The following is a 57,671-nucleotide window of genomic DNA, read 5'->3' on the forward strand; positions in this document are numbered from 1 at the left end:
ATGATCAAGATGATCACCACTTCGGGAAGGCCGCGGAAAACATCCGTGTAGATCCGCGCCGGCCAGCGCAGCCAACGCGAGCGCGAGATTCCACAGACCGCCAGCGCCAACCCCAGGGCGAGCCCGATGACGCTGGCGCTGCCCGACAGAATCAACGTGTTCGGCAGTCCCGTGGTGAGCAAAGTGGGGACGGCCTGCCGGTACATCTCCCAGTCGAAAAAGGCATCGCGCAACTGTGCCAGTGTCGACTTCGGTGCGGCCGGGCCCACCGGCTTACTGTGGCGGCTGGCGGCGATCGCGGCGAAGTCTGGCAGTGTCGGTGCGGCAACGGTTTTCGACCCGGGCTTCCAGCCCGGCGGCAGCGTCCGCGGAACCCATTGGGAATAGAGGTCCGCCCAGGTGCCGTCGGCGATCACGGCGTCCAGCCCGGAGTTCAGCGCATCGACGAGGGGTTGGTTGTCCTTGGCCACCGGATAGGCGACAAACGCGCCCGGGCTGAACGTGTACGCGACGGCCTGCGCCGGGTCGCCTGGTTGCAGCGCGTTCGACGCCTGTCCCGCCGGCGCAACCCACGCATCGATCTGGCGGGATTTGAGGCTGGCGTACACGGTGGCGAAGTCGGGATACTTCACCGGCTGCAGGTGCAAGGTGTCGACGACGTAGGACTCCTCGATGGTCCCCTGGACCACGCCGATTCGTTGTCCGCCGTTGAGATCACCGAACTTCTGGATCGCCGAGCCAGGAGGCACGACGAGCGCGAAGTAGCCGAAGTCGTAGCCGTTGGTGAACGCGACGGTGCGCCGCCGAGCCTGGGTGGCTTTGACCGACGCCGAGCCGACGTCGAAGCGCCGCGCTGCCACCTGGGCGAGCAGCCCGGAGAAGTCCGTCCCGACGAAACGGACCTGCAGGCCGAGCTTGTTGGCGATGGCGCGCAGCAGCTGGTTGTCGAACCCGGTGAATTGCCCGGTCGAACTGATGCAGACATTCGGCGGGGCGTCCGACAGGGTGCCTGCGGTGAGCACGCCCGGCGTTCCCAGCCCCAGCGCAGCTGCGTTCACCGAGCTCAGCGGCACGACGCTGGGGGTGGTGTCCGGGTCGTCCTGGCCCGCCGCCGCCGTCCCGGCATGACCGGAAACATCGTCCGGCAGCGCCCTGGCACTCTCCAACCCGGCCGGTGCGCACTGATTGCGGTCGGCCGCCGCGGGCGCGGCCCATACCAGGCTGCCCACCATTAGGATTGTCGCGACGAACGGCGGCAGCTTTGACCTCCAGTCGGCATGCGCGCCCCGGCGGGAATTCATCACCGCCACCGTAACGACCAGCCGGCGGTCCTTCTACAGGACGATCGACGGCTTGGTGTAGACGCCATCGGTGGCACTGTCGGACGCCGGGAACACTCCCCGCCGACACAACTCGGCGAGCATGGTGTGCGCCATGAGTTGTGAGCGCCCTGTGCACGCGGCGCGCGCGCTCTGCGGGTCGCGGCGCTGGATTGCCGCGGTCTCTTCTTCGTAAAACGGCAGCATGTCGTCGCGGCTGTTTTGATAGGTCATCCAGAACACGCGGGGAATGAGATTTTGTGAGGCGCGAATCGTGGCGTACAAGCGCGGGCCGGCGTACTCGTCGTTGACCGTGCGCCGGTACTCGGTCGCGACTTCGGAAAAGGTCCGCGAGTCCTTTGCGTTGCGCAGCGAGCGCAGCAGCGCGTCGAGTTGCCCCAGGATCCGCGGGGTGGGGTTGGTGGCGGCTCGGGATGAGGCGATGGCATTGAGCAACCCGTCGAGTTCGTGATGCTCGAGGACGGTGGCTTGGTCGAACCGTTCGATGAACGCTCCCCGGTGATAGCGGGTCGACACGATGCCGTCGTGTTCGAGCTGAACCAGCGCCTCTTGGATGGGGACGCGGCTGATCCCCAAACCAAGCGCGATCTCGTTGCGGTCAACTCGGTCGCCGGTGCGCAGCTTGCCGGTCAGCAGAAGGGTCAGGATGTGAGAAACAACCTGGTCCTTCTCCTTGACCCCGTATTTCTTCGGCATCAGTTTCTACGTGTCTCTTTTCCGCCCCGATCCAGCCATCAGCGCTGGCAAGTTTCTCACGTCTTGGCGCGCGCGTTGAGATGTTTGGCAGATGAAGCAGAGGCAAATATGAGGCGGACGGCTTAACGGCTGTCGCGCCATTTGCACAGCGCTTCCGCGGAACTCAGATCGTAATCGGGACCGCCGCAACCGACGGTCAGCAGTGTGACGCCGAGACCGACGAGGGATTCGGCATTCGTCGTCAGGTCCCCGCGGCTTTGAGCCCCGGCCGAGCGTTCGATGAGGCCGGGGTCCCGCCCGACGTCGGCGCAGTGCCGGTCCAGTACGGCGGTCTTCGCCGGCAACTCCTCGGCAGAGGCGAAGCTGTGCCAGATGTCGGCGTACTGGGCAACCAGTCGCAGGGTCTTGCGCTCGCCCCCGCCACCGATCAGCACCGGGATATCACGGGTGGGTTGCGGGTTGAGCTTGGTCAGACGCTCGTTGATTCGGGGCAGCGCGGCGGCCAGGTCGTCGAGGCGGCTGCCGGCGGTGCCGAATTCGTAACCGTATTCGTCGTAATCCTTCTGCTTCCAACCAGAACCGATCCCCAGGATGAGCCGTCCGTCCGAGATGTGGTCGACGGTTCGGGCCATGTCGGCGAGCAGTTCCGGGTTGCGGTAGGAGTTGCACGTCACCAGGGCGCCGATCTGGATGCGCGACGTCTGCTCGGCCCAGGCCCCGAGCATCGTCCAGCATTCGAAATGTGCGCCGTCGGGATCTCCATAGAGCGGGAAGAAGTGGTCCCAGTTGAACGCGATGTCGACACCGATGTCTTCACAGCGGCGAACGGCGTCGCGAATGTCGCGGTAACGGGGAGCCTGTTGGGGTTGTAATTGCACGCCGATACGGATTGGGCGGTCGGAAGTCATGTCACCACCGTATGCCCGGCCGTGACGGCGCGGAGCCGCCGGGATCGCGCTGGGCCTGAACGGGCCGGCTCAGCGCGCATCGATCAGCGAGCGGAGTAGCTCGATCAGGGCGCGCGGCTGGTCGCTTTGCACGGAGTGGCCCGAGTTCTCGATGATGTGTGCCCCGCGGAAATCCGTTGCGCGCCTGCTGAGTTCAGCAACGTCGTGGTCGTTGACGAAACCCGAAGTACCACCACGCACGAGGGTTACCGGTGCGGATAGGGCGTCGACGTCATCCCACAGGGTGCTGAAATCAGGAAAGGCGCGAATGGCGTCGTAACGCCACGTCCAGTTGCCGTTGTCGAGGCGGCGGGAGTTGTGGAACACCCCGCGCCGCAGCGCTTTTACCTCGCGGTGCGGGGCCGCGGCGACGGTCAGGTCGAGCATGGTTTGGAAGCTGGGGAACTCGCGCTCACCTTGCATCAACTCGACAGTGCCACGCTGCTCTTTAGTCATCTCGGAGTGCCGCTGCAGCGCCGACGGGGTCACGTCGATCAGGACGAGTTGACGTACGAGCTCGGGTGCCACCGCGGCCAGCCGTATCGCCGTCAGCCCACCGAGTGACATGCCCACCACGAATTCGGCTGTCGGCGCAAACTCGCGCAAGGTCGGGACCAAAGTGTCGGCATTGTGCTGCGGCGAGTAGTCGCCGTCCTCGCGCCAGGCCGAATGACCGTGCCCGGGAAGGTCCACCGCCAGCGCCGGCTCGCCGAGACCGACGATCACGGTGTCCCAGGTGTGTGCGTTCTGCCCGCCACCGTGCAGAAAAATGATCCGCGGCGCCGAGCCGCCCCAGCGCAAGGCGCTCACCGCGCCAGCCGTGATCCGCTCTACCAGGGGAGGCGGACCCGTAACACCGGCCTGCTCGGCGTTCTCGGCCAGCAGATCGAACTCGGAGAGGCCGGTCAGTTCGTCCTCGGAAATGTCGGTCACAGCGTCGAGACTACGAACTGTGCCGCGGAATAGAAAAGCGGCCCCATAGCCGCGAGCGCAACGTGACTGCGGAAAACGCGCATGAAAATCGCAGTGGCGTTACGCGCGCGGCTTGCAAAAACGGGAAGAGCTACCCCTCGATGATGAACTCTTCGAGCTGGGCGCGAGCCACGTCGTCCGGCAACTGCTGCGGAGGGCTCTTCATCAGGTAGGCCGAAGCCGGAATCACCGGTCCGCCGATGCCGCGGTCCTTGGCGATCTTGGCCGCCCGCACCGCGTCGATGATGACGCCAGCAGAGTTGGGCGAGTCCCACACCTCGAGCTTGTACTCCAGGTTCAACGGCACGTCGCCGAAGGCGCGGCCTTCGAGACGCACGTAGGCCCACTTGCGGTCGTCGAGCCAGCCCACGTGGTCGGACGGGCCGATGTGCACGTCCTTGGTCTTGAACTCACGCTGCAGGTTACTGGTGACGGCCTGCGTCTTGGAGATCTTTTTGGACTCCAGCCGCTCCCGCTCGAGCATGTTCAGGAAGTCCATGTTGCCGCCGACGTTGAGCTGCATGGTGCGATCGAGTTGCACCCCGCGGTCCTCGAACAGTTTGGCCATGACGCGGTGGGTGATGGTCGCGCCGACCTGGCTCTTGATGTCGTCGCCGACGATCGGCACGCCGGCGTCGGCGAACTTTTTGGCCCACACCGGGTCGGAGGCAATGAACACCGGCAGCGCGTTCACGAACGCCACACCGGCGTCGATGGCGCATTGGGCGTAGAACTTGTCGGCCTCTTCCGAGCCCACGGGTAAGTAGGAGACCAGCACGTCGACCTCGGCGTCCCTGAGCGCCTGGACGACGTCCACGGGCTCGGCGTCGGACACCTCGATCGTGTCGGCGTAGTACTTGCCGATGCCGTCGAGCGTCGGGCCACGCTGCACGGTCACGTTCGTGGGTGGCACGTCGGCGATCTTGATCGTGTTGTTCTCCGACGCGAAGATCGCCTCGGACAGGTCGAAACCGACCTTCTTGGCGTCCACGTCGAACGCGGCGACAAACTTCACGTCGCGAACGTGGTACTGGCCGAACGTCACGTGCATCAGACCGGGAACGGTGCTGTTCTCGTCGGCGTCGAAATAGTATTGGACGCCCTGGACCAGCGAGGACGCGCAGTTGCCGACGCCCACAATGGCGACTCGAACCTCCGTCAGCGCCTCTGGCGCCCGTAGCGGACTGTACTCACTCATGGGCGTTCTCCTTAACCTCTAACTTCCGTCTCGGGTGTAGTTCGTAGGACTTGCTTGGGGTCGGGTCCTGTTACGTCTGTTCGGACAAGCCGGGCGCGGCCCGTTCGGCGGCGATGAGCTCGTTGAGCCACTTGACCTCACGCTCACTGGATTCCAGCCCTAGCTGATGCAGCTGGCGCGTATAGCGGTCGAACGAACTGCTGGCTCTCGCCACCGCGTCGCGCAGCCCCTCCCGGCGTTCCTCCACCTGGCGGCGGCGACCCTCCAGGATGCGCATCCGTGCCTCGGCCGGGGTGCGATTAAAAAACGCCAGGTGCACTCCGAAGCCGTCGTCGGTGTAGTTGTGCGGGCCGGTGTCGGCCACCAGCTCGCCGAACCGCTGGCGCCCCGTGTCGGTCAGCTGGTAGACCCGCCGGGCACGCCGGACCGGGGTGCCGGCCGGGGCCGCGTTCTCGGCGATCAAACCGTCGGCCTGCATGCGCCGCAGGGCGGGATAGAGCGAGCCATACGAAAACGCCCGGAACGCGCCGAGCAGGCCGGTCAGCCGTTTGCGCAATTCGTAACCATGCATCGGAGATTCGATGAGGAGACCCAGGATGGCGAGCTCCAGCATCGAGTCACCTCCTTTGCGCAGCTAGTTACGTTGGGTGGTTACGATGGTACGACGCCTCGCGTCATCGTATCGTTTCGATATATTAGCGACAACACCACCAGACGTTTGTGCGGTGTTAGTCACAAAGAGCGGAACTGGCCACACCCGCGCGCAGTTGTTCACGCCGGCGTCAGCCGGGCGGCCTAGTTCACCGGCCCGGGGTCGTGTCGTGACACCACCACCAAGCGGTGCCCAGCCATTTCGCAATCCAACGCTCGTAGAAGTCAGGCGCTGCACTGGTATGTCCGACCGGCGCACGGGCGCCAACAGCTTCGGTTGCGTGTCGGCGCTGCGGTTGGCGACGTACTCTGGTCACCGTGCGACTGCAGCGACAGGTGGTGGACTACGCGCTTCGGCGGCGCTCCCTGCTGGCCGAGGTGTACTCGGGCCGCACCGGGGTGTCCGAGGTGTGTGATGCCAATCCCTATCTACTGCGCGCCGCGAAGTTTCACGGGAAACAGAGCCAAGTGGTGTGTCCGATCTGCCGCAAAGAGCAACTCACGCTGGTGTCGTGGGTGTTCGGTGAGCACCTCGGCGCGGTGTCCGGCTCTGCACGTACCGCCGAGGAGTTGGTCTTGCTGGCAACCCGGTTCTCGGAGTTCGCGGTCCACGTCGTCGAGGTGTGTCGGACCTGCAGTTGGAATCACCTGGTGAAGTCGTACGTGCTGGGTGCGGTGCGCCCAGCACGACCTCCCAGGGGGACCGGCGCCCGCAGGGCCAGTGAATAGCGAAGGGCGCCACCACCAGTCGTCCAGCGACGAGCCGCCCGAGCAGGCGGCTGATGGTGGCGGCAGACATTCGAGCGGCGAAGACGGCCAGAATTCGGTCCAGCGTCCGCCATCGGGTCCGCGTCGCCAGGTTCCCCCCGACGACCGAATGACCGCGATCATCCCGGCCGTCACCGATGAGCGGGCGCCGGGGCAACCCGACCCGATCGAGGCGGTCAAGGCCGCAATGGATAGTTCTGCGCCGACGCCCGCCCAGCGCGATCCGATCGAGGCGGTCAAGGCGGCGTTGGGCAGCACGTCGGCTCAGCATTCGCGGCGCGACCGACCGGGCTCAGGACGTCGCCCGCCCGGCGGACCACCGCCTCCGCCGGGGCCGCCCGGACCGCCGGGCGGCAGACCTCCAAGACCCATCGCGAATCGCCAGTGGGTCCAACGGGTGAATTGGCATTGGGTGCGCCGCGGGCTCCTCCTGGCAGCGGTACTGGTGGTGCTGTTGCCGATCGTCACCTTCGGCATGGCCTACTTCATCGTCGACGTTCCCAGGCCTGGTGACATCCGCACCAACCAGGTATCCACGATCCTGGCCAGCGATGGCTCGGAGATCGCGAGAATTGTTCCGCCCGAAGGTAATCGCGTGGACGTCAGCCTCAACCAAGTTCCGGTGCACGTGCGCCAGGCGGTGATCGCCGCCGAAGATCGCAACTTCTATTCGAACCCGGGCTTCTCGTTCAGCGGGTTCGCACGCGCGGTGAACAACAACCTGTTCGGCAACGGTGATCTACAGGGTGGATCGACCATCACTCAGCAGTACGTGAAGAACGCGCTGGTCGGGTCCGCGCAACACGGGCTCAGCGGTCTGCTGCGCAAGGCGAAGGAACTTGTCATCGCCACCAAGATGTCGGGGGAGTGGTCGAAAGATGACGTGCTGCAGGCTTATCTGAACATCATCTACTTCGGCCGTGGCGCATACGGGATCTCGGCCGCGTCCAAGGCCTATTTCGACAAGCCGGTCGAGCAGCTCACCGTTTCCGAGGGGGCACTGTTGGCGGCGCTGATTCGGCGACCGTCCACACTGGACCCGGCAGTCGATCCGCAAAGCGCCCAGACTCGCTGGAACTGGGTCCTCGACGGCATGGTGGAGACCAAGGCATTGTCGCCGAACGATCGCGCGGCACAAGTGTTTCCGCAGACCGTCCCGATCGACCAGGCCCGCGCCCAGAACCAGCCCAGCGGCCCCAATGGGCTGATCGAGCGTCAGGTGACCAAAGAGCTCATGGAGCTGTTCAACGTCGACGAGCAGACCCTGAACACTCAGGGCCTGGTGGTCACCACGACGATCGACCCGAAGGCCCAGCAGGCCGCCGAAAAGGCGGTAGCGAAGTACCTCGAGGGCCAGGATCCTGACATGCGGTCGGCCGTCGTTTCGATCGACCCGCACAACGGCGCGATCCGCGCGTACTACGGCGGTTCTGACGCAAACGGTTTCGACTTCGCGCAGGCCGGACTGCAGACGGGGTCGTCGTTCAAGGTCTTCGCCTTGGTTGCCGCGCTTCAACAAGGCATCGGCCTGGGTTACCAGGTGGACAGTTCGCCGCTGACGGTGGACGGCATCAGTATCACGAACGTCGACGGGGAGAGTTGTGGGACTTGCAATATTGCCGAGGCGCTTAAGCTTTCGCTGAACACCGCCTACTACCGATTGATGCTCAAGCTGAAGAACGGGCCTCAGGCCGTCGCGGATGCCGCGCATCAAGCCGGCGTCGCGGCCAGCTTCCCCGGCGTTGCCCACACTCTTTCCGAAGATGGTAAGGGCGGACCACCCAACAACGGAATCGTGCTGGGCCAGTACCAAACTCGGCCCGTCGACATGGCCTCGGCGTACGCCACGCTGGCCGCCTCTGGTGTCTATCACAAGCCGCATTTGGTGCAGAAGGTCGTCAACGCCGAGGGCCAGGTGCTGTTCGACGCCGGCAACTCCGACCAGGGCGAACAACGCATCGACAAAGGGGTCGCCGACAACACCACCGCCGCCATGGTGCCGATCGCGGGATACTCGCGTGGGCACAGCCTGGCCGGCGGACGGTCGTCGGCAGCCAAGACCGGCACGGTGCAGTTGGGTGACACCACCTCAAACAAGGACGCCTGGATGGTCGGGTACACGCCGTCGCTCTCGACGGCCGTGTGGGTCGGCACCGTAGGGGACAATGTGCCGCTGGTAACCGCTTCTGGCGCAGAGGTTTACGGGTCGGGGTTGCCGTCGGACATCTGGAAGGCAACCATGGACGCCGCCCTGAGGGGCAGCTCGAACGAATCGTTCCCCAAACCGAGTGAGATCGGCGGCTATGCGGGTGTGCCCGCCGCGCCGCCCCCACCGCCTGCCGCGCCGTCGGTGACCGTCATCCAGCCGACGGTTGAGGTGGCACCTGGTATCACGATCCCGGTTGGCCCGCCCCAAACGGTCACCGTTGCGCCCCCGGCTCCGGCGCCATCGTCTGCCCAGCCGGTGCCGCCAGGGCAGTCGCCGCCGTGACCGGCGCGGCAAATCAGCGCGCCACGATCTCACCTCGGCCGCTGGCCGTGGACCTGCGTAGCGCCGACAACCGCGATTGCCCCAGTCGCACAGACACATTGGGTGCCGCCTTAGCTGATGTCATCGGGGGGCCGGTGGGCCGGCACGCGTTGATCGGCCGCACCCGACTCATGTCGCCGCTGCGGGTGATGTTCCTGATTGCGCTAGTGTTGCTGGCGCTGGGTTACTCGACCAAGGCGGCATGCCTGCAGAGCACCGGCACCGGCCCGGGTGATCAGCGGGTCGCGAACTGGGACAACCAGCGTGCGTACTACGAGTTGTGTTATTCCGACACCGTGCCGCTCTACGGCGCGGAGCTGTTGAGCCAGGGCAAGTTTCCGTACAAGTCCAGTTGGATCGAACGCGATTCCAGCGGCACACCCCAGGTCCGCTACGACGGCCAGCCCGCCGTTCGCTACATGGAGTATCCGGTGCTGACCGGCGTATATCAGTACATGTCGATGGCGCTGGCCAAGACCTACACCGCGCTGAGCAAGGTCGCACCGCTGCCGGTGGTGGCCGAGGTGATCATGTTCTTCAATATCGCGGCGTTCGGGTTGGCGTTGGCCTGGCTCGCGACCGTCTGGGCGACAACGGGTCTGGCCGGGCGGCGGATTTGGGACGCGGCCCTGGTGGCCGCCTCTCCCGTGCTGATCTTTCAGATATTCACCAACTTCGATACCTTGGCGACGGCGTTGGCAACGAGTGGCCTGATGGCGTGGGCACGGCGTAAACCGGTGCTGGCCGGCGTGCTTATCGGGCTGGGAGCCGCGGCCAAGCTGTATCCGTTGCTTTTCCTGGGCCCGTTGCTGATGCTGGGAATCCGGACCGGCCGCCTGTCTGCGGTTGCCCGGACCGCCGTTGCGACGGGCGCGACGTGGTTGTTGGTCAATCTGCCGGTGCTGCTGCTGTTTCCGCGGGGATGGTCGGAGTTCTTCCGCCTCAACGCCCGGCGCGGTGATGACATGGACTCCCTGTACAACGTCGTCAAGTCGTTGACTGGCTGGCGCGGCTTCGATCCGACACTCGGCTTCTGGGAGCCGCCCACCACGCTGAACACCGTGGTGACGGTGCTGTTTGTATTGTGTTGTGCGGCAATCGGTTACATTGCGCTGACCGCCCCGCAGCGGCCGCGGGTAGCGCAGCTGGCCTTCTTGGTGGTGGCGGCGTTCTTGTTGACCAATAAGGTGTGGAGCCCGCAGTTTTCGCTGTGGCTGGTGCCGTTGGCCGTGCTGGCGCTGCCGCACCGCCGGATACTTTTGGCGTGGATGACGATCGACGCGGTTGTCTGGGTGCCCAGGATGTATTACCTGTACGGCAACCCGAACCGGTCGCTGCCCGAGCAATGGTTCACCTCGACGGTGCTGCTGCGTGACGTCGCGGTGGTGGCGTTGTGTGCCCTCGTTGCGCGCCAGATCTACCGGCCCAACGAGGATCTGGTGCGTTGGAATGGTCGTGTCGACGATCCGGCGGGCGGTCCGTTCGACCGTGCCCCCGATGCTCCGCCCGACTGGCTTCCGCGCCGGCTACGGCCTAACGCGCTGCGCCAGCCCGTGGCGTCACCGTCCGAAGATGCCGCGCCGGAACGAGAGACCGTCACGACGGAGGCATGATGCTGCTCGCTATCCCGCTGTTCGATCGGTTCACGGCACTCGATGCGATCGGGCCTTACGAAGTGCTGCAACGCATTCCGTCGATTGACGTGATATTCGTCGGGCACCGCCGCGGTGAAGTGCGCACGGAGAACGGGATGTTGGGCGTCACCTGTGACTCCACGTTCGACGAAGTCGATGCGCCCGACGTCGTGGTGGTTCCCGGCGGGGTGGGGACCCGGCAGCTGATCCACGACGACATTGTCCGTGGCTGGCTGCAAGCGGTGCATCCGCGCACGACGTTCACGACGTCGGTGTGCACGGGCGCCCTACTGCTGGCCGCGGCCGGCCTGCTCGACGGTCTTACCGCGGCGACGCATTGGAGTGCGGCCGCGCTGCTCGAGGAGTTGGGAGCGCACTACGTGCCCGAGCGCGTCGTCGAGCACCTGCCGCAACGACTCATCACCGCAGCGGGTGTATCGAGCGGCATCGACATGGCTTTGCGACTGGTCGAGTTGCTGGTCGATCGGCAGGCCGCCCAGGCTGCCCAGCTGCTGATCGAATACGACCCGCAGCCCCCGTTCGACTCGGGCTCGCTGGCAAAGGCCGACGCGGCGACGAAGGCCAGGGCCGGCGAATACGCGCGAGCTCGGAAGTGATTTTTCAGCTCGGCCTTACGTCCGGTACCCTGGGGCGGTTGCCGACGCAGGCGACCCTCCTGCCACGGAACGACCGTGGCCGCTCAGACCAGAGGAGGTGGTGAGGTTTCCATGCGTCCATACGAAATCATGGTCATTCTTGACCCCACGCTCGACGAACGTACCGTAGCCCCGTCGTTGGAGACGTTCCTCAATGTTGTCCGCAAGGATGGCGGGTCCGTCGACAAAATCGACATCTGGGGTAAGCGTCGGCTGGCTTACGAGATCGCGAAGCACGCCGAAGGCATCTATGTCGTCGTCGACCTGAAGGCCGAACCGGCGACGGTGTCCGAACTCGACCGCCAGTTGAGCCTGAACGAGTCGGTTTTGCGCACGAAGGTGATGCGCACCGACAAGCACTGACTGTCCGCTGTCGGTGCCGGCGCTTAGTCTCTTAGCAGTCTCTTTGCAGGCACAGCGATCCCACGCTCCAACGCTCCAGGAGGAAAATTGTGGCTGGTGACACCACCATCACCGTTGTCGGAAACCTGACCGCTGACCCCGAGCTGCGGTTCACGCCGTCCGGTGCGGCGGTCGCCAACTTCACCGTGGCATCCACGCCCCGGATCTACGACCGTCAGAGCGGGGAGTGGAAAGACGGCGAGGCGCTGTTCCTGCGCTGCAACATCTGGCGGGAGGCGGCGGAGAATGTGGCCGAAAGCCTCACGCGGGGCGCCCGCGTGATCGTCACCGGCAGGCTCAAGCAACGTTCCTTCGAGACCCGCGAGGGCGAGAAGCGCACCGTTGTCGAAGTCGAGGTCGACGAGATCGGCCCCTCGCTGCGGTACGCCACTGCCAAGGTCAACAAGGCCAGCCGCAGCGGCGGCGGGGGCGGCGGCTTCGGCAGTGGCAGTGGCAGTGGCAGTGGCGGGGGCGGCGGCGGATCTCGTCCGGCGCCTGCACCAACAGGCGGCGGCTCGGGTGACGACCCTTGGGGCAGCGCCCCGGCGTCGGGCTCGTTCGGCGGCGGTGACGACGAACCGCCCTTTTAACTCACAACACTTCAGATACGGAAGAAAGACACATCATGCCCAAGTCCACCAAGCGGCGCCCGGCTCCGGAAAAGCCCGTCAAGGCGCGCAAATGCGTCTTCTGCGCCAAAAAGGACCAATCGATCGACTACAAGGACACCGCCCTGCTGCGCACCTACATCAGCGAGCGCGGCAAGATCCGAGCCCGCCGCGTCACCGGCAATTGCGTTCAGCACCAACGGGATATCGCGATAGCGGTCAAGAATGCCCGTGAGGTGGCGCTGTTGCCCTTCACCTCCTCGGCGCGCTAATCGCCCACACCCCAACGGAAAGTACGAAAACGATGAAGCTGATTCTGACGGCTGACGTCGACCACCTCGGGTCCGTCGGCGACACTGTGGAGGTCAAAGACGGCTACGGTCGCAACTTCCTGCTGCCGCGCGGCCTGGCGATCGTGGCCTCGCGTGGCGCCGCGAAGCAGGTCGAGGAGATCCGCCGGGCTCGCGAAACCAAGACGGTGCGTGACCTCGAACACGCCAACGAAATCAAGACCGCGATTCAGGCGCTCGGGCCGGTCTCGCTTCCGGTGAAGACCGCCGCCGATTCCGGCAAGTTGTTCGGTTCGGTGACTGCCGGTGACATCGTCGCCGCCATCAAGAAAGCGGGCGGGCCAAACCTCGACAAGCGAATCCTTCGGTTGCCCAAGACGCACATCAAGGCCGTCGGCACCCACCCCGTATCGGTGCACCTGCACCCCGAGATCGACGTCGAGGTTGCGCTCGAGGTCGTCGCGGAGAGCTGACTCGAAGCTCCGCACCACCCCGGCGTCGCCGGTCTCGTTCGGCCGCCACTCGGGGCGATGTTTACTTTGACGCCGCCACAGGTACAGGCGCGCTGGCGAACTATTTCTAGCGCCCCTCCGGACACACCGCGTTACCGCCCCTTAACGCAGCGAAAATGTGGCCGAAAGCCAACACGCCCGGGACAGTAACCTCACGCGACACGCCGAAGAGATTCTTTTCCACACCGAAAATGCCGCTGTGAACGGCGTTAATCTGCAGGGATGGCGGCACGCCGGGGACTAATCCACAGGTTTTCCACAACCCGCTCAACACAGGTGTCGTCGCGTATGCACACGCGCTCCACAGCTTCATGAACAGCACCCCCTTGGAGGACTCGCCAGCAACGTTTAGCGTCCCGGCAGGAGAGGAAACGGGGTGCGACGGGTGGGAGCCACAGTGAGTGCCTTGGCCGACGCTCTGGATGTCGGTCGTCGAATGTATGTTCGGGTCGTGGTGTCGGAGGAGGTGATAGCCCGTGGCGGTCGTTGACGACCTGTCGCATTCCGGAATGGACGCCCCGCCGCCCAGTGAAGACTTCGGCCGTCAGCCGCCTCAGGATCTCGCCGCCGAGCAATCGGTTCTTGGCGGCATGCTGCTGAGCAAGGACGCCATCGCCGACGTGCTGGAACGCCTGCGGCCCGGGGACTTCTATCGCCCGGCCCACCAAAACGTCTACGACGCCATCCTCGATCTGTACGGGCGGGGGGAGCCGGCGGATGCGGTCACGGTGGCCGCAGAACTGGACCGCCGCGGACTGCTGCGCCGGATCGGCGGCGCGCCCTACCTGCACACCCTGATCTCGACGGTGCCAACGGCAGCCAACGCCGGCTACTACGCGGGCATCGTCGCCGAGAAAGCGCTCCTGCGCCGGCTGGTGGAGGCTGGAACGCGGGTCGTGCAGTACGGCTATGCGGGCGCCGAGGGTGCCGACGTGGCCGAGGTGGTGGACCGCGCGCAGGCCGAAATTTACGATGTCGCCGACCGCCGGCTCTCCGAGGATTTCGTCGCGCTGGAGGATCTGCTGCAGCCGACGATGGACGAGATCGACGCCATCGCCTCTAACGGCGGCCTGGCTCGCGGTGTGCCCACCGGGTTCACCGAACTCGACGAGGTGACCAACGGGCTGCACCCGGGCCAAATGATCATCGTCGCCGCCCGCCCGGGGGTGGGCAAGGCGCTGGCGTTGGACACCCCGCTTCCGACGCCGACCGGTTGGACGACCATGGGTGACGTTGCGGTCGGCGATCAGTTGCTTGGCGCCGATGGGCTGCCGACACGGGTCGTGGCGGCCACGGACGTGATGCTGGGGCGGCCGTGCTATGCGGTGGAGTTCTCTGACGGGACAGTTGTTGTCGCCGACGCCGCGCACCAGTGGCCGACGACCCGAGGCGTCCGGACCTCGGCTCAGCTGCGGTGTGGTTGGGACACTATTGCCGGCGCTGGGTCGACGCGCTGTGCCGAGCACGGTACCAGGACGGCCCTGTTGACGCCGGTGCTGCAGATCGACGCGGTGCGCCGGGTAGACAGTGTTCCGGTGCGCTGCGTGCAGGTGGACAATTCCGCGCATCTCTACCTGGCTGGCCGCGGGATGGTGCCGACGCACAACTCCACCTTGGGGCTGGACTTCATGCGCTCATGCTCGATCAAGCACCGCTTAGCCAGCGTCATCTTCTCGCTGGAAATGAGCAAGTCCGAGATCGTGATGCGGCTGCTGTCGGCGGAGGCGAAAATCAAGCTCTCCGATATGCGTTCGGGCCGCATGAGCGACGATGACTGGACGCGGTTGGCGCGGCGGATGAGCGAAATCAGCGAAGCCCCGCTGTTTATCGACGACTCGCCCAACCTGACCATGATGGAGATTCGCGCCAAGGCGCGGCGGCTGCGGCAGAAGGCCAACCTGCGGCTGGTCGTGATCGACTACATGCAGCTGATGACGTCGGGCAAAAAGCACGAGTCACGCCAGGTGGAGGTATCCGAATTCTCGCGTCACCTCAAGCTTTTGGCCAAAGAACTTGAGGTTCCGGTCGTCGCGATCAGCCAGTTGAACCGCGGTCCTGAGCAGCGCACCGACAAGAAGCCGATGTTGGCCGACCTTCGCGAATCGGGATGTTTGACCGCCGCTACGCGAATCCTGCGCGCCGACACCGGTGCCGAGGTCACGTTCGGTGAGCTCATGCGAACCGGCGAGCGACCGCTGGTGTGGTCGCTGGACGACAGGCTGCGCATGGTCGCCCGGCCGATGACCAATGTCTTCCCGAGCGGTCGCAAGGAGGTGTTCAGACTGCGGCTGTCCTCAGGCCGCGAGGTTGAGGCCACCGGAAACCATCCCTTCATGAAGCTCGAAGGCTGGACTGCCTTGGAGGAGTTGAAGATTGGCGATCGGATCGCATCACCGAGGCGGGTTCCAGAGCCTGTTGACACGGAGCGGATGGACGATTCTGAGGTTATTCTGCTCGCCCACACGGTCGGCGACGGTTCGTGTGTCAAAAGGCAACCTGTCCCGTCTGCCTCCGTCGACGAGGCGAACCAGGTTGCAGCGACCTCGGCAGCGCATTTCGGTGTGACGGCGATTCGAGACGAGCAGTCTGCAGCACGAGTGACGACACTGCGGTTGCCGACACCAGCGTGGCTCGACGGCCTGGGCCTGTTCGGGAAGCAGAGTTACGAAAAGTTTGTGCCGGAAGCCATTTTCCGTGCGCCCAACGACCAGGTGGCATTATTACTCCGCCACCTTTGGGCGACCGGTGGTTCTGTCTGCTGGGATGCCGAGTTCGGACGAGGGCGTATCTACTACGCGTCGACCAGTCGACATCTCATCGACGACGTTGCCCAATTGCTGCTGCGAGTTGGCGTCTTTGCGCAGATCAAGCGCGCACCGAAGTTTGGTTATCGTGACTCGTGGCACTTAGTCATCTACGGTGCGGAGAATCAGGCCAGGTTCCTTAGGCATGTCGGAGTCTACGGCGTGAAATCGGCAGCGGCACAAGAAGTGCTGTCTCATCTCGAAAGCGTGGTGCGCAAGCAGTTTGCTTCAGCCATGGACACCCACTCGCCGAATCGGTCGAGGCTACATCGCGCCGCGGCGCCACTCCACGATCGTGAGGTTCATGCGTTGGCAACCAGCGATGTGTACTGGGACACGGTGGTCGAGATTACGAGCCTTGGAGAGCAGGACGTCTATGACGGGACCGTAAGCGGCACACACAATTTCGTCGCCAACGGCGTCGCGGCGCATAATTCTTTGGAACAAGATGCCGACGTCGTCATCCTGCTGCACCGGCCGGATGCGTTCGAGCGCGACGATCCGCGTGGGGGAGAGGCGGATTTCATTCTCGCCAAACATCGTAACGGCCCGACTAAGACCGTCACCGTCGCGCATCAATTGCACCTGTCGCGCTTCGCCAACATGGCGCGGTGACTGCGATGTCGAGATGCAACGAAGATTGACAAACAGGCACTGATTGTTTGACAACGTGGTTAGTCCCACTAATTTTCCGCACTGCGCATTGGCTGTTCTGATCGGACTCAACAGGCCATTTGAATAATTATTGAATCCGGCCGCCGATGTGAGTGCCTCCGTTACCCGCCGTCGATTCCCAGTCCGGGTGGATTACGCTTCCGGTGCAGTGACATCCATTCCACGCCGACGATCGATTCGACCGTTGTGCGCAGTCTCGCTAAGTCATCTGAAATTTGATGGGCACGTGCTTGAGACCACCGACAAACGTCGTGGCGATATCTGCGGCTCGGTGGCAAGCGATACCGACTCCGGGCGTGGGAGCGCAATGCGATAAAGGCTGGTTACTTCCGTGCGAGCCAACGTGGCGCCTAGGCAGAATTGGACGCCGTGCGCGAAGGCAATGTGCTTGGTCGGATTTTGCCAGACGCGAAACTGATTGGGATTTGTCGAACACGTCCTCGTCCCGGTTGGCCGACGCGTACGACATCAAAGGACTCCCAGCGGCGATCGCGACGTCTCGAATCGTCGTCGTTGCCGCCACGATCCGCATGAATGCCTTGACGGGAGTGACCCAGCGAATCGTCTCTTCTGTCGCGAACGCCAACAGCGTCGGATCGGATTTGAGCCTAGCGAACTGATCGGGATACCCGGCCAGTGCTCGCATCCCGGCTGCGATCGTGGCGCTCGAAGTGTCATGTCCGCGGTGGCGATGATACGTACTTAGGACCGATTTCCCGAACCGTAGACGGACCTGCGACACCAGAATGGACTGTAAAGTATGACAGGCGGCGTCGACCCGTGTATTGACAAAGGCCCAGTAAACGCATATCAATGGACCGATATACTGTAAAGACGCAGGGATTTTAGCGGTGGCCGACGCTTACTACGAGTTCGTTGACGCGGACGACAACGCCGAGACGTTCCGCGCCACCGATCTGGTGATCAGCACGTGGGCACGCGAGATCCAGAACGCGGCTCCGGTGTCAGCGTTACTCGTTCGTGCACTGGAGCGATGCGCCAGTCGTGACGATGCTCGGTTAGGCCGCGTGGTGATTGATCTGCTGGGCCCGATTCCGGCACAGGGTGATCTGCGGGTCAGGGCGAGGGTCGAGCGGCCGGGCATCAAGATCGAGTTGGTCGTTGCAGAACTATTGGCTGCCGACCACCGCGGCGCGCAACGAGTGGCGGCTCGGGCCACTGGCTGGCGGTTGCAGTGCAGTGACAGCACCTCGGTGGCCTTCGCAGCTGAACCGATGTTGGCATCACTGAGCGCGTCCACGGCGCGCGACCCGTCGAACTGGGAGCGTAACTACTTGCATAGCATCGACTGGCGATGGATCAACGACGCTGTACGTGACGTCCCGGGCGAAGCGTGGATCAGACCGATCGTCGATCTGGTGGCTGGCGAAGAGATGACTCCGCTGCAGGGTCTGTTCGCCGTCGCCGACGCAGCCAATGGCATGGGATCAAACCTTGACGTCCGCCGCTGGAGTTACATGAATACCGACCTCACCGTGCACCTGCATCGACTACCACACGGGCCCTGGATCGGCATCCGGTCCCATTGCGATTTCGGATCCGACGGCGTCGGTACATCCATCGGCACCTTGTTCGATCAGGTAGGACCGCTCGGCAGTCTTCAACAATGTCAGCTGCTGCGCGCCTTAGTGCCTGCCGGCGCGGACGCGTGATGTCCGACCGGCAGCCTGTGATGGCTTTTGATACAGCCGATCGCACCTTCGTGGCCCATCCCTGGGAGGTCTACGAACAGATTCGCGCCGCCGGCGGCGTGATGTTCAATCCGACCGTCAATCGCTGGATGGTGACCGGCTACCAGAGCGTACGTGAGTTGCTTACTCACCCCGAACAATTCGGATCTGAACGGGGTCTCGTCGAGCAAGCCGCACTCTTCGGCGGCCCGACCATGGAGTTCTACGACAGCCCCCACCATGACGGCATCCGGTCAATTTGGTCGCACGACTTTCGTCCGCGGGCCTTGGAGTCGTGGCGACCACTGATCACCGAGATGGTGCGCAAACAGGTTGACCCTGCCGCCGAACGCCTCCGCCAAGGCGGCCGGGTCGAACTCGTGTCGGAGGTGACCCGCGCGATTCCTACCCTCGTCATCGCCCGCATGATCGGGGTCGACGATGCGATGGTTGACCGGTTTTCGGCGTGGAGCGATGCCATTGGTGCCTCGGCGCAGGGCTATACCAGCCCCGGCGAGCACGGCCAGGCGCTGATCGCAAACGGTAAGGCTGCCACCGCCGAACTCAATGACTATCTGCGAACACAGCTGAGCGCCAAGCGTTGCCCCTCGCAGGGCGGCCACGATGGCCTGCTTGCCGCCATGTTGCAACACGAATATGCGTGCTCGCACATGACTGAGCAAGAGATCGTTGCCAACAACACCCAACTTGTCTTCGCCGGCAATGAAACGACCGCCAAACTCATGGCCCAGTGTTTGGTGACACTTGCGCAGCATCCCGATCAACGCCACGCTATCGCCGCTGATCCGAACCTCGTCGCTGCGGCCGTCGAAGAAGTCCACCGACACGAGACCATCTCTCACTCAATCTTCCGTGATGCCGTGGGGGAGCAGAACATTGGAGGCCACACCATCCCCGACGGCGACAGAGTCACATTGCTCCTCGGGGCGGCTAACCGCGATCCGCACCGATGGGAGCGGCCGGCGGACTTCGATATCCATCGGAAGCGCCTTCCCCACATCGGATTCGCGTTTGGCATGCACAGCTGCCTCGGTATGAACCTCGCCCGGCTGGAGGCTCAGATCTTTCTTAGCGAGTGGATCAGTGCGATCAGTGACTGGAGCATCGAGGGCTCGGTCGACTACGGAACCAATTACGCCGTGCGCGGCCCAATGCGCGTCGTCGTCAGGTCGGATTCTTGACCTATGGCTGAGGAGACACGCGATCTTTCGTCTGCCGTGGAGGCAGGCGATGCCGGCCAGGCCCCGCCGCCTGAGCGCATCCTGGCGGCAACCAAGGAGGTCCTGCGGCGCAGTGGGACCGGCAAGCTCAATATTTCCGAGGTTGCCATCACCGCCGGCGTTTCGCGGCCGACGTTGTACCGATGGTTCGCGACGAAGGAAGACTTGCTCGACGCGTTCGGCAAGTACGAGCGTCGACTCTTTGATGCGGGGATGACCACGGCGACCAAAGGGCTGTCCGGCCGTGAGCGTCTGGATGCAGGCTTGCGGTATATCGCAGAGTTTCAGCATGAGTATTGGCCGTCGCACCTCGTCGACAGCGAGCCCGAGGTGGCGATAGCCCAAACCGAAACGGCGTTACCGGGGTTGGTGGAAAGCCTGATGAAAATGATTCCCGGACCCGCTGCGACTCTGAAGGCCACCACGGCCGTCCGTGTCGCAGTGTCGCACTATTTGGTACCTAGTACCGATTCAGACGAGCTCCTATCGCAGCTGCGTGAGGCTGTCGGCTTGTACGACATGACCGACACCTATTTGTCCTCAGACCCGGTTACCGTCGAATTCTTTGATGGCAACACTCGCATCTTGTCTGACGACGATCGCTGGCTCATCCGTGAGGGCGGCGCTCTCGAAATCACCGACGCCGCCGGCGCGATCGCCGTCTATAGCCCGACCCACTGGCGTTGCGTGTCTCAAGCCAGCGGCAACGGCTGACCGCTATTCATCGGCGTCGAAGGGCAAAACGTCGGTATAGGTCATATCTTCGCGGTCGCGGCGTCCGAAGATGAACTTGTCGTCAGCACCAGATCGCTGGCGAATCTGGTCGAACCAGCTCTGCCCCGAGGGTTCCACTCGCGACCAATCCCACAGCACCACTCGGCGCGCGATCTTCCAGCAGGCCGCCCGCCGCTCGAATCGATCCCAGTAGCGACCACGCACGATCTCGTCGTGAAGTTGATCCCGATCATCGCGACGCTGGTGGAAAGAAGTGAAGTACGACTCGACGCGGGCCGTATCGCCGTCGAGGTCGATAAGGACGTTGCTGATCGAGTGCTGGGTCAACAGTAACGGCGACCGTGCCAGGTTGGCCACAATGTTGCGGACCGGCCCGTTGGCCAGGCCATGGTAGTCGGTTCCGTCGTCGTGAAATCCCGAGGCGTACAGGTCGACGTCGCCGCGATCAGTGCCGCGCGCGATGCGGTAGAGCACTTCGGTGATCTGTTGTTTGTCCGCCAGTTCTCGGACCAACCCGACAAGATCATCCTTCACGGCAATCTCCTCAGCATGCCTCCGCCTCTTGAGACCCGAGCTTCCGATATTGACACTCATATGTCAATCTGTAATGCGTGACGTTAGCTTTTGAACAGCTCGGTGCGGATCTGTCGAATTGGAACCGCTGGGGTTCCGAGGATCAAATCGGAACGTTGAACCACATTAAGCCGCATCACATCGTTGCGGCGGGCGCCCAGGTCCGAGCAGGCAAGGTCTTCCATCTAAGCATTCCTGTCGGGAGCCAAGGACCCCAGAACGGCGTGGCCGGCAGGTTCAATCCCATCCACTTAATGTCGATGCAGCCTGCAGATTGGGAGCCCCATGGGCTGCAGGTCTCCGACGATTGGATCATCATGCCGTTGCAGTCAGGCACGCAGTGGGACGGGCTGTCACACGTCGCCTATGGAGGCCTGCTCTACAACGGCTACCCAGTCGAACAGATTTCGACGCGCTTCGGCGCTCGCAAGCTCGCGATTGATGCGATAACTGAGCGCGTTGTCGGGCGAGGCGTTCTCTTGGACATTGCACGCCTGCATGGCAAGGACTGGCTCGAATCCGGTTACGCGATCAGCCCCGAGGAACTGGACGCCGCTGAGAAGGCCCAAAACGTGACCGTGGGCGAAGGCGACTTCTTGCTTGTACGGACCGGATGGCGGACGAAGTTCACCGCCGAACGGCGTCCCGATGACTGGCTAACCCATGAGCCCGGGCTGTCTCTCGAATGCGCGCGGTGGCTGCATGACAGATCGGTCGCGGGCGTCGGGTCCGACAACTGGGGAGTGGAAGTCGTCCCCGAAACATCGGTTGGCATCCGGATGCCATTCCACTGCATTGTTATTCGCGACATGGGCATGCCTCTGGCTGAAATCTTGGCGCTCGATGACCTTGCCGCCGACTGCGCCGCGGACGGCGTGTGGAGCTTCATGTTTGTGGCGCCCCCGCTGCATATCGCGAATGCCGTGGGATCGCCCACCACACCGATCGCGGTGAAATGAGCCGAGCATTTCAGTACCGGTTGCGAACCGCCACTGCACTGGTCAGCGTGCAGGATTACCGCGCCGCGGCGAAAAAGGCGCTACCCAGCATGGTATGGGCCTATCTCGACGGCGGCGCCGAAGATGAACGGACACTTCGTGACAATCGCGACGCCTTCAGCCAGTGGCGGTTGCGCCAGCGCGTCCTTTGCGGGATCGACGCCGTGGACGTGTCCACTGCGATCGGCGGTGAAACCCTTTCCCTGCCGGTCATTCTGGCGCCTACCGGCCTGACCGGACTAGCGCACTGGTCGGGGGAGCTGGCAGCGGCGCAAGCAGCCGAAGCAGCAGGAACACGAGCCACGCTCAGCACCGCCGCGTCCTACTCCCTCGAAGAAGTCGCGCGAGGAACGACCAGCAACCACTGGTTCCAACTCTACCCCTGGGGAGACAAAGGACTGTCCGCGACGTCGCTGTCAGCGTCATTACTCGACCGTGCTCGAGACGCCGGCTACCGCACACTCGTGGTCACCGTCGATGTGCCGATACAGGGCAATCGCACCGGCGAGCGACGCACCGGGATGGGCCACCCCCTGATCTTGTCGCCACGACGCATCGCCGATGCGGCCATCCGGCCGCGCTGGTGGTATGGCCTGATTCGCCACCGCCGCGTCAGCATGGGCAATCTCACCCAGGCGCGCGGTGCTGCGGCAGCCGTGCAGACGGTCGCGGCGCAAAGCCGTGCGGTACGAGCGGATTTGACATGGTCCGACATCGCAGCGTTGCGGGAACGATGGGAAGGACCCTTTCTGGTCAAGGGGCTTTTGGAGGCTGCAGATGCAGTCCGCGCAGTCGACGACATCGGAGCGACCGGTGTCATCGTGTCGAACCACGGCGGTCGCCAACTCAACGGGGCATCGGCCAGCCTGACGGCACTTCCCAGCATTGTTGGCGCAGTGGGCGATCGCGCCGATGTGTTAATAGACGGCGGCATCCGGTACGGCAGCGACATCGCCACCGCCCTGGCCCTCGGGGCACGTGCAGTCCTGATCGGCAGGCCCTACATCTACGGACTGGCGGTGGGCGGTGCAGCGGGTGTCAAGGCCATCCTAGACATTCTGGCCGCCGAACTGCGCCAGACCATGACGCTCATGGGGGTCGCCAAACTCGACGACCTGAAACCGGAATCGCTGATTGCGCAGCCGTGCTCGCCGATGGCGCACTAATCATCTATTCGATACCGGTCTCAGATTGCCGCCGCTAGACGAGCGGTCCGCACATCCAACTCAATCCGCCCGATAACGACGCGTGTGGCAGGAGGTACCGAAATGACAAAGGCAGCACCGATTCCCGCTGGCCCCACGGACTTGACCAGCTCCTGGCTCTCGGTGGTGTTGGGCGTGGACATCACCGAGGTGACTGTCAGCGCCGTCGGAACCGGTCAGACCGGCGCCACTTATCGGTTGACAGTTCGCTATGCGGGCGAGCGATCGGGGATGTCTGACTCATTCATCGCGAAGCTGCCGTCGCAGGACGAAACGGTGCGCCAGCGGGTTGCGCTGGGATACCGCGCCGAGCACGCCTTCTACGCCGAGGTGGCCGACACGCTATCAGTGCCGCTGCCGCAATGCTTTTACTGTGACATCGACCGCAACGGTGCAGATTTCGTCCTCCTGATGGCCGACTTGGCGCCTGCGGTGCAGGGTGATCAGATTGCCGGCTGCAGTGCAGCCGAGGCGCGCTTGGCGGTCACTGCGCTCGCCGGTGTGCACGGTCCGCGCTGGTGCGACCCTACGTGGCTGTCCTTCACGGGAACCGCCATGCCCCGGGCAGATGCCGAGTTGGCCAAGAGCATTGGCGATGTCGCGCGCACCGCCGCTCAGACAACCGTTGTCGGGCTCGGCGCGAGGATGACCGAAGCAGACCGCGCGACATTGACCGAGGCAGCGGACCTTATCGGCGCGTGGCTGCTGCTGGCGCCGGACCGCTTCAGTCTGCTTCACGGCGACTACCGGGTCGACAACCTGCTCTTCGATCCCGAACGCACCCGCGTCAGTGTGGTGGACTGGCAGACGCTGACGATTGGACTACCCGCACGCGACCTCTCCTATTTCATGGCGACCAGCCTGGCCCCCGACACCCGGGCCGAGGCCGAGGAGGAGCTGGTGGGTCTGTACTTTGATGCGTTGGTCGACCACGGTGTCACCGAATACTCTCGCGAAAACTGTTGGCAGGATTACCGAATCGGCATGTTGCAGGCACCGCTGATCACGACCTTCGGTTATGCGTTTGCAGCGACCACCGATCGCGGAGACGACATGATGCTGACCATGATCGAACGAGGATGCCGGGCTATTCGTGAACTAGGCACACTGGAGCTGGTCCGTCAATTGAGCTGACGAGGATCACCGATCCCGCCCTGCGGCGCGATCCTGTCGATGCGCGCCAAGTCGACCGGCGCCAAGCACCGCGCTGCCGCCGCAAGATTCTCGGCTACCCGGCCTGTGCTACCCGCACCTGGGATCGGAACGACGTCATCGCGCTGGGCCAGTAGCCAAGCCAAGTAGAGCTGTGCCGGCAAGACCGCTTGGCCTCGTGCGAGTTTGGACAATTCCTCGCCGATCGACACGCTCGCGCCGAGATTCTCTGGCGCTCTCGCGCGAAAAGATGGCGTAGTCCGATTGCAGCACCGAATCGGATGCACCGCGCACATCTGTCCGTCTGGTCTAACCTAGTCCGTTCGCTTGATCTTGAGCCCAACGGTAGTCGGCCTTTCCGGACGGGCTGCGTTCAATAGCCGGTCGGAACAGAATCGCCTTCGGGAGCTTGTAACGGGCGATCGACTTGGCTGCGTGAGCAATCAAATCTGCTGGCCCGGCAGATTCGCCGTCGGCGAGCGCAACGACCGCAACAACTTCTTGCCCCCACTTCGTGCTGGGTCGACCGGCTACCACGACGTCGGCCACCGCCGGGTGCGAGGTGATCGCCGTTTCCACCTCTTCGGCGAAAATCTTTTCCCCGCCCGAGTTGATCGTGACCGAGTCACGGCCCAGTAAAGTGATCGAGCCGTCTACGTTATGCCGTGCGCGGTCTCCGGGCACGGCATAACGGACGCCATCGATGATGGGGAACGTCGCGGCGGTTTTCGCAGCGTCGCCCTTGTAACCGAGTGGGACATAGCCTTTTTGCGCCAGCCAGCCGATGCCGTCATGACCGGGCGAGACGATCGACGTCAAGTCCTCAGCGGCCACACACGTGTCGGGGCCCGGCCTGAAGGTGCCGGTTGAGATGGCGCCCGATGTTGACATGTGGTGCATCTGGGCACCGGTTTCTGATGATCCGACCCCGTCGAGGATCACGACGCCAGGCACCGCTTGGATCAGTTGCCCCTTGATAGAGGGGGTCAGTATTGCGCCGCCGTTGGCAATCGCTACGAGTGACGAAAGGTCGTAGGAGCCGGTTTTCATCGCTGCGAGCAGGGGTCGCGCGACCGCGTCACCAACCACGGTCATTCTCGAGACGCCCTCGCGCTCTATGGTTTTGAGGACATCGGCGGCGTCGAGACGGTCGACGACGGAGGCGAACACCATTGTCTGTCCGGTCGTGATCGCGGCCATCGCCGCCCACTGCGCGGCGCCGTGCATCAGCGGAGGCAAGATGAGGGTTTTGGCGCCGCCCGTTTTGACCGCCCGCGCGACGATGTCGTCGAGAGAGCCCATGACCTCGCCGGTGATCATGTTCCGGCCGCCGAACGATGTCATGAAGATGTCGTGCTGGCGCCAGAGCACACCTTTCGGTCTGCCGGTGGTGCCTCCGGTGTAGAGGACGTACAGATCGTCCGGCGACGGCTGGCTCGGTGGCGGTTCGGCTGCAGTGCTCGCAATCACTGATTCAAAGTCGACCGCGCCGGGGATGAGGGCATGGCCGGACTCGTCGGCGATCTGAATCAGTACGTGCAGCTCGGGAAGATCTGGCAGGATTTCGGCGACTCGTGATGCGAAGGCGGCGTGATAGATCAACGCGGTCGCGCCAGCATCGGTGAGGAGATCGCGCAATTCGGTGTTGACGTACCGATAGTTGACGTTGAATGGGGCGACCCGGGCCCGGAATGCGGCCAGCATTGCCTCGACGTATTCGTTGCCGTTATGAGCGTATATGCCCACGAGGTCTTGACCCACTGCGTGCCCGGCCAGGCGCGATCGCTCCGTGTAGCAGCCGAGGCCACGTGAGGACAGGTAGGACGCGAGGCGCGTGGACCGGTCGTTGATCTCAGCGCAGCTAAAGTGGCGGTCTCCTTGCACTATGAGGTCTCGAGCGCCGATCTTCGCCGAGATCGCATCGGCAACTGCGGGCATCGTGAATTGCGACGACGGAGTCAAGCTGAGTCCTCAGTTTGAAGTTGCCGGTTGTTTATCGTGGCCGCCGCCGGTGCATGTCTGCAGGCTGCGTCTGCTTCGGTTCGGTGTGTTGCCGGCGAAGCGGGTCGCCGGCCTGCATCCTGATCTGTTCGATTCGTTCGTCGCTTGGCATGACCGGGCCGGTGTCGGGGCGTTCGTCGATGTTGAGGTCAGCGAGGCCGAGTTCGGTGAGGAGCGCAATGCCGCTGGCGTTGGTGATAAAGCGCTCGTCATTGGTGACCCCATCTTCGAGAAGCTTTGCGCCGATGAGACATATCACCGCCATCTTGAACGCGTTGAGTGCGCGGTACCAAGGACGATTCGCCAGGGTGATGCCGCTGGCGGCTTGGTAGATCGCGAGGAACTGCTCGATGGTCGGGGCCGATGGGTGACTTGTGAGGCCGACGGGCTGCATCCACAGCAGTTCCATCCAGCCGATGTCGGTCAATGGGTCGCCGACCGTGGTGAGTTCCCAGTCGAAGACCGCACTGACGTTCTCGTCGACGAAGGCGAAGTTGCCCGGTTTTGGATCGCCGTGGACCAGCGTGATCTGCGGGCACTGTGGTGGGGTGGTGTTGGTCAGCTCGTGCATGAGCAACTCGAGGGCGGGCAGGGGCCCGCGCCGCACACGCAGCAGTTCGCCTCCCCAACGCCGTAGTTCGCGCCGCAGGTGATCCTGGCCGTTGTCGAGGCGCTCGAGCCCGGTGCGATGCAGGTCGACCGTGTGGATCGCGGCGAGTTGTTCAGCCATGGATTGGCACATGCCGTGAAGGCGCTCGGTCGTTGCGTTGGGTCCTTCCGGGGCCGTCAACTCGTAGACCGTTCCGTCGAGGTGTTCCATGACGAAAAAGGGGCGTCCCAACACGTCACCGGATGCTTCCAGCCACAGCGGGTGCGGCGTCCGTACGGGTGTACGTTGCAGAGCCTCAAGGATTTCGAATTGCCGGGTGAGGTCATAGGGTTCGAGCAGCGCCGGCGGTCGCGGACGCATGCGGAGCACGACGCGCCGCCTGTTCGTGGCGTTTGGTTCGCCGCTCGCGATGGTCAGCGAGATGGTTTCGGCCGAATGCCCGACCTGCAGGTGGTCGAGACCGTCGATCCGCACGTTGTCCTCGTCGGGCAGTTGTGTTTTGAGCCACTCGCTGAGTCGCTGGCGGGCTTGCAGGTCCGAGTTCATGGGCAATGTCGCTCTATTCACGCCGCTACGTGTACGACACCGTGTAATCAGAATCTGCGTTCAGACCCAGTTCGGGCCATTCGCCGCCGAGAATGCTCTCCATGATCCCGTATCCCACGGCGTCGCCGTCACGGACCCGGATCGGCGTATCTCGCAGCTGGCCGAGCCGAGAGAGATTATCGGGGGTCCAGCAATCGTCGATGTATTCTCCATCGACGTGCAGCGCGCCTTTCCATGATCCGTGCTTGTGCCCTGACCATGCGCCGTAGCCGCCGGGCTTCAAGAAGAAGCCTGTCTGCCCAAGAGCTTCGATCTCAATGGTGCGTTGCTCGCCAGTCTCCATGGTCAGATGCAGTCGGCCGCCGGTGATGAACCGATTCCGAACGTCGTAAGTGATGTCTGGTTCGACGCTTCTGACCGCGATTTGATTGCCGGAGTCGTCGTTGAGGTAAGCCGAGCTGTAGGCCCACGGACCTTCCGCCACGAAAATTGCTGTCTCGTAATAACTACCGTCAGGTCGTTGAAAGAACGCGGGCGACCACTTCATCCCCCCTCTCGCGCCTGGCGGTGGCGGCACAGGCGGGATCAAATCAGTCAGCGGTTCACCGATAGCTTGGCGTACGCCCCAAGAGTGGTCCCGGAAGCCGAACCATTCGCTCTCATTGATGTCATGCGTAACGCCATCCACAGTGACTGTGCCCGATGCCCACCCGCCTTGGTGATAGCGGATGACGTTGACATCGATACGGCCGCTGCGGCGATCGCGCACCAGGTTGCGCTCTTCGAAGTACGGCGGGGTGACGCCAGATAACACGATGTCGAACGATACCGGCTGAACCTCGTTGGGCTCCAAACGGAACCTCGTCTTGCGCAGCGGTTCAATAATCTCGTAGTGGAGTGGGCCGACTGCCATCTGTTCAGGAGCCGAGGCTAGTTCGCGACTTGCGCGGACGGTCCACTGCTCCCTGCCGCGAGAGACGCCGCCGAAGCTGTCGATGATGCCGCGGTTCTGATACTTGCCCAGCCCGAAATCGATCTGCAAAGATCCGTCAGTGCGAGCGAAGGACGCCCAGATCTTCTCGGTCCAGGCGAGGTCGGTCTGAGACAGGGTTGCGAAGGTGTCGACGAGTTGGTGATTTAAGCCCTCATCGGCGGCGAGGAGCCGCCCGATATCCCTGATTCCCATTAGCTTCTCATCCTGTTCTGTGTGCTGGTGGATCGTTCAGGCGGCCTCGTCGATCGTGTGCCTGCCGCAGCCACGTGCGGAAACGGACGTGACGGCGCTTGCGATTCGCGTGGGCGGCTTCGTTGGGCCGCCCGTCAGATCTCGAATTTGAGTGCGGCTCCGGCGTCGACGAAGAGTTGCTGCCCAGTGACATATCGGGATTCGTCTGACGCGAGGTACACCACAGCGTGTGAGATGTCACTGGAATCGACGTAGGGCACAGGAATCGCCTGCATCACCGGAAAACTGAGTTCAGCGTCTCCGCGGGTGGGGCTGGGCAGGTCGGGGCGAAACGTCCGATACATCTTGTCGTTGTGCAGCATGTCGGTGTCGACATTCGTGGGGTGCACGGCGTTGACGCGAATGTGGCTGGGCCCCAAGGTCAATGCAAGTGCCTTGCTATAATCGACGATCATCTTCTTGGCGAGTCCATAGCCGGCTCCGCCTGGGCCCGGCAGCGCACCGCCGACGATGCGGGCCTGCGAATGCAGCCCGGCGATCGATCCGGTCATGATCACCGATCCGCCGGACTTCAGGTGGGCCAGGCCGACGTGCACAGTGTTGACTACGCCCACGAAATCCACGTCGAAAGCGTCAATGAATCCCTGTGCCGGTACGTCGTAACCAAGCGGACAGATCGCGGCGTTCGCCACGATCACATCCAGTCCGCCGAGCTCGTCGACCGCTCGATCGAGCTCCTTCTGCAGCTGCGTCCGGTCCCGAACATCAACTTTGGCCGACATCACTCGTCTACCGGACTTTTCTACCAGCTCAGTGGTTTCGGCTAAATCCGCTTCCGATGCCAGGGGATAGGAATTGGTGTCGATATTGCTGCAGATGTCCAGCGCGATGATGTCGGCGCCTTCGTCAGCGAGATGTACAGCATGGCTGCGCCCTTGCCCGCGCCCGGCGCCGGTGACAAGGGCAACTTTGCCCCTAAGTCGGTTCATTCATTGCTCCTCAACTGCGTGCTCGCCTTGACTTCAAGTTCTGGGGTCAGCTGACGACGCCTCGTAGGGCGTCGTGTCCGTACATCTGAGCGATGAGTGACGAGAAATCAGGTCCACGGCGCAGCATCATGCCGCCGTCGACGTTGATCAACTGGCCGGTAATCCATTTCGCTGCATCGCTAAGCAGGAAGACGGCAAGGCTGCCGATGTCCTCGACCTCGCCGAAACGTGGTAGCGGGGTGTTGATGCGGTAGTCCTCGCGCACCGGCTCCATTGCGAATACTGGACCCAGAAGTTCTGTGCGTGTGAGGCCGGGCCGAATGGAGTTGACCCGCACTGACGATGGTCCCAACTCGTCTGCGGCCATTTGCACTAAGTGATCGACGGCCGCCTTGCTCACTCCGTAGGCGCCGAACCATCGATGAGTGTTGCTTGACGCAATCGATGAGATCGCGACGAAGGAACCGCCGCCACCGCGGACCATCTCGCGCGCCGAATGCTTGAGTGCGTACATCGTGCCATTGATGTTGAGGTCAATGGTGCGCAGCCATGCCTCGGAATCCATGTGAGTCAGTGGAGCGAGTGTCTCGTTGCCTCCCGCGGAATGCACGACGCCGTAGAGGCGCCCGCTCCAAGCGGTTGCTTCCTCGACGACATCGCACACCTGCTGTTCGTCGGTGACATCGGCAGCGATGTACCTCACCATGTCTGGGTAAGCCTCGCCGGCGATGTCGGCCGCAGCGGCTGCCAACTTTGCGGCAGTGCGTCCGATGATGACCACGTGGCCGCCCGCATGGACGATCGCTTCTGCGACGCCCTTGCCGATGCCGCTGCCACCCCCGGTAACCAAATACGTTTGGCCGCTGAGAGAAAGGTTGAGCGACTCATTCGTACTCATCGGCGCGTCCCCAGCGGCTCCGTGGGAGTGAAGACCACAGGCATGGCTTGCAGACCGCTCACAAAGTTAGCAGGACGAATCGGCAACGGATCGTCTGCGGCCAGGCGAAGATCTGGCAGTCGCTGCAGTAACCGCCGAATCATGACACTGATCTCTAGTCGCGCCAGTTGATTACCGAGGCAGAAGTGTGTGCCGAAACCGAATGCTAAGTGGTTATTGGGTGACCGCCGAATGTCGAAGATCTGCGGTTGATCGAACTGCTGCTCGTCGAAGTTGGCCGACTCGAACAGGAGCATTATCTTCTCGCCCTGCCTCAGCTCTGTGCCGTGAAAGTTAATATCAGCGGTCAAGATTCGGCACATGTTCTTCACCGGAGAGGTCCAACGCAGCATTTCCTCAACAGCGCTGGGCAACAGTGCATCGGGTTCGGCACGCAGTGCAGCCCACTGATCTAGATGGCGGAACAGCTGCTCGGTACCGCCGGTCAGTGTGTGGCGGGTTGTCTCATCCCCACCGACGAGGAGCAACAGCGCCTCTTGGAAGATCTCTTCGTCGCTCAGGGATTCGCCATCAATTTCGGCATGGCACAGTGCACTAATCAGGTCATCGGCAGGCTGTTCGCGTCGGGCTGCAATCATGCGTTTGAACAGCTCGGACAGGGCCATGAATGCTTGAACCATAACCCGCGCATCGGCTTCCGAGATCGTCGAACTGAGTCCCGCAATCATGTCGTCGGAGTGCTTCAGGAATTCCTCACGCTGCTGCGGATGGACCCCGAGCATGTCACCGATGATGGCCATCGGGAGCGGCGCCGCAATTTCGCCGACGAAATCACACTCTCCTCGCTCACACACTGCGTCAATGAGGTCATCGCAAATTCGGTCGATCGAGCCCCTAAGGTCTTGAACCCGCTTGCGCGTAAAGCCTGTGTTGACCAACTTGCGTCGACGTAGGTGGGCGGGGTCGTCCATGTCAATCATTTGGGGGACAGGCGGCACATAGTCAGGCCGAATGCCGGCCGCACTTGAGAACAGTTCCGGCTGACGCTCAGCCTCGATGACGGCGCGATACGTCGAAGCACCGGCCTGCCCGTTGCGATCGCGGAACACCGGCTCATGGGTTCGCATCCACTGATACGCCGCGCGTGACGGGCCCGCGTAGAAGCCTCCTTCAGCCAGGTCGATATCAGGCCGAACGTCAAGCAAGTCCACCAACTATTGATCCTTCCGAAGCGTTGTCGTCTGGGCTTGCATCCACGATTGATGCTCAAAGCCTTGTGTCGCGTGGCAAGCCGTCGCGCTCGCTCCAACAGTGACAGATAAGACACGATGTGTAAAGTAAAACAGACCATTTGTCTGGCCGCGTAGATATATGGGCACCTAGCGAATTGCAAAGACAAACGTGATGTAACGGCCGCTTGTGGCGGGACACAGCGCCGAAGAGTCACGGCAGTCATGGATTCCTAGCGACAGGCGGCCGGCGATCTGATGACTGCGACAGGGGACTGCCCCGGTTTGGTTGACTCCTTGATGTGTCCCGGCTTCGACGGAGTCCGTGATGTGCCCCGGGTTGTACGGAGTCGGTTTGCTTGACTTTTGGTCACGACGTCCGTCAAAGGAGCCGTGTCCGTGCCGAAGCGTTATCCCGAGGAGTTCCGCCGCAAGGTTCTTGATCTGGTGGCCGCCGGTCGCCCTGTCGCTCAGGTCGCGTCTGATCTGGGTATCAGTGATCAGACCATCTATGCCTGGCGCAGGCAGGATCTGATCGATACTGGCCATCTGCCGGGGTTGAGCCGCGGCGAGCAGACTGAACTCAGCGCCGCCAACAAACGCATCCGAGAGCTGGAAAAACGACGTGGCGATCCTGAAAAGGGCCCGTGAGCTGTTGCGGGACCAGCACGACCCAAAAGTCTAAAAGAACGACGCCTGGACCCACAGATCACCCTCGGATTATTCACCGATGCATCGGGTTTCCCGCTGATGGTCGCGGCGTTCGAAGGCAACAGAGCAGAGACCACGACCATGGTGCCGGCGATCAACGCGTTCAAGGCCGCACACCAACTCACCGACGTCACTGTGGTCGCCGATGCGGCCATGATTCCCGAAGCCAACCAGGTAGCGCTGCACGCAGCCGGGCTCACCTACATTCTGGGTTCCCGCATTCCGTTCCTGCCCGATGTGGTGCGCGAATGGCGCGACAACGACCCCGGTGAGACGATTCCCGATGGGCTGGTGCTCACCCAGCCGTGGCATCAACGTCATCGGAGATGGTCCTCGGCATACCTGATCGGGTGATCCACTACCAGTACCGCCATGACCGGGCCCGGCGCACGCAGCGCGGCATCGGCCAAGGCCCAACGCGCGGCCGCCGGGCACGCCCCGAAGGTCCCTTGTTTGAAGCGTTGTAGGGCGGGTGGCGTTACGACATCATTGCGCTAGCTCGTCCGAATGCTGAACTGCACCAAATCGATTCACTTAATGATTCAAACCGCGAGGTGTTCGCCACTGACATTTTCGCGAATCGAATCCGCGGCATGCATGAATGCAGCGCTCGGTCATAGCTATTAGCGAACTTTGAACACCCTTCGGGAATCTGCAGCCGGCCGAAGCTGATGATTAGAACCGCGGGTTCCGAACGTCGGCGTGACGGATCTCGATCAGTGAGCGTCGCTAGCCTTCCGCAGCGGATTTGGAACTGGCGACTTCGGGACACCGCTGAGCTTGCGGAGCGTAGCGATGCAGGCATGCAGTTCTTCGAGAGCCACGCTGGCCGCCTTAGCTCGGAAGAACTCATGCAGCCGACGCAACGACTCCTGTTGTACGCCAGCGCCTCGTGGCGTCACCTCGATGTGAGTGACCCGCTTGTCGGCATTCGATGGTGCCCGTCGCAGCAAATCCGCTCCGGCGAGCTTGTCGATATCCGCGGTGATCGTACTCGGCAGCACGTTGAGGTATTCACTCAGCGAGCTAGGGCGGTCGAACCCGGCGTGGACCAGAAAAATGATGCCGAGGGCGCGTTCAGAGATCGCATACTTGTCGGCCACCGGCATGGTGAGTTTCGAAATCATGCGTTGGACGTCCATCGCTGCTCCGAGGAAGTCGACGATATCGGCGTCGTCGGCAGGCCTGATGGCGTCGGTCACGACGCCACACGTTACCCCGCCCCGCCTTCTGCCAGCGTCTCCCGACAAATAGTTCATTATCTGAAGGTTATGAGTTACTGTTTTCATGCGAGGCGAGATTCGCCGCACGCGCCAGCAAGGTCGCGTCAACAGCGCGGAGTGCCATGAAGCCATTAAGCGGTGTCCACGAAGCTACGGACGACAGCCGCACCGGCCACTTACGCGCGACTACGTCCTGGAAGACCCTGATCTGCTGGGCGATGGTCGCCGGGCTGGCGGTGATTGTTTTGGTGACCGCGCAGAAGCACGGACCAACGTCGCCCGAGAACGCGAATCCAGACGGCATAGGCAAGCCGCCTCCGGTGGAGCCGCTATTGTACCCCTTCAACTGGGTCTTCTGGGGTCAGATTATCGGCGCTCTGCTCGCCGCCGGTATCGTTGTCGCATCGGTTCGGGCGTGGAGACGCCGGCCCGGGCATCCGGTCGTACTTATGGCCCTTGCCTCCAGCACACTGTTGTGGTGGGACCCGATCAACAACTGGGCTATCGGGTTGGTCTACAACCCGGATCTGTGGCACTTTCCCCGGGGTTGGCCGTGGCTCAATATCTCTCCGATCATCGAACCGCTGACTTCGTTCGTCTACGCGCCCTACGTCTTGGTTCCCTATTTCTTGGCCATGCCGATGCTGCGGGCCGTTCAACGACGCAGCGACCCGAAGGCCGTCGTCTGGGGCCATCCCCTGATATCGATAGCCGTGTTGACGTTCGTGATTGGCGTGATCTGGGATGCTGCTCAAGAGATTCTCCTGACCCGTGCGCAGTTTCTCACCTACAGCCATGCCATCGAATTCGGCACGGTCGATGCGGGCAAGGACAGTCAGTTCCCGCTCTTGATGGCTAGCGTGCTCATCACGGTCATCATGATCCCTGCGTCGGTTCTGCTCTATCGCGACGACACCGGTAGATCGCAGGCAGAAAAGATTGCCCAGCGATTGCGTCTGCATGCTCGTCACCCCAACCTGGCTACCTTTTTGGTGATGGCGATCGTCTTGAATATCGCGATGATCAGCTTCAGTTCCGCGTTCTGGCTGGCCCGCGCGACGGGTGCCGCGTCCACCGTGGCCTGCCCGTGGCCGTACCCGCAGGCTAAGACCTGGGATCCGCACGGCTACTACCAAGCCCAGGGAGCCCCAGCACCGTTCACCGCCGGTAAGGCCAGCTCGTGGCAGATCGCGCAACCCGAAGGCCGACCGACAGGCGTCGCCGTGAAGTCCGAACGCTGCAATCCTCGGTGACCTCGGCGGCGGCCCGACCAGACGACGACGCACCGCCACCCCTGTGCGGCATGCTCGCATCTACTATCACCGGTCGGCCCCGTGGGGACAGCCACGCCCACCTTGCCGAGGCCGTCTGTCGCAGGCCGACATCACCCGCGAATGATCAATTCAGCGGCCCGCTCGCCGATCATCATCGAGGCGGCATTCGTATTGCCGCCGACGATGCTCGGCATGATCGATGCATCGGCCACCCGCAGTCCCTCCACACCCCGCACCCGCAGCGCGGGATCGACGACCGCGCGTTCGTCGGTACCCATGCGGCACGTCCCGACCGGGTGATATACGCCCGAAGCGTTTCGACGGACAAATTCAGCGAGATCGGCGCCGTTCCGGTCTGCACCCGGTAACACCTCGTGACCGACCTCCCGTGTGATCGCTGCGTGCGCCAACGTCTCCCGGACGAGCTGCATGCCGGCGACCAGGGTCGCCAGATCCTGGGGTTCGGCCAGATAGTTGGGATCGATCAGGGGAGCGGTGAACGGATCTGTCCCGGCCAGCCGCAGGGTTCCCCGGCTCTCGGGATAAATCATCGTCGGCATGAGCGTCAACGACAACGACGAGTCAGCTGGCAGGTGCAGGCCTGGCTGGTCTTGGTTCTCGGGATAACCCATGGGAAGGATAAACATCTGCAAGTCCGGGACGTCGGTGCCCGTCCGCACTCCGCTATCGACGAAACCTACGGCCTCGAACAGAGTGTGCGCCAGAAACGTTGACCGTGGACGCACGCATTCACGGACCGCTGCCCCGGCGAAACTCAGCGGTGATGCACTCCGCCCACCGAGTGCTTGATAGGACATCGGCACAAACAAATGATCGTGCAGGTTGTCACCGACCGGCAGGTCGGCTAAAACCTTGATCCCATGCTCACGCAAGTGGGCCGCAGGGCCGATGCCGGAGAGCATCAGAAGTCGCGGTGAACCGAGCGCCCCTGCGCTGATGATCACCTCGCGGCTCGCGCGCGCAGGACCTATCGGTCGCCGGTCACGGCCCACGACCAACTCCGCACCCGCGGCACGGCCGTCCTCCACTATCACCCGGGTCGCAGTGGCACCGGTGAGCACCTGCAGATTCGGTGGCGCGTCCCACAGATACCCACGGTCGGTGCCCACTCTGCGGCCAGCGCCGGCGCTCTGCTGTATCGGCGCTACCCCGGCCTGCTGGGCACCGTTATAGTCGTCGTTCATCCCGACTCCGGCGGTCGCCGCCAGCGCGGCCATGTAGCTGTTGGTGACATTCGCCAGGCCCGCGGCCCGTTCTACTGCGATCGGGCCATCTCCACCGCGCAGATCGCTGGGACCGTCCTCGAAACTCTCCAGCCGCCGGAAGGACGGCAGCACCTCGGAGAACCCCCAGCCCTTCGCACCATCGGCCGCCCAATCGTCGTAGTTCTGCCGATTTCCGCGCACAAACGCCATGCCGTTGATCACGCTGCCGCCGCCGAGTACCCGGCCGTGAGACTGAGGAAGCTTGCGGCCCTCCATATGTCGTTGCGGGACGCTGTACGCGTGCCAGGTGACCAGCCGCTGCAGGGCCGTGACCGCGTGGATGGCCCCACACATGCCGGGGACTGTGACCAGTGGGCCGCGACGCTGGCGTCCCGACTCAATCAGGGTCACCGCGGCGCCGGTGTCGGCCAGCCGCCGGGCCACGATCGCCCCTGCGCTCCCAGACCCTACGACGACGTAGTCAGCAGGCTTCGGCCCGGCGGAATCCTTGGCCACCCGTGCTCTGCCCATCCCAAGACCTCCGTTGCCACGCCAGATTAATTTCATAATCTGAAGTATCTGTCGACGTTAACATAGTCGTCCACCGACAGGCACCATCGCGTGATCTCGCACAGACCATCCCACAATGCGCAGTTCCTTGGGCCTATCCGAACAACGGTGGATCTGAGCTTGATCTGGCGCGCCGAGCGTGAGCTTGGTGGACGGCCGTCAACGCCATCGGTAAGCGCCGAACACCGGCGCCGTGACGATGCCCGGGGGCTCTTGCAGCACATAGGGAATCGCGCGCACCCCGGTCATGGCCACCGCGAGTTGGCCGCCGGACGATCCGGCGAGGTCATCGACCGGGCTGTTGTCGATGGTCAGGTCCAGCCGGATCGGCGGGGCCCCCTCTACACGGATGCGTACCAGGAACTGTTCGTCGGGAAGGTCGGGCCAGTCGACGACGTCGCGGGTGACCGTCCAGTATTCCTCGGCGACCAGCACCGGTGCACCGCGGTGGTAGGCCGTCCAGGAAAGTTTCTGGGCGACAACGGTACCGGCGGCCAAGGCGCCGAACGCGACCGGCACATCGTGGTCGGCGGTGGCGGTCTCGATGGTCGGGCGAATCTCGTCGATCCCCAGGTGCAGCACGTCGGCGGCCGACGCCAGCGCCTGTTCGTACTGGATCGAGACTGCCCGGAACATCGGTGCGTCAACGCTCATGTCGGCCGGGTCGTTGCCCATGCCCATCAGGTCGACGAGCATGCCCTTTTCCGTGACCGCCGAGCAGTCGACGAATTCCGAAACCGTGATCCGATGCACGCGCTGCGACAGTCCGGTCAGGGTGGTGGCGAGACGCTCGAACATGAATCCGGGATGTTCACCGGCCGCGTGAAATCGCGCTCCCGATTGCTTGCAGGCATTGGTGATTCGTTGCTCAACGTCGCGGCCGTAGGTCGCCAGGTGGCTGTAACTGGTGGTGGTGATCACGGTCTTGCCGCTCGCCAACAGCGCGACGATGTCGCCGGTGTTGGTGTCCTCGCGGACGGCCTTCGACGCGGCATGCAATACGACGTCGGCGTCGAGCGCCAGGATCGCGGACTTGTCGCCTGTGACCGTGACGCCGGTCGGCGGTCGGCCCACCAGCGTGCCGGCATCGATCCCCACTTTCGCGGGGCTGTAAGCGAAAACGCCGACCAGCTCGAGGCCCGGGTTGTCGATGACCTCGCGCAGTTGCGCCGACCCGACGGGGCCGGTCGCCCATTGAATCACCCGGACCGTCATGCCGGCCCGTCCGGAAACTTCAACAGTGCGCCGGCGTCCACTCGGATCTGCTGGCCGGTGACGTAACGCGACTCGTCGCTGGCCAGGAAGACGGCGAGATTAGCAATGTCCTCCGGCTCGACGTAGGGGATCGGCATCGCCTGGAAGTGGGTGAAGGCCGGCTCTACATCGGCACGGGTGGGCTTTTGCCTCTTCATATCGGGGCGGAACACCGCATAGAGCCCGTCGTTGTGCAGCAGATGTGTATTGCAGTTCGTGGGGTGGATGGCGTTCACCCGAATCATCTTGGGCGCCAAATGCAGTGCCATCTGTTCGACATACCCGACCAGAGTGTTTTTGGCCCACGCATACCCGGCCCCGCCCGGACCCATCAGGGGATTCGTCGTGGTCGCCGGCATCATGCCGGCCGTCGATCCGGTCACGATGATCGACCCGCCGTCGCCGAGGCGGGACAGTGCAACCGCGACGGTGTTCATCACGCCGAGCAGGTCGACGTCGGTGGCGTCGACGAAATCCGAGGGCAGCGGATCGCCCATAGCCATCGGCAGGATGCCGGCATTGGCGACCACGATGTCCAGACGGGAAAGCTCGGAGATCCCTTCGTCCAACGCCTTCCGCAACTGATCACGCTCGCGCACATCCGCCTTGACGGCGACGCAGCGCCGACCGAGGTTCTCGACGAGTTTGGACGTCATCTCGAGATCCTCGATAGTGGCGAGCGGATAATTGTTGGACTCGATCTGGTCGCAGATGTCGATACCGATGATGTCGGCGCCCTCGGTGGCCATCTGAACCGCGTGCGCGCGTCCCTGGCCCCGCGCCGCGCCCGTGATGAATGCGACCTTGCCACTCAGCCGATTGCTCATGTTCTCCGTCGGATCGTTTTCACACAATCTAAACCTCTAGAGGTATCATTTGTAAGCCGTACGTCGGTGTCGTCGCCGGCGGCCGGGTGGCAGAGGGGGTGGCGTGGCTAAGCCCAAACAAATCGCCGACGAGCTGCGCGCGCTGATCATCACCGGAGGTCTCGACGAGGGCGACCTGTTGGGCACCGAGGCCGAACTGATCGAACGATTCGACGTTTCGCGTCCGTCGTTGCGCGAAGCCCTGCGGATGCTCGAGGCCGAAGGCCTGATCTCGGTCGTTCGCGGCGCGTTGGGCGGGGTCATGGTCCACCGTCCCGACCAGCGGATGACCGCGCGCGCGGCCGCCCTGGTGTTGCAATCGCGGAGCGTCGCGCTGGCCGACGTCTTCGAAGCCAGCGCGGTGATTGAGCCGGCGGCGGCGCGGATGATTGCCACCTCGCGTCACCGCCAGCGGGCGGTAGCGCAGTTGCGCGACGTGATCGTCGAGCAAAAGCGCACGGTGCATGACCCGCTGGCGTGCACCAACGCCATGGTCAAATTCCACAGCGACATTGTCCACCTGGCCGGCAACCAGACGCTGATCATTATCAGCGAAATGCTCAACGAGGTCATCACGCGGGCAGTCGCGGACGTACGAATACGTATGGGGCAAGAACCGCAGGCCGCGTGGCGTCGCAACATTCGCGCCAACGAGATGCTTACCGATCTGATCGAAGCCGGCGATGGGGAAGGAGCGCAGGCCCATTGGAATGCGCACATGGGACGGCTGCGCCGGACCCTGCTCGGTAAGCGCGCCGGCGCCCTGATCGAGCTCAATCACCACCGTTAGGCGCTGCCAGCGTCCGCGCATCATAAACCTCTAGAGGTATGTGTGGACGTTTCCTTTGGTGGTGGGGTAGGTTGAGCCGAAGGCGCGAGGCGCCGCAGCCTTTCCAGAGGAAAGCGATTGAGCACCAACACTAAAAGAGCCAACGCGCCCATCTCGAGGTTCGACTTTGTCAACGGTGCCGGCGGCTCGTCGCTTTCCGCCGCCGACCCGCACCCAACGAACCATGCGTTGGCCCAGCAGGTCGTGGTGGGCCTGGGCGGGAGCGTCATGGTCGCCTCGCGGGAACTGACCACCGAAACGCTCGGCAAGCCGGAGGTGTTCTCCTCAGCCGACCTGGTCGAGCAGGGCAACACCCGGCCCCTGATCCCGCTCGGCGTCGACCCACCCGATCACGGACGCTACCGACGATTGCTTGATCCGCTATTCGCGCCGCGCCGGATGGAGGCCCAGGAAGCCGACATAGCCGAGCGGGCCAATCACTTCATCGACGCCTTCATCGACCGTGGATCATGCGATTTTACAACGGAATTCGCCGAGCTGTTTCCGTCCGCGGTGTTCCTGGGGCTGATGGGCCTGCCCTGGGAGGAACTTGAGACGTTGGTTCGGATGCGTGACGGACTGTTGCATCCGGGAACGTCGGAGTCGACCGCCGAACAGCGCACCGGAATTCAGCGCGAGACCGCGCAACACGTCTACGCCTATTTTGATCGGCTTCTCGACGACCGGCAGGCCAACCCGCGCGATGACGTCCTGTCGGCCATTGTCGGACCCGACGAGGATCGCGTGCCTGAGGGTGCGATGTCTCGTGACGAGGCACTCGGCACCTGTTTCGTGCTGTTGACGGCCGGGCTGGACACCGTCACCGACTCGCTGACCTGCTTTTGGGCCTACCTCGCCCAAAACCCGGACCGCCGCCGCGAAATCGTCGCCGACCCGGCGGTGATTCCGCACGCGGTCGAGGAGTTGCTGCGGTGGGAGACTCCGGTGCCGATGGTCGTCCGGTGGGCCCGAGAGCAGACCCGTCTGGGCGGCGAGGTCGTGGCCGCAGGGCATCATGTGCTGGTCAACCTCAGCGCGGCCAATCTGGATCCCGCCGAATTCGCCGAACCGCTCACGGTCCGGTTCGATCGCGCCGGCAACCGCCACCTGGCGTTCGGCGGCGGCGCACACCGCTGCCTGGGATCGCACCTGGCACGCCGCGAGCTGCGGATCGCGCTACACGAATGGCACCGGCGTATACCGGAATACACCTTGGCTCCCGGCTACCAGGTGCGCTACCGGCCGCCACTTCGGTGCGTCCCCGATCTGCAGCTGTCGTGGTCATGATGGCCCGGGTCGCGCAGTGGGCCACCGGCACCACCGGGCGGCTCGCTTTGCGAGCCATAATCGACACGCCCGCCCTGGAACTTGTCGGCGTGCGAGTCTACGACCCAGACAAGGTCACCATTGTCGTCCAACATGTGACCTGGCTCGACGACGAGGTCGCCCCCGAGTGGTCCACCCGCGAAGGCTATGAGATCGAATTCGACGGCGCCCTAACGCTGCGATGCAACCTCGTGCTGGGTACCGCCGGCGGGGATCGCACCGGGATGGGCTGCTTGGCAGCGGCCATGCATGCGGTGCACGCCATCGAATTCGTCATGGCGGCGGCGCCCGGTGTCGTGGATCTGGCCAAGACCGCTTCGATTACCGGGGGACACGTATGGCCGCACAGGTGACTCCGGCGCGGGTCGGGCTGCTCATCGACTACGTCAATGACGAAGGCGCCTTTGATGACACGATTCTGCCGTCGCTGCAGCTGGTCGCCGACGAGTATCTGCAGCGCGGCATCCTCGAGCGGCCGGTCGAATTTGTCGTGCGAGCGGTGCGGGGCCTGCCCAATGGGTCCTTTCGTGCGGTTCGTGATGCGTTCCACGAGCTGTTGGCCGAAGACGTCCTCGTGATCTTCGGTCCGTGGGTTTCCGAGAACGGCGTCGCGCTGCGACCGTATGTCGAGAAGGCCGCCGAGGTGCCGACCATCACGATGGGTGCCTCGGAAAGCATGTTGGGGGAGTGGGTGTTTGGGCTACCCGCCGGTTCGATGGAGGAAGAGCCCATTATCATGGCCACGGTGGCGACCCTGGACGGTTGCCGCACCACCGGTATTGCCTTCGAGGATTCCCTGATCGGTCGCGAGTACCTGAGGACCGCGCGGTTCGCCTGCGAGCAGGTCGGGTTGACGATCAACGCCGAAGTGGCGATACCTCAGGTGGAGGCCGACAAGCGCAGCGCGATGGCCACCCTGGCGGCCGACAAACCCGACGCCCTGATGCACGTCGGATTCGGTCTGGGTCTGATCGGAATGAACGAGGCGCTCGAGGCGATCGGCTGGATGCCCCGCCGCTACACCACCACGGCCTTCGAATTCGCCGCCACCTCGGACTGGTGGTGCCACCAGCTCGCCGGCTGGATCGGCCTGGACCAGTACGACGAACGCAACGTCGTCGCACAGGAGTTCTTGGATCGATTCGAAGCACGGTACGGCCGGCGACCCGCGTACTTCTTCCCGGTCTATTGCTACGACGTCGGCCGGCTGATGATGACCGCGCTGGCCACCGCACGCCCGCTGAGCGGCCCCGCGGTCAAAGAGGCGCTGGAGCGCATCAAAATGCTTCCGGCCGCCAGCGGAGCACCGGGGACGCGATTGCGCTTCGGCAAGTTCATCCGGCACGGATGGGTGGGCAGCGAGTTCCTGGTGGCCCGCCGCGTGCTGGTCGACGGCAGCAGATCGGTTCTGCACGCCACGATCGAAGGTCTCGTCGAGGCGACGCTGTGACAGGAGTTCGATTGTGGCGCAACAGCATCCCGGCGAAATGTTTGATCTGACGGGCCGCGTCGCGGTCGTCACCGGCTCCACCCGCGGGATCGGCCGGGCCATCCTGGCCGGGTTGGCCCGGGCAGGCGCTGCGGTGGTGGTGTCTGGCCGAAAGCAGGACCGCTGCGACGAAGTCGCGGCGCTGATCAGGGCGTCCGGAGGCAAGGCAATTGGAATCGCGTGTCACGTCGGCGATTGGAAGGCCACACCCGGTTTCGTCGGCGCTGTACTTGAGCACTACGGACGCATCGACGTGCTGTTCAACAATGCCGGGATCAATCCCGCCGTAGAGGACGTCAACTGCGTGTCGGTGGAGTTGTGGCGGAAGGTATTTAACGTCAACGTGGAGGGCGCGCTGCGGATTAGCCAATGCGTTGCGCCAGTAATGCGCGAGGGCGGCGGCGGCAGTATCGTCAATGTCGGATCGATGGAGGGTTACTCCCCGTCCCATCCGCGCTCGGTGGTTTACGGCGCGTCCAAAGCGGCGCTGCGCAACCTCACTGTCTCGATGGCAAACACGTGGTCGGCGTGGGGTGTGCGGGTCAACCTGCTGTGTCCCGGCCCATTCGCGACGGAGATGCTCCTCGAGGCCGAACGGGCTTACCCGGGCTCGCTGGATATGCTGGCCAACATGAACCCGCAGCATCGCGTCGCGGAACTTGGCGAAATCGTCGGCCCCGCACTCTATTTGGCCAGCGACGCCTCGTCCTTTGTGACCGGAGATGACATCGCCGTCAGCGGGGGCATGCGCAAGTAGCCGGAGCCGTTGGTGCGCACCGCCGCGGGCAGCGTCTATCAAGACGTTCGTGGTGCGCTCGCAGTTTCGAGGTGGATCATCAGACGCGTGAGCACGGTGTGCCTTGCATCCTGCAGAGTATTTTCATTTTGTAGAATGTCTGCAATACTGTTGACTTTGAGGGTGGGGTGTGCAGGGTCCGTGCAGATCCTTGCCGCATCGATGAATCGGGGACGCGCTGGCATGGAGCAACTGGGTGACCAATTGGCATTTGTCGTATTAGAAGACGGCGCCCACATCACTGCAGATGTACTCGAGCAGCATGTCCGCGAGCCATTCGTCGGTGTCAAAGGGTCGTGCGACATTTCGCTACTCGATCACCTACTTCCGGGTAACGGCGGCAAGGTGTTGCGAGCAAGTTGCAGTCCTGCACTACGGTGTCCGAGACCAGCCATGGGGGCTCGGCATGAACCTGTTCGCTGCGGCACGGCGGCGACCCAGATCGAATGACAACGGGTCTTCCTCTGGCTACGGGAGCGAAGAGGTGGTAGCGGCGCCACACGGGCAAGGTTCGCCGACGCTTGTAGACGGGCTTAACGAGGCGTTGGCCGCGGCCGAAGTGGCCGAAGCCGAGGCCGCAGCGGCTGAGGCGCATGCAGCTGCGGCCTCGGCTCGAGCTCGGGCGACAAGACTGCGCCGGCAGGCCGAGCTCATCGCCCAGCGGGCCGGCGAAGGCACGGCGCGCCAGCCCCCCGACACTGGTAACGGGGTCAGCGAGGCTAGCGAGGAGAAGACCGATGTCCACGACGTGGCACGCGGCGCGGACGGACTCCCTAACATCGAGGTCGCTGACGCGGAGAAGGTGACCGGCACGGGCGAGGGCAGCGGTGGGACCGAGGAAGCGGCAGTCGCCGGCGCGTCGTCAACGTCCACGTCCAGTTCGCCGCGGCGCTGGCGGCCACGGTTGAGGTGGAGGCCGATCGTGGCCACCACGATGATTGTGCTGAGCATTGCACTGCTGGGAGCTAGTGGCTACATGATCGCGCTGGACCGCCGGATATCGCAGCAGCGGCAGCGAAGCGCGGAATTCGCCGCGGCGGCCCGCCAGGGTGTTGTCTCGTTGATGTCGCTTGACTTCACTCACGCCAAAGATGACGTGCAGCGAATCATCGACAACTCCACCGGTGACTTTAAGAAGAACTTCCAAGCGACCGCTGATGATTTCGCCAAAGGCGCGCAGGACGCCAAGGCGGTAAGCAACGCCACCGTGAATGCCACCGCGGTTGAATCGATGAGCGATAACTCAGCGGTCGTGCTGGTCGCTGTCAAAACCACCGTCACCAACATCAGCGGTGCCAACAATGAGCCGCGCTCGTGGCGGCTCAGCGTGACCGTAGCCCGCGATGGCGGGCAGCTCAAGATAGCGAAAGTCGACTTTGTGCCATGACGGCCGAACAGGACTCGCATATCGGCGACGTCGAGACGCCCGATGCTGAGGCCGACGAGCCTGCAGCTGGGATGGATACGCGCGACGCGGTCGACGATCGATCCGGATACGACAAGTCCGGCGAGAGAACAACCACACGCCGACCACGACTCGGTGTCAGCACCGGTTGGTTGCGCCGATGCCTGGTGTTGTGGCGATCAATTTTGTTGGGGCTGTTGATCCTAGGGGCCACTGCCGTAGCCGCGTGCGTATTCTTCTTGCAGTACCGTCCGTATCATCAGACCACCGACGCTGCCGCGCGTGACGCGATCAAGGCCGCGTCCGAAGGCTCGGTCGCCCTACTGTCGTATGCCCCGGACACCCTCGAACACGACCTCGTCAACGCGAAGTCACATCTCACGGGTGAATTTTTGGGCTACTACGACAAATTCACCCGCCAGATTGTGACCCCCGCCGCCAAGGAGCATCACGTTCAGACCACTGCTGTCGTGGCCCGCGCTGCCCTTTTAGAACTACATCCCAATTCGGCGGTGGTTCTGACCTTTATCGACCAGACCACCATGAGCAAGGACAAACCCGAACCGATCGTGGCCGCGAGCGCTGTTCGCGTCGGTCTCACGAAGACTGATGGCAGATGGCTGATTTCCGCGTTCGACCCGGTCTGAGGCGGTGCGATGCCAGGGCACCCGGGCCCGGCCCCATGGCTTCTCGCCCCGCGATTAACCATGATCGCCCCCGGTACCAACGAGGTTGAGGGTCACGACGGCTGGGCGGCGTGCTGTGTACGTTTCGTGATTGATGTGGGGCTGCACAGCGTCGCTGGTTTACCGTGACCCTGGGAGCCGATCGCCGCGCCGCCTACAAGGGTAGCTGCGCACGTCGGCAGTCCTGTGTCCGGCAAAAGCCCACCGGAGGTGGGTGGGCATGATGCGGACTAACTGGCGGGGCGGTCTCGGGGGGTTCCGCCCCATCAGGCTCCGCGGGCGAGCCGGAAGGGTTGCAACGCCAAGTCTAGAAGCTCTGGCGTGATCATCCCGCCGGCGTATTCGACCCAGCACCAGCTTCGCGCTACCTGTTTGCCCGAAGAGTTGTTCGTCAACTGCCCGAAAACGTGCACGGGACTACCGTTGGTGTCGAAGGTCATGTCGTAGGAATCGGTGCCGATGCGAGCCTTCAACGCGATGATCTTGCCGCTGGCATTAAAGCTCGGCAAGGCAACGATGTCGTCGTGAACCGTGGTCACTCCCCCTTTGACGTGGTAGCCGGGCCCGAACTGTAGGTCGTCTCGGCCCTGCCAGAAGCTGCCGCCTCCGACTTCTCCATCGGTGTATTCGTGCATCCATGACACCCACATCCCCTGGAGCTGGCGGACGATCGGTAACTCGGTATAGGCCATTCCCGGTGGGCCGTAGGCGAAGTCCTGATGCGCATATCCCGACACTTTGACACCGCCGATGGTTCCGCGCGCGTGCATAAGTTCGTGGCGGTAATACACCTCATGGTCGATCCCGGCCTGGACCGGCACATGGGTCACAACCACATCGCTGATCGGTGTGCCGTGGATCTCCCAGCGGCCGCTGGCGTCATACCAGTGGCAACCCTGCATATCGCGCTCGATACGGCCGCTGAAGTAGTTCGACTGGATGAGGTCAGCTGTGGCGGTGTAGGTGTAGGGCTCATACCAGTCGATGGAGGCGTACTCGCTGAACAAGTGGGCCGCGTCAGCGTTCAACGTCTTCTGCAAGGAGCGGAATCCGCAAATGGGCGACACCACATGGGTCATGCCGACGACGAAGTCGTCCGCTCCGCGGACTCCCCAGTAATCCTGTGAGGACCCGTCGCTGACGACTGCGCCGTACCAAATCCCGGCCAGACCCACTCCGGGGCCCGGCACCCAGTCCCGCCTATAGTGATCCAGCGACGCCGGCTCGTGTGAGACGTCGAATTCAACGCGATCCAGCAATCGCGGCTCCTAACGGTCATCCGGGGCGGCAACGGCCGCCCGTACTTTTGCAGATTGTCTGCGATTCTGATATGAGTCTGGCATCGCGGCAGTGTGGGCACAAGGCATTGCTGTCATGTCGTTGCCGCCAGACGGCCGCCGCGGTCGGAGGTAAGGCATTGCGGTAGAAGGTGTTACGCAATGTGGCTGGGAGCGCCCACGGCGCATAGCTCGACGGGCCACATGGTCAGCCTGAAAAGGCGCCGGTGAACAGGGGTAGGTCCAGATGGGTCAGCACGCCGACGGAACCTGCGACGACCGCAGGGATGGCGTTGACGGCGTGTGCCCGGTCATGAGCACATCGGGTTGTTGGGCGTCAAAAGTGGTGCGGGCATCGATGCGGGTTTCGATGCCGGGGTCGCCCTCGATCTTGATGCTCCAGGAGCCATCGCCGTAGGGCCAGTCTGCGGGCGCGGCATCTTTGCTGAGCGTCCACCACATCTGGCTTTCGATCCGTATTTTGCAGCATGCGTTCGTTCACTGACGCGGCTTCATCGGGGCTTCCTCATCGATGACGATGCGCAATGTCTGAGGTCCCAACAACATCGCGACCGGCATCGGATGAAACACCGGATCAGCCATGTGGAAACTGACGACCCGACTCAGGAAGGCGCGCAACGCGATACGGATCTCCATGCGCGCCAACCCTGCTCCAGGGCAGATGTGGCGACCCGACCCGAACGACAAGTGATCGCGGGAACCGCGGTCCACACCGAATACGTCGGGGTCCTGGTACACGGATTCGTCACGATTGGCAGCACCGATACACATGAACACCGTCTGGCCCGGCTCGATGGGCCGAGCGCCGAGCTCGGTAGGGCGCCGACAGGTCCGCACCATGAACTGCGCAGGCGCATCGATGCGCAGCGCTTCTTCCACCGCGGCATCGACCGACGAGGGGTCAGAGCGCAACGCGGCATACGTCTGTGGGTGATGACCAAGCCGGTAAAAAAGATTGCCGATGGCATTGCGCGTCGTATCGGTGCCGGCGCCGATGATGAACATGATCTGGGCGCGGATGCTGCGCAGGCCCAGGCGCTTCCCGTCGACCTCGGTCGACAAAAACCGGCTCAGTGCATCGTTAGGCCACGCATCCATCGGCTCCGCGAGGCGCTCGGCGATACGGGTGTCCACGTGATAACGCATCTGAGGGTTGCTGTCGGCGATGGCAATGCTGCGCCCCGACGCTGCCGCCTCCTGAAACCGCTCGCCGCTTTCTCGTATCCAGTCGACGAACAGCCCGGCGTCGGATTCAGGGAAGCCTAGGAGCCGTGTGATCGCAGCGGGGGGGATGGGCCGTGCGAGATGTTCGACCAGGTCAACGCCTTGATTGCCCGCGTCTCGGGCCTCGGTCAGCATGGTGTCGATGAGGTTGTCGCACAGCCGACCGAGGTAGGGCTCGATGCGTTGACTCTTGTGGAACGCGACTACGGAGTTGATGATCTTGCGGACTTTCCCATGTCGCGGTTCGCTGATAGCCGCGATGTGTTTGTCCTCTTCGGGGAGTTGCTCCTGGCCCGCGCTGCCGCCGAAGTCGTTGACGGAATTGAGTCCGCTCGCTACGGAGTCGTAGGAGACCGCCGCCAAGATCCCATCCAACCCGGGGAACGGCACGACTTCTCCCTGCGTGCGCATCACCCGGTAAGCGGCGGCGCGCTGGTCGGGATCGTCGTCGAGTGGGTTGGGCGCCACCAGCTCGTCGCGCTCGCTCACCGATGTGCCCTCGCCTGGGCGTCTTCTCGCGTTTGTCGCCGGTCCTGGCACTGTCTGCGCCCCTCGTTCGGTGACACGTCCACTGTCAAACCCCTCATAAGAATGCAGATTGTCTGCAATTCTGGTGCAGTTTGGCACCTCGGCGACGCGTCCGCAAGGAAGTCGACCCCAACCGCGCGCAATAATGTGTAAACAGTCTGCGATTCGGCGCCGGCGCCAACGGAAGGAGTAAGTGTGGTGAAGGAGTTGAGCCGATGACCCAGGCAGTGCGGCGCCTGGAGCGTCGCAGCAGCGGCGAGTTGGTGGCCGATCATCTTCGGCGCCAGATCATCGCCGGCGAGATCGGCCCCGGCGAGCGGCTCACCCAAGAAGATATCGGCGCACAACTCGGGGTGAGTCGGGTGCCGGTCCGCGAAGCTTTGGTAATTCTGGAACAAGAGGGCTGGGTGCGTATGGAGATGCACCGCGGTGGGCGAGTGCTGCCCATCGAGACCTCGATCGGCGACAACGCCGAGGTGTGGAATTTGATATTCGGTCTGGTGGCGCGCAGGGCCGCTGGCCGCCTTACTCCTGAACTCGATACCCAATTAGCAGACATCGCAAGACAACTCGACGCCACCAAAGACGCGGCGGCGGTGTGGGATTTGTGTGAGGCCTACTTGGACGTGCTGTTCGAGGCCGCCAGCGCCCCGGCGGTGGCCCGCACGCTGCGTCGTGTCCGCACCATGGCCGTCGACTCAATCTTTGACGTCGTGCCGGAGACCCTGGAGGTCAGCAGGCTGGGCACGCTCGCTGTGATTAAGGCAGTGCGCGCCCACGACGGCGAGCGGGCCGTCGCGGCTCACGACGACATGCAGGCCGAATGCCTGCGTCTTTTGGTGTCAGCATTTGAGCGCCGCGACCCAGAGCAGCCCGCGTAACGGCGTTCTCGCCGGCTTATGCACGCAGGATGGACTGGGCGCGGCCGTCGGTCCACCAGTCGCTGTTGCCAAGGCTGTAGTGCACGATTCTTCGATCACCGTCTCGTTGGCACGTCCCGTCTGCACCGATCAACGCACTGGGCATCAGCGTTGGGCGTTCACCTGGTGCATCGATGCGCCATTTCCGTGACTGATCGAGAAACCGGTAATTCACCGTTTCAGGAAACCTATTGGCGCACGCGGTTGGTCGTGCGTGGACATCGGTGGCAGTGAAACGCGCCCGCCTCGGCGTGCACCATGGCGAATCGCCACCCGTCAGGCCATAGGCGAAGCTGGCCTGCACCATGGTGCCGTCATCGTATTCGTTCGCGACGTGCTGCCAGAATTCGCGGCCTTGTCCGTACGAGCTGGCGATCCACCCCGCGAGGAGTATTTGGCCAACGAGGGCGGCGCAACGAACGCCCGCCTTGGGATATTCCCCGTCACCCTCCACAAAACGTAGAATGTCTGCAATACTCTAGCTGCTCCGGGTTGAGGGAGGCAAGTAGGTGCGCAGCTACGACCGACTGTTCATCGGCGGGGGATGGGTGGCCCCAGCTGGTGCGGGCGCGATCCAGGTGATGTCGCACCACATCGAACAGGTTGTGGCCCGCGCTCCAGAGGCGACTGCAGCCGACGTCAATCGTGCCGTCGCCGCGGCGCGGGAGGCGTTCGATCACGGCGAATGGCCGCAGCTGACGCCGGGCGGCCGCGCCGACTATCTCGCCGCGCTCGCTGCGGCTTATCAACCGCGAGTGCCCGAGATGGCGACAGTGATCACCGCGGAGATGGGCTCACCGATCGGCTTCAGCCAAGCGGGTCAGGCGTTTGCCGCGGTCATGCTGATCAACGCCTATGTCGAACATGCCGGGCGTCACCCCTGTACCTGGCGTCAGGCGCTTCGCGCAACGTCACCGGCCTCGCGCTGCCCATCGACGGCGGATACCTGAGCAAGTAGGGGAGGACGGCACACCATGCAGGGCAGCCCAATTCGCGCCACCGCAACGGCGGGGGCAACACCAAACCGCCCTCGCTGTGGGCAATGCTGGCCGACACGGGCGCGGGGGCCCCACCAGGCACGGCGACACCACACCTTGCGATCAGGCCGCGGGCCGCAAGTGATCGGGGGTGGTCACAGTGGCGCGCTTCCCACCAGCTAGCGGCGTACCTGCGGACGGCCACAGCCCTGTCGCGCCACCCAAAGCGCCGTCCCGTGGCAAACGCTCTGAAAGGCAACGCTATTGGCAGGCCTTAGCAGGTGCAGCCACCATCGCGGTGATCGCGGCGGTCGTCGCGATCACCGCGGTGCAGTTTCGTGGCGGCTTCAGCTCCAGCGTGCCGGTGACGGTGGTGTCTCCGCGGGCCGGGTTAGTGATGAATCCGGACGCCAAAGTCAAGTTGCACGGCGTCCAGGTCGGCAGGGTGGCCTCTCTGCAGACGCTGCCCGACGGTCGGGCGATCCTTCACTTGGCGATGGATCCCGCTTCGCTGCAATACATTCCCGCCAACGTGCGGGTAAACATCGCATCCACCACAGTGTTCGGCGCGAAATTCGTTCAGCTGTTAGCACCGGCGCGGCCGTCACCAGAAACCATGCACGCCGGCCAAGTGTTCGACGCGGGACAGGTCACCGTGGAGATCAACACAGTGTTTCAAAAGCTCGTGGCGGTGCTGTCGAAGTTGGACCCCGCCAAACTCAATGAGACACTTGGCGCGATCGCGGCAGCAGTCGATGGCCGCGGGCACGAGATCGGCCAAATGCTCTCCGATCTTGACGCATTCCTGGCGAAGTTGGACCCCAGCCTACCGACTCTGGACCACGAGCTCGCGGTCGCACCCAGAGTGCTCGGCGCCTATGCCGATGCCGCCCCGGATCTGCTGACCGCAGTCGCGAACGCCAACCGGATCAGCCAGACCGTTGTCGACGAGCAGCACAACTTAGACGCGTTGCTGATCGCCGCGACGGGGCTGGCGGAGATCGGTCACGACGTGCTGGCCACCAACCGGCAGTCACTGAGCGATGTCGTGCACCTGCTGGTGCCCACCACCGATCTGACCAACAAATACAACCAGGCCCTCTACTGCATGATGGGGGGATTGGTGCTGGCCGCTTACCAGCCCAACCCGGTGCTGCCCGGCGCCATGGTCGACGCGAGCTTCACGCTGGGCCACGAACGTTTCCGCTATCCCCAAGACTTGCCCAAAGTCGCCGCGAGCGGCGGCCCGCAATGCGTGGCGGGCCTGCCCAACGTCCCCTACGAGGCCCGCCCGCCCTACGTCGTCGCCGACGTCGGCTACAACCCGTCGCGCTACGGAAACGAGGGGATCCTCTTGAACTCTGATCGCCTCAAGACGTGGTTGTTCGGGCCATTACCCGGGCCGCCGCGCAACAGCGCACAGGTCGGGCAGCCAGGATGAGGCCAGTGGGCGCCCCGTTGGTCAAGTTCGGGATCTTCGCAACGGTCATGATCGCGTTGACCGCCTTCTTGTTCATGATCTTCAACCAGTACCGCGGAGGCGCGACCACCGCCTACTCCGCGGTGTTCAGCGACGCGTCACGACTGAAGACTGGTGATTCGGTGCGCGCGGCCGGAATCCGAGTCGGGACCGTCAACAGCGTGGCCCTGCGCGGTGACCGCACCGTGGTGGTGGATTTCGACGCCGATCGCAACGTGGTACTGACCACCGGAACCAAAGCCGCGGTGCGCTACCTAAACCTGGTGGGGGATCGCTACCTCGAGCTGGCCGACGGACCCGGCTCGACGCGCATCCTGGGCCCTGGCACACAGATACCTCTCGACCACACCGCACCGGCGCTCGACATCGACCTGCTGATCGGCGGGCTCAAACCGGTGACCCAGGGCCTTAACCCCCAAGACGTCAATGCCTTGACGCAATCGCTGCTGTACGTGTTGCAAGGCCAAGGCCAGCCCCTGCAGTCGCTGCTGGCCAACACATCATCGTTCACCAATGCCTTGGCCGATAACGATCAGGTCGTGCAGCAACTGATCGACAACCTGAACACGGTCGCGGCAACGCTGTCCAGCAGCGGCGGCCAGTTCTCTGCCACCGTGGACCGCTTGCAGCGGTTCGTCTCCGGGCTTTCTGCCGATCGTGACCCGATCGGAGCGGCTATCCAATCTCTGGACAACGGAACCGCCTCGCTGGCAGATCTTCTCGCGCACGCCCGCACACCGCTAGCCGGCACCATCAACGAACTCAACCGGCTGGTCCCCCAGCTGGATCTGCACAAAGACCACATCGACGCCGGACTGCAACGCGAACCCGACAACCTGCGCAAGCTGGTGCGCCTGGGTGCCTACGGCAGCTTCTACAACTACTACCTGTGCGGGGTGCAGATCCGCGTGACTGACCTTCAGGGCGCCACCGCGGTGTTTCCCTGGATTCGGCAACAGACCGGAAGGTGCGCCGACAACTGATGGGTAAGTATCGCGGGCCCAGACTCATTAAGCCCGGTTTCATCGGGGTCGTCTTGATGGTGCTCGTCATCGCTGTGGGGTTGCGGCCCGAGCAATTGGTGTCGTGGGCCACCGCGATCCGCTATCAGGCGTTGTTCAGCCAAGCCGGGGGACTGGACGCCGGCAACGATGTCACTGTGTCGGGCATCAAAGTCGGCAGCGTCTCCGATGTCACACTCGACAACGGCCAGGCCCGCGTGCGCTTCACCATCAAAGGCACGGTGGTGCTGGGAAATCTCACCACCGCACATATCCGCACCGGATCACTGCTGGGAAAGCGGGTGTTGACACTGGAGTCCGCCGGCGCAGCCCGATTGCGCCCCTTGGATGTCATCCCGACCTCACGCACATCCTCGCCCTATTCGGTGACCGAGGCGGTCGGTGACCTCACCACTGACATCGCCGGCACCGACACCCAGACACTCAACCAATCCCTGGACACCCTATCGGCCACCATCGATACGATCGCCCCCCAACTGGGCCCGACCTTCGATGGGGTCACTCGGCTGTCGCGAGCTCTCAACGCCCGCAACCACACACTGGGTGAGCTGTTCAAAAACGTCCGCGAGGTCAGCGCCGTCCTCTCAGCGCGCAGCGCCCAGGTCAACACCTTGCTCCTCGACGCCAACGATCTGGTGAACGTCCTCACAGACCAGCGCCGGGCCATCGTCGAGCTGCTCGCCAACACCTCGGCGGTCGCCAAACAACTGTCCGGCTTAGTCCACGACAACGAAGCAAAACTGGCGCCCACCCTGGACAAACTCAACGCCGTGATCGCCGTGCTGCAAAAAAACAACGACAACATCGCCAAATCCCTACCCTCGTTAGCCCAATACGAACTGACCTCCGGCGAACTGGTGTCCAGCGGCCCCTACTACCAGGCGATGATCGCCAATCTGGGTATGCCCGAACTCCTGCAACCGTTTTTGGATTATGCGTTCGGATTCCGCAGGGGGACGAACGCAGGCCAACCACCTGATAACGCCGGGCCGCGCGCCGAAATACCCTTCCCGGTCAACGGAATTCCCAAACCCGGCGAACGGTGGGGCGGTCAATGATCACGCGCAACCGGGTTGTCCGGGTCGTTGCCGCCGTACTGGTCGCGCTGATCGGCGCCGCGACCCTGCTCATCTTACGTGAAACCGCCTGGCGGCCAACAACAATCAGCGCCTACTTTGTGTCAGCGACAGCGATCTACCCCGGCGACGACGTGCGCGTCGCGGGGATCAAAGTCGGGCGCATCACCTCCGTCCAGCCCCAGGGCCCACAAGTCAAAATGACCTTCACCGTCGACCATGGCGTCCCCATCCCCGCTGATGCCAAAGCAGTGATCGTGGCGGCCAACCTGATCTCGGCACGATATGTCGAACTGACCCCCGCATACCGACGCAGCGGCCCTAACTCAGGGGGTCCTACCATGCCCAACGGGGCCGTGATCCCGAGCGAACGCACCGCCGTGCCCGTGGAATGGGATCAGGTCAAAGACCAACTGATGAGGCTGGCAACAGAGTTGGGACCCAACAGCCAAGTCTCGACACCCTCGATCGCACGTTTTATCGACAGCGCAGCCAACGCATTGGGGGGCAACGGGGACAAGCTGCGCCAGATGCTGGCCCAGCTTTCAGGGGTGGGACGGATCCTGGCCGACGGCAGCGGCAACATCGCCGACACCATCAAGAACCTCCAAACCTTCGTGACCGCGCTTCGCGACAGCAAGCAACAGATCGTGCAATTCCAAGACCATTTCGCCACCCTGACCAGTGTTCTCAACAACAACCGATCCGACCTCGACGCGGCACTGACCAACCTGTCGCAAGCAGTCGGCGAGGTCCAGCGCTTCGTCGCCGAGACCCGCGATAAGGCAAGCGAACAAATCCAGCAGCTGGCTGATGTGACGAGCAACCTTGTCGCGCACCGCCAAGACATCGAACAACTCCTGCACGTCGCCGGCACAGCGGTGGCCAACGGCTACGCCGACTACAACCCCGACACCGGAACCATCCTCGGATCGGTCTCGCTCAACAACTTCAGTAGCCCAACGCAATTCCTGTGCGCGGCGATCGGCGCGGTCGAAAACACCACAGCGCCAGAGACGGCGAAGCTGTGCGGGCTCTACCTCGGTCCTGCGCTGCGTCAGCTGAACTTCAACAACATGCCGATCCCGTTCAACCCATATCTGGCACCAGCACCGCACAACCTCATCTACACCGACCCCAGCCTGGCCCCCGGCGGCGTAGCTCCCGCCACGACCGAACCCCCGCCGGCGGTGTCGGCCTATACCGGACTCAACGGCGATCAACCCCCACCACCGGGCTGGAATCAACCGCCCGCACCGCCAGGCCTCTACGCGCCCACGCCGGCATTCCCCTATCCGGCGCTGTATCCCGGAGCCCCCCCTCCCGCACCGCCCAGCGTGGAGAACATGCTGCTCCCCGCGCCGGCCGCGCCGCAGGGACCGCCCACACCGCCCGGTCCGCCTGGGCAACAGCCGCCGATCGAAGTAACACCACCGTCATGACCGCCGGCTCACCCGCGCGCACCCTGCTGGGCCTGGGCACCCTGACGGTCCTGGCGGTCACCGGCTGCGCCTTCCACGGGCTGAACTCGCTTCCGCTGCCCGGCGCCGTCGCAAACGGTCCGGATGCCAACGTTTATCACGTCGAAATCGCCAACGTCGACACCCTGGAGTCCAATTCCCCGGTGATGATCCACGACGTCATCGTTGGCAGTGTCGGCAAGATGACCTTTCAAAGCTGGCATGCCGACGTCGAGATCCGCGTCAAACCCGGCACCGTCATCGCCGCCAACGTGGTGGCCACCGTCGGGCAGACCAGCTTGCTGGGATCGATGCACCTCGAGCTCGATCCGCCCGCCGACCAGCCGGCGGCCGCACCGTTGCAACCGGGCGCCACCATCCCCCTGAGCAAGTCATCGACCTATCCCTCGACCGAGCAGACGCTGGCCTCGTTGTCGGCGGTCGTCAACACCGGGGGCCTGGGCCAGGTCGGCGACATCATCCACAACTTCAACACCGCACTGTCCGGACACCAAGCCGCGGTGCGCGACCTGATCACTCGGCTCGATCACTTCGTGACAGTACTGAACAACCAGCGCGACGCCCTGGTGGACTCCATAAAACAGCTCAACCGGCTCACCGCCACACTGGGCGCACAGCGCGACGTGATCACCGAGGCGTTGCGCAAGTTGCCGCCCGCGCTCGAAGTGCTCATCGCCGAGAAACCGCGCATCATCAACGCGCTGAACAAGCTGCGATTATTCGCCGATACCGCGGCGGCCGTGGTCAACGACACCCAAGCCGACCTGGTCACAAACCTGAAAAACTTGGAACCGACGATGCGCGCCCTCGCTGATGTCGGACCCGGAATCGACGACGCGCTCGTCGAATTCCTGGTCTTTCCCTACGGCCAAAACCTCATCGACCGCGGACTCAAAGGCGACTACATGAACCTGTTCGCGATCGGAGACATCACCGTACCCAGACTCAAAAAGACCGCTCTGCTGGGCACCCGGTGGGGCCTTGAAGGCGCACAGCTTGTGCCCGCACCGGGAGATCCCGGTTATGACTGGTACTACACCAACAATCCGCTCTATGTCGGTGTGCAGTCGGTGCCGGTCACCGGTGTCACCGTGCCACCCCCGCCCGCGCCCGCGGGCCCGATGAGGCTCACACCGGGTGGACCCGTGCCTTCCAGCCCGCCGATCCCAAGCGTGCCGCTGTGGTTAACTCAGCCGCCGCCGTGGGCGGCCTTGCCACTTCTCGCTGCACCCCAGCCGCCTGCCGGCCCGGTGCCCGCCGCGCCGAATTCCGCTCCGCCGCCGGTGTTCCCGCCGATGGACGAAGGTGGCCGATAGATGCTCACTCGGCTTGTACGTGTTCAGCTGGTGATCTTCACCCTCGCCTCGATCATAGGGCTGGTGGTGATGGTCGTCACCTATCTGCAGGCACCCACCTTGCTGGGCGTGGGCCGCATCACGGTCACAGTCGAGCTACCCGACACCGGTGGGCTGTACCGTTTTTCCAACGTCACCTACCGGGGCGTGGAACTCGGCAAGGTCACCGCGGTCAACGTGACCCACACCGGCGCCAAAGCCACTCTCTCGCTTGCCAGCTCACCCAAAGTCCCCGCCGCTCTTCACGCCGACGTGCGCAGCATCTCGGCGGTCGGCGAACAATACATCGACCTCCAGCCCCGCAACGACGCGCCGCCATACCTGCATGACGGCTCGGTCATCGCCGCGGCCGACATCACGATCCCTCAAGAGGTGGGGCCGCTGCTGAACCAAACCAGCGCGCTGATCGACAGCATCCCCAATGGAAAGCTCGGCCAGCTACTCGACGAATCGTTTCGCGCCTTCAACGGCGCCGGCTACGAGCTCGGCTCGCTAGCCGATTCCGCGGCAAAGGTGTCCGCCGACGCCAACGCAGTAGCAGACCACAGTCGCGACCTGGTGCAAGACAGTGCCCCACTGCTGGATTCACAGGCCGACACCACCGACGCCCTTCGCACCTGGGCGCACAGCCTGGCCGGGCTCACCGGGCAGCTCGTCACCAACGATCCGCAACTGCGAACCCTGCTGCGCACCGGCCCCGGCGCCGCCGAGGAAGCATCACGGCTGCTTGAACAGCTGAAACCCACGTTGCCGGTGCTGCTGGCCAACCTGAGCTCGTTGGGCCAGGTTTTGGTGACCTACCGGCCCGATATCGAGCAGGTGCTGGTGTTGTTCCCGCCGTTTCTGGCCAACCTCCTCTCAGAAGCCGGCGACCATAATCCCACCGGCATCGGACAAGGCGACTTCACACTCAGCATC

Annotated in this window: 53 protein-coding genes and 2 pseudogenes (1 of these 55 running past the window's edge); 33 read left to right on the forward strand and 22 right to left on the reverse strand. The window is 63.5% G+C overall.

Features of this window, described 5'->3' with window-relative positions:
- The 6 genes from JO236_RS11005 to JO236_RS11030 form a co-directional block, all read right to left on the reverse strand.
- The coding region (locus JO236_RS11005; protein WP_293329532.1) for an ABC transporter permease subunit at positions 1-1,301 on the reverse strand (1,301 nt) is incomplete at its 3' end.
- A 33-nt stretch (positions 1,302-1,334) separates the two neighbouring features.
- Complete coding sequence (locus tag JO236_RS11010) at positions 1,335-2,036, reverse strand: GntR family transcriptional regulator (RefSeq protein WP_293329533.1); 702 nt, start codon at positions 2,034-2,036, stop codon at positions 1,335-1,337.
- Positions 2,037-2,158: 122 nt separating this feature from the next.
- Positions 2,159-2,944: an LLM class F420-dependent oxidoreductase gene (locus JO236_RS11015; protein ID WP_293329534.1), complete on the reverse strand. Its 786-nt coding sequence runs from the start codon at positions 2,942-2,944 to the stop codon at positions 2,159-2,161.
- Positions 2,945-3,013: 69 nt separating this feature from the next.
- Entirely contained in the window at positions 3,014-3,916 is a 903-nt protein-coding gene (locus JO236_RS11020; protein WP_293329535.1) for an alpha/beta fold hydrolase, read from the reverse strand.
- Between the two features lie 130 nt (positions 3,917-4,046).
- Positions 4,047-5,153 (reverse strand): inositol-3-phosphate synthase, encoded by a 1,107-nt coding sequence (locus JO236_RS11025; RefSeq protein ID WP_293329536.1) that lies wholly within the window; start codon positions 5,151-5,153, stop codon positions 4,047-4,049.
- Positions 5,154-5,223: 70 nt separating this feature from the next.
- Positions 5,224-5,766, reverse strand: a complete 543-nt coding sequence (locus JO236_RS11030; protein WP_293329537.1) for a PadR family transcriptional regulator — start codon at positions 5,764-5,766, stop codon at positions 5,224-5,226.
- A gap of 356 nt (positions 5,767-6,122) precedes the next feature.
- On the opposite strand from JO236_RS11030, the gene JO236_RS11035 reads away from it, so the two are divergent.
- The 12 genes and pseudogenes from JO236_RS11035 to JO236_RS11090 form a co-directional block, all read left to right on the forward strand.
- Complete coding sequence (locus JO236_RS11035; protein WP_293329538.1) at positions 6,123-6,533, forward strand: DUF5318 family protein; 411 nt, start codon at positions 6,123-6,125, stop codon at positions 6,531-6,533.
- Entirely contained in the window at positions 6,526-9,063 is a 2,538-nt protein-coding gene (locus tag JO236_RS11040; protein WP_416362219.1) for a transglycosylase domain-containing protein, read from the forward strand. The genes JO236_RS11035 and JO236_RS11040 overlap by 8 nt, the downstream gene beginning before the upstream one ends.
- Positions 9,060-10,715, forward strand: coding sequence for a glycosyltransferase family 87 protein (locus tag JO236_RS11045; RefSeq protein WP_293329539.1), 1,656 nt, complete (start codon positions 9,060-9,062; stop codon positions 10,713-10,715). Before JO236_RS11040 ends, JO236_RS11045 begins: the two co-directional genes overlap by 4 nt.
- Positions 10,712-11,353, forward strand: coding sequence for a DJ-1/PfpI family protein (locus JO236_RS11050; protein WP_293329540.1), 642 nt, complete (start codon positions 10,712-10,714; stop codon positions 11,351-11,353). Before JO236_RS11045 ends, JO236_RS11050 begins: the two co-directional genes overlap by 4 nt.
- Positions 11,354-11,464: 111 nt before the next feature.
- Positions 11,465-11,755 carry a 30S ribosomal protein S6 gene (gene rpsF / locus JO236_RS11055; RefSeq protein ID WP_293329541.1) on the forward strand — a complete coding sequence of 97 codons (291 nt, stop codon included), beginning with the start codon at positions 11,465-11,467 and terminating at the stop codon, positions 11,753-11,755.
- Positions 11,756-11,844: 89 nt separating this feature from the next.
- On the forward strand, positions 11,845-12,384 hold the full coding sequence (locus JO236_RS11060) for a single-stranded DNA-binding protein (RefSeq protein WP_293329542.1): 540 nt from the start codon (positions 11,845-11,847) through the stop codon (positions 12,382-12,384).
- Between the two features lie 35 nt (positions 12,385-12,419).
- The gene (gene rpsR, locus JO236_RS11065) at positions 12,420-12,674 is read left to right on the forward strand and encodes a 30S ribosomal protein S18 (RefSeq protein ID WP_293329543.1); all 255 of its coding nucleotides are present in this window, start codon (positions 12,420-12,422) and stop codon (positions 12,672-12,674) included.
- Between the two features lie 32 nt (positions 12,675-12,706).
- Complete coding sequence (gene rplI / locus JO236_RS11070) at positions 12,707-13,165, forward strand: 50S ribosomal protein L9 (protein WP_293329544.1); 459 nt, start codon at positions 12,707-12,709, stop codon at positions 13,163-13,165.
- Positions 13,166-13,680: 515 nt separating this feature from the next.
- Positions 13,681-16,623 (forward strand): replicative DNA helicase, encoded by a 2,943-nt coding sequence (dnaB, locus tag JO236_RS11075; protein WP_293329545.1) that lies wholly within the window; start codon positions 13,681-13,683, stop codon positions 16,621-16,623.
- Between the two features lie 911 nt (positions 16,624-17,534).
- On the forward strand, positions 17,535-18,356 hold the full coding sequence (locus tag JO236_RS11080) for a thioesterase family protein (protein ID WP_293329546.1): 822 nt from the start codon (positions 17,535-17,537) through the stop codon (positions 18,354-18,356).
- Positions 18,356-19,576 carry a cytochrome P450 gene (locus JO236_RS11085; RefSeq protein WP_293329547.1) on the forward strand — a complete coding sequence of 407 codons (1,221 nt, stop codon included), beginning with the start codon at positions 18,356-18,358 and terminating at the stop codon, positions 19,574-19,576. Before JO236_RS11080 ends, JO236_RS11085 begins: the two co-directional genes overlap by 1 nt.
- A 3-nt stretch (positions 19,577-19,579) precedes the next feature.
- Positions 19,580-20,128, forward strand: a pseudogene (locus JO236_RS11090) (TetR/AcrR family transcriptional regulator); the annotation flags it as partial.
- Positions 20,129-20,332: 204 nt separating this feature from the next.
- On the opposite strand, the gene JO236_RS11095 reads toward JO236_RS11090, so the two are convergent.
- Complete coding sequence (locus JO236_RS11095; RefSeq protein WP_293329548.1) at positions 20,333-20,884, reverse strand: nuclear transport factor 2 family protein; 552 nt, start codon at positions 20,882-20,884, stop codon at positions 20,333-20,335.
- Between the two features lie 77 nt (positions 20,885-20,961).
- Here JO236_RS11095 and JO236_RS11100 point away from each other — a divergent pair, with 77 nt between their 5' ends.
- From JO236_RS11100 to JO236_RS11110, 3 genes are all read left to right on the forward strand, one after another.
- Positions 20,962-21,882, forward strand: a complete 921-nt coding sequence (locus JO236_RS11100) for a cyclase family protein (RefSeq protein ID WP_293329549.1) — start codon at positions 20,962-20,964, stop codon at positions 21,880-21,882.
- On the forward strand, positions 21,879-23,087 hold the full coding sequence (locus JO236_RS11105; RefSeq protein ID WP_293329550.1) for an alpha-hydroxy acid oxidase: 1,209 nt from the start codon (positions 21,879-21,881) through the stop codon (positions 23,085-23,087). The genes JO236_RS11100 and JO236_RS11105 overlap by 4 nt, the downstream gene beginning before the upstream one ends.
- Positions 23,088-23,189: 102 nt before the next feature.
- On the forward strand, positions 23,190-24,260 hold the full coding sequence (locus JO236_RS11110; protein ID WP_293329551.1) for a phosphotransferase family protein: 1,071 nt from the start codon (positions 23,190-23,192) through the stop codon (positions 24,258-24,260).
- Here JO236_RS11110 and JO236_RS11115 read toward each other — a convergent pair.
- The 7 genes from JO236_RS11115 to JO236_RS11145 all read right to left on the reverse strand — a co-directional run bounded on the left by JO236_RS11115 (position 24,248) and on the right by JO236_RS11145 (position 31,713).
- A complete protein-coding gene (locus JO236_RS11115) occupies positions 24,248-24,574 on the reverse strand; it encodes an aldo/keto reductase (protein WP_293329552.1) in 327 nt (108 codons plus the stop codon). The two genes, JO236_RS11110 and JO236_RS11115, sit on opposite strands and share 13 nt — an antisense overlap.
- Positions 24,575-24,587: 13 nt before the next feature.
- Positions 24,588-26,216, reverse strand: coding sequence for an acyl-CoA synthetase (locus JO236_RS11120; protein WP_293329684.1), 1,629 nt, complete (start codon positions 26,214-26,216; stop codon positions 24,588-24,590).
- A gap of 55 nt (positions 26,217-26,271) precedes the next feature.
- Positions 26,272-27,435 (reverse strand): phosphotransferase family protein, encoded by a 1,164-nt coding sequence (locus tag JO236_RS11125; protein WP_293329686.1) that lies wholly within the window; start codon positions 27,433-27,435, stop codon positions 26,272-26,274.
- 25 nt (positions 27,436-27,460) lie between these two features.
- Complete coding sequence (locus tag JO236_RS11130) at positions 27,461-28,621, reverse strand: hypothetical protein (protein ID WP_293329553.1); 1,161 nt, start codon at positions 28,619-28,621, stop codon at positions 27,461-27,463.
- 134 nt (positions 28,622-28,755) lie between these two features.
- Entirely contained in the window at positions 28,756-29,610 is an 855-nt protein-coding gene (locus JO236_RS11135) for a mycofactocin-coupled SDR family oxidoreductase (protein WP_293329554.1), read from the reverse strand.
- Between the two features lie 46 nt (positions 29,611-29,656).
- Positions 29,657-30,508, reverse strand: a complete 852-nt coding sequence (locus JO236_RS11140; protein ID WP_293329555.1) for an SDR family oxidoreductase — start codon at positions 30,506-30,508, stop codon at positions 29,657-29,659.
- Positions 30,505-31,713 carry a cytochrome P450 gene (locus JO236_RS11145; protein WP_416362221.1) on the reverse strand — a complete coding sequence of 403 codons (1,209 nt, stop codon included), beginning with the start codon at positions 31,711-31,713 and terminating at the stop codon, positions 30,505-30,507. The genes JO236_RS11140 and JO236_RS11145 overlap by 4 nt, the downstream gene beginning before the upstream one ends.
- A gap of 423 nt (positions 31,714-32,136) precedes the next feature.
- Here JO236_RS11145 and JO236_RS11150 point away from each other — a divergent pair, with 423 nt between their 5' ends.
- The gene (locus tag JO236_RS11150; protein ID WP_293329556.1) at positions 32,137-32,388 is read left to right on the forward strand and encodes a transposase; all 252 of its coding nucleotides are present in this window, start codon (positions 32,137-32,139) and stop codon (positions 32,386-32,388) included.
- Between the two features lie 27 nt (positions 32,389-32,415).
- Positions 32,416-32,889: pseudogene (locus JO236_RS11155) on the forward strand (IS1634 family transposase); the annotation flags it as partial.
- 275 nt (positions 32,890-33,164) lie between these two features.
- Here the strand turns inward: JO236_RS11155 and JO236_RS11160 are convergent.
- The gene (locus JO236_RS11160; protein ID WP_293329557.1) at positions 33,165-33,650 is read right to left on the reverse strand and encodes a MarR family winged helix-turn-helix transcriptional regulator; all 486 of its coding nucleotides are present in this window, start codon (positions 33,648-33,650) and stop codon (positions 33,165-33,167) included.
- Between the two features lie 143 nt (positions 33,651-33,793).
- Here JO236_RS11160 and JO236_RS11165 point away from each other — a divergent pair, with 143 nt between their 5' ends.
- Positions 33,794-34,924, forward strand: a complete 1,131-nt coding sequence (locus JO236_RS11165) for a spirocyclase AveC family protein (RefSeq protein ID WP_293329558.1) — start codon at positions 33,794-33,796, stop codon at positions 34,922-34,924.
- Between the two features lie 131 nt (positions 34,925-35,055).
- Here JO236_RS11165 and JO236_RS11170 read toward each other — a convergent pair whose 3' ends face one another.
- From JO236_RS11170 to JO236_RS11180, 3 genes are all read right to left on the reverse strand, one after another.
- On the reverse strand, positions 35,056-36,702 hold the full coding sequence (locus JO236_RS11170) for a GMC family oxidoreductase (RefSeq protein WP_293329559.1): 1,647 nt from the start codon (positions 36,700-36,702) through the stop codon (positions 35,056-35,058).
- A 198-nt stretch (positions 36,703-36,900) separates the two neighbouring features.
- Positions 36,901-37,956, reverse strand: a complete 1,056-nt coding sequence (locus JO236_RS11175) for a dihydrodipicolinate synthase (protein WP_293329560.1) — start codon at positions 37,954-37,956, stop codon at positions 36,901-36,903.
- Positions 37,953-38,822 (reverse strand): mycofactocin-coupled SDR family oxidoreductase, encoded by an 870-nt coding sequence (locus tag JO236_RS11180; protein WP_293329561.1) that lies wholly within the window; start codon positions 38,820-38,822, stop codon positions 37,953-37,955. Before JO236_RS11180 ends, JO236_RS11175 begins: the two co-directional genes overlap by 4 nt.
- A 103-nt stretch (positions 38,823-38,925) precedes the next feature.
- On the opposite strand from JO236_RS11180, the gene JO236_RS11185 reads away from it, so the two are divergent.
- From JO236_RS11185 to JO236_RS11215, 7 genes are all read left to right on the forward strand, one after another.
- Positions 38,926-39,651: a FadR/GntR family transcriptional regulator gene (locus JO236_RS11185; protein WP_293329562.1), complete on the forward strand. Its 726-nt coding sequence runs from the start codon at positions 38,926-38,928 to the stop codon at positions 39,649-39,651.
- Between the two features lie 117 nt (positions 39,652-39,768).
- Entirely contained in the window at positions 39,769-40,977 is a 1,209-nt protein-coding gene (locus JO236_RS11190) for a cytochrome P450 (protein ID WP_293329563.1), read from the forward strand.
- Positions 40,977-41,369, forward strand: a complete 393-nt coding sequence (locus tag JO236_RS11195) for a hypothetical protein (RefSeq protein ID WP_293329564.1) — start codon at positions 40,977-40,979, stop codon at positions 41,367-41,369. The genes JO236_RS11190 and JO236_RS11195 overlap by 1 nt, the downstream gene beginning before the upstream one ends.
- Positions 41,354-42,466 carry an ABC transporter substrate-binding protein gene (locus tag JO236_RS11200; RefSeq protein ID WP_293329565.1) on the forward strand — a complete coding sequence of 371 codons (1,113 nt, stop codon included), beginning with the start codon at positions 41,354-41,356 and terminating at the stop codon, positions 42,464-42,466. The genes JO236_RS11195 and JO236_RS11200 overlap by 16 nt, the downstream gene beginning before the upstream one ends.
- Before the next feature lie 37 nt (positions 42,467-42,503).
- On the forward strand, positions 42,504-43,262 hold the full coding sequence (locus JO236_RS11205) for an SDR family NAD(P)-dependent oxidoreductase (RefSeq protein WP_293329566.1): 759 nt from the start codon (positions 42,504-42,506) through the stop codon (positions 43,260-43,262).
- A gap of 961 nt (positions 43,263-44,223) precedes the next feature.
- Positions 44,224-44,688: a hypothetical protein gene (locus JO236_RS11210; protein ID WP_293329567.1), complete on the forward strand. Its 465-nt coding sequence runs from the start codon at positions 44,224-44,226 to the stop codon at positions 44,686-44,688.
- Complete coding sequence (locus tag JO236_RS11215) at positions 44,616-45,353, forward strand: hypothetical protein (protein ID WP_293329568.1); 738 nt, start codon at positions 44,616-44,618, stop codon at positions 45,351-45,353. Before JO236_RS11210 ends, JO236_RS11215 begins: the two co-directional genes overlap by 73 nt.
- A gap of 305 nt (positions 45,354-45,658) precedes the next feature.
- On the opposite strand, the gene JO236_RS11220 is transcribed toward JO236_RS11215, so the two are convergent.
- The 3 genes from JO236_RS11220 to JO236_RS11230 form a co-directional block, all read right to left on the reverse strand.
- Positions 45,659-46,651 (reverse strand): hypothetical protein, encoded by a 993-nt coding sequence (locus tag JO236_RS11220; protein WP_293329569.1) that lies wholly within the window; start codon positions 46,649-46,651, stop codon positions 45,659-45,661.
- A 270-nt stretch (positions 46,652-46,921) separates the two neighbouring features.
- Entirely contained in the window at positions 46,922-47,131 is a 210-nt protein-coding gene (locus JO236_RS11225; protein ID WP_293329570.1) for a hypothetical protein, read from the reverse strand.
- A 36-nt stretch (positions 47,132-47,167) separates the two neighbouring features.
- Entirely contained in the window at positions 47,168-48,403 is a 1,236-nt protein-coding gene (locus JO236_RS11230) for a cytochrome P450 (protein WP_293329571.1), read from the reverse strand.
- Between the two features lie 254 nt (positions 48,404-48,657).
- Here JO236_RS11230 and JO236_RS11235 point away from each other — a divergent pair, with 254 nt between their 5' ends.
- The gene (locus tag JO236_RS11235) at positions 48,658-49,323 is read left to right on the forward strand and encodes a GntR family transcriptional regulator (RefSeq protein WP_293329572.1); all 666 of its coding nucleotides are present in this window, start codon (positions 48,658-48,660) and stop codon (positions 49,321-49,323) included.
- A 16-nt stretch (positions 49,324-49,339) separates the two neighbouring features.
- On the opposite strand, the gene JO236_RS11240 is transcribed toward JO236_RS11235, so the two are convergent.
- Positions 49,340-49,816: a hypothetical protein gene (locus tag JO236_RS11240; RefSeq protein WP_293329573.1), complete on the reverse strand. Its 477-nt coding sequence runs from the start codon at positions 49,814-49,816 to the stop codon at positions 49,340-49,342.
- Positions 49,817-49,871: 55 nt separating this feature from the next.
- On the opposite strand from JO236_RS11240, the gene JO236_RS11245 reads away from it, so the two are divergent.
- From JO236_RS11245 to JO236_RS11275, 7 genes are all read left to right on the forward strand, one after another.
- Positions 49,872-50,312 (forward strand): aldehyde dehydrogenase family protein, encoded by a 441-nt coding sequence (locus JO236_RS11245; protein ID WP_293329574.1) that lies wholly within the window; start codon positions 49,872-49,874, stop codon positions 50,310-50,312.
- Between the two features lie 187 nt (positions 50,313-50,499).
- A complete protein-coding gene (locus JO236_RS11250; protein ID WP_416362220.1) occupies positions 50,500-51,780 on the forward strand; it encodes an MCE family protein in 1,281 nt (426 codons plus the stop codon).
- A complete protein-coding gene (locus tag JO236_RS11255) occupies positions 51,777-52,802 on the forward strand; it encodes an MCE family protein (protein ID WP_293329575.1) in 1,026 nt (341 codons plus the stop codon). The genes JO236_RS11250 and JO236_RS11255 overlap by 4 nt, the downstream gene beginning before the upstream one ends.
- Entirely contained in the window at positions 52,802-53,899 is a 1,098-nt protein-coding gene (locus JO236_RS11260) for an MCE family protein (RefSeq protein ID WP_293329576.1), read from the forward strand. Before JO236_RS11255 ends, JO236_RS11260 begins: the two co-directional genes overlap by 1 nt.
- Positions 53,896-55,359 carry an MCE family protein gene (locus tag JO236_RS11265; protein WP_293329577.1) on the forward strand — a complete coding sequence of 488 codons (1,464 nt, stop codon included), beginning with the start codon at positions 53,896-53,898 and terminating at the stop codon, positions 55,357-55,359. Before JO236_RS11260 ends, JO236_RS11265 begins: the two co-directional genes overlap by 4 nt.
- Positions 55,356-56,714, forward strand: a complete 1,359-nt coding sequence (locus JO236_RS11270) for an MCE family protein (protein WP_293329578.1) — start codon at positions 55,356-55,358, stop codon at positions 56,712-56,714. Before JO236_RS11265 ends, JO236_RS11270 begins: the two co-directional genes overlap by 4 nt.
- A protein-coding gene (locus JO236_RS11275) for an MCE family protein (RefSeq protein WP_293329579.1) crosses the window boundary here: on the forward strand, positions 56,715-57,671 show its 5' portion. It continues 684 nt past the right edge of the window; the window shows 957 of its 1,641 coding nt (coding positions 1-957); the start codon lies at positions 56,715-56,717; its stop codon lies off the right edge, out of view.

Source organism: Mycobacterium sp., assembly GCF_019247635.1.
Taxonomy (GTDB): Bacteria; Actinomycetota; Actinomycetes; order Mycobacteriales; family Mycobacteriaceae; genus Mycobacterium.

Coding starts and splice junctions, on each gene's coding strand:
- JO236_RS11010 (WP_293329533.1), bottom strand. CDS start 2,036: ATGCCGAAGAAATACGGGGTCAAGGAGAAGGACCAGGTTGTTTCTCAC.
- JO236_RS11015 (WP_293329534.1), bottom strand. CDS start 2,944: ATGACTTCCGACCGCCCAATCCGTATCGGCGTGCAATTACAACCCCAA.
- JO236_RS11025 (WP_293329536.1), bottom strand. CDS start 5,153: ATGAGTGAGTACAGTCCGCTACGGGCGCCAGAGGCGCTGACGGAGGTT.
- JO236_RS11030 (WP_293329537.1), bottom strand. CDS start 5,766: ATGCTGGAGCTCGCCATCCTGGGTCTCCTCATCGAATCTCCGATGCAT.
- JO236_RS11050 (WP_293329540.1), top strand. CDS start 10,712: ATGATGCTGCTCGCTATCCCGCTGTTCGATCGGTTCACGGCACTCGAT.
- rpsF (WP_293329541.1), top strand. CDS start 11,465: ATGCGTCCATACGAAATCATGGTCATTCTTGACCCCACGCTCGACGAA.
- rpsR (WP_293329543.1), top strand. CDS start 12,420: ATGCCCAAGTCCACCAAGCGGCGCCCGGCTCCGGAAAAGCCCGTCAAG.
- rplI (WP_293329544.1), top strand. CDS start 12,707: ATGAAGCTGATTCTGACGGCTGACGTCGACCACCTCGGGTCCGTCGGC.
- JO236_RS11085 (WP_293329547.1), top strand. CDS start 18,356: ATGTCCGACCGGCAGCCTGTGATGGCTTTTGATACAGCCGATCGCACC.
- JO236_RS11105 (WP_293329550.1), top strand. CDS start 21,879: ATGAGCCGAGCATTTCAGTACCGGTTGCGAACCGCCACTGCACTGGTC.
- JO236_RS11110 (WP_293329551.1), top strand. CDS start 23,190: ATGACAAAGGCAGCACCGATTCCCGCTGGCCCCACGGACTTGACCAGC.
- JO236_RS11115 (WP_293329552.1), bottom strand. CDS start 24,574: ATGTGCGCGGTGCATCCGATTCGGTGCTGCAATCGGACTACGCCATCT.
- JO236_RS11120 (WP_293329684.1), bottom strand. CDS start 26,216: ATGCCCGCAGTTGCCGATGCGATCTCGGCGAAGATCGGCGCTCGAGAC.
- JO236_RS11125 (WP_293329686.1), bottom strand. CDS start 27,435: ATGAACTCGGACCTGCAAGCCCGCCAGCGACTCAGCGAGTGGCTCAAA.
- JO236_RS11130 (WP_293329553.1), bottom strand. CDS start 28,621: ATGGGAATCAGGGATATCGGGCGGCTCCTCGCCGCCGATGAGGGCTTA.
- JO236_RS11135 (WP_293329554.1), bottom strand. CDS start 29,610: ATGAACCGACTTAGGGGCAAAGTTGCCCTTGTCACCGGCGCCGGGCGC.
- JO236_RS11140 (WP_293329555.1), bottom strand. CDS start 30,508: ATGAGTACGAATGAGTCGCTCAACCTTTCTCTCAGCGGCCAAACGTAT.
- JO236_RS11165 (WP_293329558.1), top strand. CDS start 33,794: ATGAAGCCATTAAGCGGTGTCCACGAAGCTACGGACGACAGCCGCACC.
- JO236_RS11170 (WP_293329559.1), bottom strand. CDS start 36,702: ATGGGCAGAGCACGGGTGGCCAAGGATTCCGCCGGGCCGAAGCCTGCT.
- JO236_RS11175 (WP_293329560.1), bottom strand. CDS start 37,956: ATGACGGTCCGGGTGATTCAATGGGCGACCGGCCCCGTCGGGTCGGCG.
- JO236_RS11180 (WP_293329561.1), bottom strand. CDS start 38,822: ATGAGCAATCGGCTGAGTGGCAAGGTCGCATTCATCACGGGCGCGGCG.
- JO236_RS11195 (WP_293329564.1), top strand. CDS start 40,977: ATGGCCCGGGTCGCGCAGTGGGCCACCGGCACCACCGGGCGGCTCGCT.
- JO236_RS11200 (WP_293329565.1), top strand. CDS start 41,354: ATGGCCGCACAGGTGACTCCGGCGCGGGTCGGGCTGCTCATCGACTAC.
- JO236_RS11205 (WP_293329566.1), top strand. CDS start 42,504: ATGTTTGATCTGACGGGCCGCGTCGCGGTCGTCACCGGCTCCACCCGC.
- JO236_RS11225 (WP_293329570.1), bottom strand. CDS start 47,131: ATGTGGTGGACGCTCAGCAAAGATGCCGCGCCCGCAGACTGGCCCTAC.
- JO236_RS11235 (WP_293329572.1), top strand. CDS start 48,658: ATGACCCAGGCAGTGCGGCGCCTGGAGCGTCGCAGCAGCGGCGAGTTG.
- JO236_RS11255 (WP_293329575.1), top strand. CDS start 51,777: ATGAGGCCAGTGGGCGCCCCGTTGGTCAAGTTCGGGATCTTCGCAACG.
- JO236_RS11260 (WP_293329576.1), top strand. CDS start 52,802: ATGGGTAAGTATCGCGGGCCCAGACTCATTAAGCCCGGTTTCATCGGG.
- JO236_RS11265 (WP_293329577.1), top strand. CDS start 53,896: ATGATCACGCGCAACCGGGTTGTCCGGGTCGTTGCCGCCGTACTGGTC.
- JO236_RS11270 (WP_293329578.1), top strand. CDS start 55,356: ATGACCGCCGGCTCACCCGCGCGCACCCTGCTGGGCCTGGGCACCCTG.